Source organism: Pseudomonas sp. D1-1 (genome assembly GCF_051132225.1).
Taxonomy (GTDB): domain Bacteria; phylum Pseudomonadota; class Gammaproteobacteria; order Pseudomonadales; family Pseudomonadaceae; genus Aquipseudomonas.
Genome location: NZ_CP071676.1, coordinates 1701373 through 1757913, shown reverse-complemented (window position 1 = coordinate 1757913; position 56541 = coordinate 1701373). Strand labels below are relative to the sequence as shown.

Below are 56541 nucleotides of genomic sequence, written 5' to 3'. Positions count from 1 at the left end.
AATACCGCCCGCCAGCACGGCGGCATTGGTCGTCATGCCGGAACCGGTGAACGCGCTGAAAATGTCGATCATGCCCAGGACCGTGCCCAACAGGCCCAGCAATGGCGACATGGCCGCGATGGTCCCAAGGGCATTGATGTAGCGTTCCAGGTCATGGATGACGCGCGCGGCGGCCTCCTCGATGCACTCCTTCATGATCTCGCGACCATGCTTGGAATTCGCCAGGCCTGCCGCGAGGATCTCCCCCAGCGGCGAGCTGGCTCGCAGTTCCTTGAGCTTGTCCTTGTTCAGCTGCTTGTCCTTGATCCAGACCCAGACCTGCCCGAGCAGATGCTCCGGGGTCACGCGGCTGGCCCGCAGGGTCCACAGGCGTTCGGCAACGATACCCAGTGCCGCGATGGAACTCAGAATGATCGGCAACATCATCCAGCCGCCGGATTTGACCAATTCCCACACAGTGACAGCCCCCTCGAAAAAGTGCGCCACTTTATCATACAGACTCGCTGTGCAGGCCCGCCCTGCCGACAACCCGGCAAGAACGCTGCGCCAGATCAATGCTCCGACGCTGGCCCGGCGGGCGGCGGATCACGCCAGTAACGGCGAATGCCCGCCTGGCCAAGCGCAGGTGTAAAGGCGCCGAGTTGCAGACGAATGGCACCTTGTTCAGCACTGTCGTAGATCACCATGCCCAAGCGTCGATAACGCTCCATCACCCACGGATGGGGATGGCCGAACGCATTGTTGCGCCCCCGGGAAATCAATACCGAATGGGGCTCGAGGCGCGCCAGCAGCGCCATCGACGATGAGCTGCGGCTGCCATGGTGCGGCGCTGCCAGCCACTGGGTCGGCATCGCCAGGGGACTGTCGAGCAAGGCCCGTTCGGCATGGGTATCGATATCTCCGGTCAGCAGCAACCGCTCGCCACCGGCCTCGACCAGCAAGACACAGGATTTCTGGTTGCTCTCGACAGCCGATGCCCAGCGCCACAGTTCGAACCTCACCCCGTCCCATTCCCAGCGTTCGCCGCTATCGCACGCCCCTGCCTGCAGATCGACGGGCAGCGCCTCGGGATCGCCGCTGACCACCCGACGGGTCGGCAATCCGTTGCGTACGGCTTGTGCACCGCCGGCGTGATCGGCATCGGCGTGACTGAGCAGCAGCATGTCCAAGGCATGCACACCGAGCCTGTGCAAGGTCGGCACCACCACGCGCTCGCCCGCATCGGCGTCGCCAAAACGCGGCCCCGCGTCATAAAGCAAGACGTGCCGCTGGGTGCGCACGAGGATCGCCAGCCCCTGGCCGACGTCCAGTTGCCAGATTTCGGCTTGCCCGTGGGGTACTTCTTCCCGTGGGGGAAAAACCATCAGCATCAGCATCGGCCAACCCAGGATCCGCAGCGGTACGCCCTTGGGCAGCAACAGCAGCGCAGTGCCGAGCGCCGCCACGCACCAGGCCCACAGCGGCACCGCGGGAGGCACCCAGGCTGGCATCTGCCCGGCTGCCAGCGCGAGCGCCTTGAACAGCAGATCGAGCAAGCCGCCGGCAATCCAGAGAAGGCTCTCGCCTATGTAAGGTATCGGTAGCAACGCGGTGCCAAGCAAGGCCGAAGGCAACACCAGCAGACTGACCCAGGGCACCGCCAGCAGATTGGCCAACGGACCGCTGAGGCTGACCGGCAGCCCGAGGATCAAGAGTAGCGGGCACAACCCGAGAGCAATCAACCACTGGGCGCGGGTCCAGGTCTGCCACCAACGCCAGGGGCCCAGGCGACCGCAGAAGGTAAACATCAGAACGGCCACCGCGGCGAACGACAACCAGAACCCCGGCCGCAGACTCGCCAGCGGATTGAGCAGCAGCACTGCCAGGAGCGCCAACAGCCAGGCTTTCCAAGGATCGGCCTGGCGAAAGCGCAAGCGCCACAGCAGCACCAGTCCGATCATCACACAGGCCCGCCGCACCGGCACTTCGAAACCGGCGAGCAGGCCGTAACCCAGCGCCGCGGTGAACGCCAGCACGCACGCCCAAGGCAGCCATGGCAACCACGCCGGCCAGACACCATGACGCGCCGCGCCGGCGACCAGCAGGTATACGAGGCCGGCGAACAGGCCGATGTGCTGCCCGGAAATGACCAGCAGATGGATCGTGCCGGTGTCTTGCAGCACCTGCCAATCTTCGCGACTCAACCCGGAGCCATCGCCAAGGACCAATGCCATCAGCGCCCCGGAACGCCCTTGGGCATCGACTTTCGCCAATGCCTGGCGCACCCCGTCGCGCCAGGCGCCCTGGGCCGGTTGCAGGCGTCGCCCTTGCTTGACGCTGCCGGTCGCGCCAATGCCGCGGCTCAACAGCCACGCCTCATAGTCGAAGCCATGGGGATTGAGCAGCCCCGCGGGTCGCTTGAGCTTTACCGCCAGGCGCCATTTCTCACCGCTGCTGACCGGCGGCCCGCCATACCAGGCCAGGCGCATCGAGGTTGGCAAGCGCGTGCGCCTTGACTGGATATCGGCCAACTCGAAACGCACCGTTCCATCGCCGTGTTGCGGCAAACCGACGACCCGCCCTTCGACCCAGCGCGTCTCGCCGTCCAGTGCGAAGGGCAACCGTCCGTCCAGTGCATGGTGTGCGGCGAGGCTCGCCCAGACCAGCCCGAAGAGGAAGCAACCCGCCGGGTACAGACGAAACGGCAGTACCATCAACGCCAGCGTCGCCATGGCTGCGATCAGCCATGGCGACGGCAGTACCGGTAGAAAAACCGGGGCCAGCAGCCCCAGTGCAAGCGCGACCATTGCCGTGCGCATAAGCCCATCCTTGAGAGTCCCTCTCCAGGCTTAGCCGGTGCGGGGCACCGTGGGCGTTAACAATTGTCACAAAGTCTGAATCTCCCGGTTGTAGAATCCGGACATACTTGCGGCCTTACTGCTTTGACCCGACCGAGAAGCCTTATGCCCCGGCGATTATTCAAACGTTACATGCCTGACCCCGCGAGCATTCGGGAACATAAATCCTTACGCTTTCTCGGCACCCTGCTGCACGATCCCAACCTCTGGCACCTCAATCGTCATTCGGTGGCGCGGGCGATGGCCGTTGGCCTGTTCGCCGCTTTTCTGCCGATACCGCTGCAAATGCTCCTGGCCGCCGCGCTGGCCGTCACGGTTCGCGGCAACATCCCGATCGCGGTAAGCCTGGTCTGGCTGACCAACCCCATCACCATGCCCGCGGTATTCTTCTGCACCTATCAGACCGGCGCCTGGCTGATGGACGTTCCAGCCCGGACGCTGCCCGACGAATTGACCTGGGAGTGGATCACCAACCAGCTGTCAACGTTGTGGCAGCCGTTTTTGCTGGGGTCGGTGGTCACTGGGTTGGTGCTTGGAGTCTTGGCTTATTTCGTCACCATGGCGTATTGGCGATGGTGGGTTGCCAGGCAGTGGCGGCGGCGCAAGCGCAGCCGGATGAGAGAAAAACTGGACTGACCGCGTTTCCCCTCCAGACACGACATTCGGGGGTAATCCGAAGTCCTTGTGGGAGCGAGCCTGCTCGCGAAGAGGCCATACATCCGACATCTGCATCGGATGATGTTCAGTCTTCGCGAGCAGGCTCGCTCCCACAGATACGACACTTCAGACACGGACAGTGTCAGGTACGCATCCCTCGCCCACTCACCAGCAACCGCGCACAGCTCACATAAAGCACCACGGTCGCCACTAGCATGAAGGTAATTGCAATACTGATGCGAATGTCCGAAACGCCAAGGATCCCGTAGCGGAAAGCATTGACCATATGCAGCACCGGGTTGGCCAGCGATACGGTCTGCCAGAACGGTGGCAGCAGGGAAATCGAGTAGAACACCCCGCCCAGATACGTCAGCGGCGTGAGCACGAACGTCGGGATAATGGAGATGTCATCGAAGTTTCGCGCGAACACCGCGTTGATGAAGCCCAGCAGCGAAAAGATCGTCGCCGTCAGGACCACCACCAGGATCGTCACCCCCAGGTGATGCACCTGCAGATCGGTGAAGAACAGCGACAGCAGCGTCACGATCAGGCCGACCGCCAGCCCGCGCAGCACGCCGCCCAGGGTGAAGCCGATCAGGATCGTATGGGGTGAAACCGGCGAAACCATCAGCTCTTCGATGGAGCGCTGGAACTTGCTGCCGAAGAAACTCGATACCACGTTGCCGTAGGAGTTGGTGATCACCGACATCATGATCAGCCCCGGCACAATGTAGTCCATGTACGTGAAGCCGCCCATGTCGCCGATCTGCCGGCCGATCAGGTTACCGAAAATCACGAAGTACAGGACCATGGTGATCGCCGGGGGCAGCAAGGTCTGCGGCCAGATCCGCATGAAGCGCCGGACTTCACGATAGACAATGGTATTGAGGGCGATGAGGTTGGGGCGCAGTTCCGAACTCATACTCATACCGCCACCTTCGCCAGGTTTTTTTCCACCAGGGACACGAACAACTCCTCAAGGCGATTGGTCTTGTTGCGCAGGCTCAGCACTTCGATGTTTTGCACGGCCAGCTGGGTGAACAGCCCGGTAATACCAGCGGACTTGTCGACCTGGACTTCCAGGGTATGGCCGTCGAGCAGGCGAGCCGGATAACCCACCAGCTGCGGCGCGGCGCTCAGGTCATGCTTGAGATCCAGCAGGAAGGTTTCCACATGCAGCTGACTCAGCAACTGCCGCATGCTGGTGTTCTCGACGATGGTGCCGTGGTCGATGATGCCGATGTTGCGGCACAGCTGCTCGGCCTCTTCCAGATAGTGCGTGGTGAGGATGATGGTGATGCCTTTCTGGTTCAGCTCGGTGAGGAAGGTCCACATCGAACGACGCAGCTCGATGTCCACGCCGGCGGTGGGTTCGTCGAGGATCAGCAGGCGCGGTTCATGCACCAGCGCGCGGGCAATCATCAGGCGTCGCTTCATGCCGCCGGACAACGAACGGGACGGCACATCGCGCTTGTCCCACAAGCCAAGCTGGGTCAGATACTGCTCGGCGCGCTCGTTGGCGATCTTCGGCGGGATGCCGTAGTAGCCGGCCTGGGTCACGACGATGTCGAAGGTCTTTTCGAACTGGTTGAAGTTGAATTCCTGGGGCACCACGCCGATGCAGCGCTTGAGCGCGGCGGGCTCGCGGTCCAGGTCATGGCCGAAGACGTTCACCGTCCCGCCGGATTTGTTCACCAGCGTGGAAAGAATGCCGATGGTGGTGGATTTGCCGGCACCGTTGGGGCCCAGCAAGGCAAAAAAATCACCTTCGGCGACATCCAGATCGATACCACTCAGGGCCTGGAAACCGTTGCCGTAGGTTTTGGTTAGCTGCCGTATGGACAGAGCGGAACTCATATCGGATTACGCACCAAGAAGGGGAGGAAGAAGAATAGATAAGGGCCGGCGGCGAGCAATACAACCACGGCGCATGAAGGCAATGGTGCGTGGCGTCGCCGCACAAGTACAGTGAAGTGTGTCGATAGTAAGTATTAAGTCAACGCGGTCATGACGGCCTTGCGATAAGCCGGACGCTGCTGGAGCCGCGCATACCAGGCCTCCAGCCGAGGCAATGCGGCGCGCTCGATGGGCATCTCGAACCAGGCATAAATGAAACTGCCCAAGGGAATGTCGCCCATTCCGATTTCCTCACCGCAGAGGTAAGGCTGTTCGCCGAGGGCTTGCTCCACCATTGCCAGCAACTGGTCGCACTCCTTGATTGCCGCATTGATGGCCGGCCAGTCCTGCTGCTCGGCCGGGGTGCGCAGCACGCCCCAGAACACCGTGCGAAACGGAGCGGCAAAGCTGGACGTGGTCCAGTCCATCCATTTTTCAGCGCTGGCGCGGGCCTGTATGTCATCGGGATACCAGGCCGAGCCTGAGGCATGGCGAGCCACCAGGTAACGCACGATGGTATTGGATTCCCAGAGCACGAAGCCGTCGTCTTCTATCATCGGAACCCGGCCGTTGGGATTCTTCGCGCGGTACTCGGGCGTATCCACCACGCCAAACGCGCCGCCCGCGTCGATGGCCTCGTAGGCCAGCCCCAGCTCTTCGGCACACCACAGCGCCTTGCGTACGTTCGACGAATTCTTCCGACCCCAGATCTTCAGCATCACGGCTTCCTCAATGGATAAATGCCGCAGCAGCATACGCCGGATCAACCGCGACTCAAATCACCCCTGCACGTCGCCGAGCAATAACGGCGTTTCAGCCAAACAATGGCGTTTTCTCACCTGACCAACGAACGATTTCCTACCGGTGTTGCCAACCAGACTGGCGCAATGCATCCAAGGTTTCCCACGAAATCAATCACATCGCGCCGACCGCCGGTTTTACAGAGGACGTCTAAGCTCTGAGGGTCGGTCTTGCCCTGGTTCACGGAGGATTATTTATGCTGTTGTTGTGGATACTGGTTCTGGTCGTCGGGATAGCCTGGCTGGCACACCGCCGCACCGCCCCGCTGCCAGCGCTGGGCATCGTTGCGGTCTACCTGTTGGCGATGGGCATCTTCAGCCATGCGCCCGGGTGGCTGCTGCTTGTCCTATGGTTGGTACTTGCCGCCGTTGCAGCCCCGCTGTTGCTACCTGACCTGCGCCGTAGATATTTCAGCGCGCCGATGTTCGACTGGTTCCAGAAAACCTTGCCACCGATGTCCGAGACCGAGCGCGATGCCATTGATGCCGGCACGGTGTGGTGGGACGGGGAATTATTCAGCGGCCGGCCGGACTGGGACATGCTGCTGGCCTACCCAAAAGTAAAACTGACTGACGAAGAGCAGGCGTTTCTCGACGGTCCAACCGAAGAACTCTGCGCGATGGTCAGCGACTGGCAGATCGGCCAGGCCATGGACCTGCCGCCCGAAGCCTGGGCCCATATCAAGGAACATGGTTTCTTCGCCCTGATCATTCCGAAGGAATACGGCGGCAAGGGATTTTCCGCCTATGCCCACTCCCAGGTGGCGATGAAACTGGCGACCCGCAGTGGCGACCTGGCGTCCACCGTGATGGTCCCCAACTCCCTCGGCCCGGCGGAACTGCTGCTGCACTACGGCACCGATGAACAACGCAACCATTATCTGCCGCGACTGGCCCGGGGTGACGATATTCCCTGCTTCGCCCTGACCGGGCCGCTGGCTGGCTCCGATGCGGGGGCGATGCCCGACACCGGGATCATTTGCAAAGGCGAATGGCAAGGCCAGGAAACCATCGGCCTGCGCTTGAACTGGGAAAAACGCTACATCACCCTCGGCCCCGTCGCCACCCTCCTCGGCCTGGCCTTCAAAGCCTACGACCCGGAGCACCTGTTGGGTGAAGAAGAGGACCTGGGGATCAGCCTGGCGCTGATCCCCACGGATACGGCCGGGGTCAATATCGGTCGCCGTCACCTGCCTCTTGGCGCCGCCTTCATGAACGGACCGAACTGGGGCAAGGACGTGTTCATCCCGCTGGACTGCCTCATCGGCGGCCAGGCCATGCTCGGCAAGGGCTGGATGATGCTGATGAATTGCCTGTCGGTCGGGCGCTCGATTTCCCTGCCAGCGGTAGGGACCGGCGCGGCGAAGTTCACCAGCCTGGTCACCGGCCAGTACGCCCAGGTAAGGGAACAATTCAACGTGCCGTTGTCCGCCTTCGAGGGCATCCAGGAAGCCATGGCACGTATCGGCGGCAATGCCTGGTTGATGGACGCCGCACGCATGCTGACCGCCAACGCGGTGGACCTCGGCGAAAAGCCTTCGGTACTGTCTGCCATCCTCAAGTACCACCTGACCGAGCGCGGCCGCGAGTGCATCAGCCACGCCATGGACGTGCACGGCGGCAAAGGCATCATCATGGGGCCGAACAACTACCTGGGCCGCAGCTGGCAAGGCGCGCCGATCTTCATCACGGTCGAAGGCGCGAATATCCTCTCGCGCAACCTGATGATCTTCGGCCAGGGGGCGATTCGCTGCCATCCGTTCGTATTGAAGGAAATGGCCCTGGCAACTCGAGAAGACAAAGACCAGGCATTGGTCGAATTCGACGAGTTGCTGCTCAAGCACATCGGTTTTGCCATCGGCAACGCCGCCAGCACCCTGGTCCTGAACCTCGGCCTGGGGCACTTCGACAACGTGCCGGGCAATGCCCTGAGCCAAGGGTATTTCCGTGCCCTCAACCGGCAGGCGGCGGCGTTCGCCTTGCTGGCGGACCTGAGCATGATGCTGCTGGGTGGCGAACTCAAACGTCGCGAACGCCTGTCGGCCCGCCTGGGGGATGTATTGAGCAACCTTTACCTGGCCTCGGCGGCGCTCAAGCGCTATCACGACCTTGACTCGCCAGACCATATGGGGCCGCTGTTTCGCTGGGCCATGGAGGAAAGCCTGGGTCAATCGGAGCGGGCACTGGACGAACTGCTGGTCAACTTCCCGAATCGGCTGCTGGGCGGCCTCTTGCGAGTGGTGGTGTTTCCTTTCGGCCGCCGTCACAAGGGACCGAGCGACAGGCTGGACGCCGAGGTGGCTGCCGTTATCGGCCGCGCCAAGGGCGATCCGACTCTGGAAGAGCTGCTCCAAGGCTGTTATCGCCCGCAGTCGGAAGAGGACCCGGTGGGCGCGCTGCAACATGCCGCCGACCTGCTGGCCGCCGCCCAGCCGCTTCACAAAAAGCTCCATGGAGCGTTCAAGCAGGGCCAACTCAACCCTGCGCCCGGCGAACCTATCATCGATGCGGCCCTGGAGGCGGGTGTCCTGCAAGCCGGTGAGGCGCAGACCCTGCGCGCAGCCGAAGCGGCACGCCGCAAGGTCATCGATGTGGATGATTTCGACAAGGAGGAACTGACGCTCGCCGAGGCCAAGGTGCGGTGATGCTGGAAGCGATCTGATCGATAGCATGTAAAAGCGGGCGCAGGAGCTTTATACTCCTGCGCCCGTTTTGCTCTTGAGGACTTATCTCGTGTCCAACGTCGTTGCCGATCACCTCGTCTTGCTTGACCACTTGCGCAGCATCCTGGTCGCCGTGGGTGAGGCCGAACAGGTTCCCGAAGAAAGCCATGCGCTGTTCCTGGAGCGTTTTGACGAATTGCGCGCGCAACTGCCAGTCGACCCGATCGAAAGCCAGTACCTTGGCCAGGACCTGCTGTGCCAGGTGATCGTGCGTTATCCACAAATCGCCCACCTGGTGCCTCGAGACCTGCTGTGGTATTTCGGCGGCGATTGCCTGCACTACATGCCCGACGAAGAGATCGCCCTGTATCAGGCCCTCGAGGAACGTCGTTTCGAAGCCGAGCAAAACGACGAGCCGTTCGACTGGAACCAGGAAAAACAATTGCTGGCCATGTCTGATCAGGACAGCAAGCACTGATCTCACGCCATCACTCGAAGGCCCGCACGGTTTAACCCTGCGGGCCTTTTTTTGGGGTGGCGGAATCTCCAGAAATTCCGAATCGCCCTGCCCCGCCAATTTCTCTCTCTGGCTCAAGACAGCAAAAAAGATATTTTATTGACACATTTTTTTGTAGCTTCTCCTTCCGTCAGATTTCAGGCGGAAACTTCATTTGCGACGTGGCGCTTTGCCATGGGTGAACTACCGTCACAACAGCAGGACTCGGGACGGCATGTCTGACCACGCCCGAGGCCACCCGATCAGGCGATCAGGTGAGATACAGAGGGGCAGCCCGGGCCTCTTAAGTGATCCGAGGCGACCGACCAGCCTGGGATGGCCTCTCTGACGAGGATCACTTCATGACCTATCGCACCGTGCCTACACTAAAACGCTTCATACATGGATTGTTCTGGATGAGCCTCGGCCTGGAAGCAGCCCACGCGGCTTCGGCCAACTGCTCGCAACTGGACAATCTGCCCGCGACCTTCGAGGTCGGCCAAGGGCTGCAGAATGAACTGCGCATCCTGGCCCCCGTGACGAAGCTGGCGGTGGGCGATCCGAAGATTGCCGACGTGCAACCCAGTGGCAGCGATGCCTTCATTCTCACCGGCCTGATGCCCGGTGCTACCAGTCTGATGGTCTGGACCGAGTGCTCGAAAATACCGCGCCAGAGCATGGTCTTCGTGACGGGCCGGGCCACCGCGGCGCTGACCAGCGCCGCGAGCGTACCGTCGGAAGACCCGATGCTGCTCGCCCAGGTCCAGACCGACATCCGCTTCGTCGAGGTCAGCCGGACCAAGCTCAAGGAGGCCTCGACTTCGATTTTCGGCAGCCGTGGCAACTTCCTGTTCGGCTCGCCCAGAACGCTGCCCACGATCGGCGGCGTAGTCCGTCCTTCCCTGCCGGTCAACAACGACATGTTCAACCTGTCCTTCGCCACCGGGCAGACGCTGCTGATGATCAACGCGCTGGAGGGCAGCGGTTTTGCCTATACCCTGGCGCGGCCGAGCCTGGTGGCGCTCAGCGGGCAAAGCGCGAGCTTCCTGGCCGGTGGCGAAGTACCGATTCCGGTGCCGAGTGCCGGGAGCGACAACGTGTCCATCGAGTACAAGGAGTTCGGGATTCGCCTGACGCTCACGCCGACCGTCATCGGCAAGAATCGCATCGTGTTGAAGGTGGCGCCCGAAGTCAGTGAACTGGATTTCACCAACGCCGTGAACATTGCCGGCACGCTCGTCCCGGCGCTGACCGTGCGCCGCACCGATACCAGCATCGCCCTGGCCGACGGTGAAAGCTTTGTCATCAGCGGTCTGATCAGCACACGCAATGCGTCTCAGGTGAACAAATTTCCGGGCCTGGGCGACGTGCCGATTCTCGGTGCATTTTTCCGTGACAACTCGATCAATCGCGAAGAGCGCGAACTGCTGATGATCGTCACGCCGCACCTGGTTCAGCCTTTGGCCGCCAACGCTCAGTTGCCGACGCTACCGGGCGAGCAACTGCGCAATTATGACCCGAACTTCTATCGCATGTATTTCCTTGAAAACGGCGAATTCGACAAGCGCAGCGGGCTTTCCCAATGAGCCGCCATCCGAAATCCGAGGCGTCACCCATCCAGCCGGTGACAAGGGGAAATTCAATGAAAACATTGACCGCTATAGCGGCGGCCCTGGTGTTGACCGGTTGCGCCAGCAACGGCACCGTGGCCTCGCACCCGGGCAGTTGCGCCAAGCCCGGATCCGATCAGGATCTGGCCCTCAACCTGGCCGATGACATGGCCAATGATGGGCGCTTGTATGCCAGCCTGGCGAACCTCGAAGGTTTACCCGAGGAGCTGGTCCAGGTTCGCCTGCGCAAGGCTCGGGTGCTGCGCCTGATGGGGCGCAACGAGGCCGAGCCGCTGTATAGGAGCCTGCTCGGGACTTGCCTGGCCGCCGACGGTGAACATGGCCTGGGGCAGTTGGCCGCCGCTCGAAATGATTACGCCAGCGCTACGGAACACCTTGAGCACGCCGCCAGGATGGCCCCCACCGAAGGCAAGATCCGCAACGACCTGGGGGTGGTCTATCTCAACCAACGCCGGATTCCCCAGGCCCGCTTCGAGTTCATGACGGCCATGGAACTTCAGCGATCAGACTCGCTGGCGGCACTTAACATGGTCACCCTGTTGATCTACCAGGACAACTGGAAGCAGGCCGCCGAGCTCGCGAACATGGCCAAGCTGAGCCCTCAGCAGATAGCTGATGCCCAGGCCCGCGCGGAAAAAATCAGGGGCTCGGCCAGTCATCCCCTGACGACACAAGCGAACCGCCTGAACGAGGTCGTCGAGGCCTCAACCGGCGCGGCCAAGTAGAGCATTCGAGGAGTCCGGACAATGAAAACCCAACAATTGATGATCGTTTGCGTGGCCTGCCTGTCTACCACCGCCTGGGCGATCGAGCCAGGTCCTTCCTCCGCGGCGCAGCAAGGCACCGAGCGCTGGATGCAACTGCAGATCCGCGGTGTCGTGGCATCGACCAATCTGCAGACCGTCTCGGCCACCGAACGTGAGCTGGCCATGCAGCGCTGGCTCAATAGTTTCACCTACCCGATCCCGGAATTTTTTGACCAGGACTCGGGGGGAGAAATCACCAGCAGCAAATAGGGCCCGTCACGACAACCCAGGATCGCAGCCTTCGGCAACCCTGCATTCGATGCAGGACTGCCGGGGGCTGCGATCTTTTGCATTGGGAGGATTTGACGGAAGCAGACCGGGGCCGCTGCGCGACCCAGCGTGAGCAAGCTCCCTCGCCACAGGGTGTGGTGCCTGAAGGTGCAGCGACATAAGCGCGGTCAGCGGATGGACACGAATAGGTGGAGCAACACAAGCACTTGTGGGAGCGAACTCGCTCGCGATAGCGCACTGACAGCCAACCTCTTCATCGACTGTTACAGCGCTTTCGCGAGCGGGCTCGCTCCCACATGAATCTATGACAGACAAGCAGTGCTACATATTCCCGAAAGCCCTGAACACACCGATCATGGCGGGGCCTATGGCGACCAGGAAGAAGCTTGGCCAGAGGCAGAAGATCAGCGGGAAGATCAGTTTGGTGCCGATCTTGGCACCCATTTCTTCGGCGGCCTGGGTCCGCCGGTCACGAAATTCGTCGGCATAGATTCGCAGGGTATCGGCCACGCTGGTGCCGAAACGGATACTTTGCGCCAACAGGCTGACCAGGCCCTGGATGTCTTCCAGACCGGTGCGCACGGCCAATTGCTTGAGCGCCTCGGTACTGGTGATGCCCGCGCGGATCTGAGCGTTGACCAAGGCCAGTTCCTCGGCCAGCTCGACCTGGCTGACCGACATTTCTTCGGCCACCCGTTCTATGGTCGTGGGCAGGGCCAGGCCTGACTCGACGCAGACGACCATCAGGTCCAGCGCATCCGGGAACGCCGCGCGCAACCGGGTTTGCCGTGCCTGCTTGCGCTTGCCGACATAGAGCGCCGGCAACAGCCAGCCGATGCCGGCAACGAGCGTCACGGCCAGCAAACCAATAGCCACTGAAACCTTGATCATCGGCAGCAACACCAGCGCAAGGCCAATCATCAGTAGCGGCAGGATCAGGCGCACAGCCCAGTACATCTGGACCGCCGAGGCGGAGCGGTAGCCAGCATGCGTCAGCAGCATCTGGGTCGCCGAAACCTGCGTCGGGTCGGCTGAGGCAAAGCGCTGGCCGACCCGCTCCAGCAGCAGTTGCAGGTTGCCGGGCGCCTCCTGCCCCGCCGTGCTGCCGGCATAGCCGCGCTTGATCAACGCCAGGCGCCGCTGGACCGGGTCCTGCAAGCCCAGCAAAAGCAGGCTGACGGCAACGGCCGCGAGCACCGTGCTGAGGCCGATCACAACGATGAACAACAGCCGGGCGAGCTCCTCGCTTCCGGTGAACCGACTGAACAACCCAAGTAAGAAATCCATGACTGCCACCTCTGGGCACAACAGTGCTTAAACCTGGATCCGGATAATTTTCTTGATCCAGAAAATTCCGATCAACATGGCGCAGAAGGCACCGATGATCAGCTTGTGACCGATGGGGTCGTTGATCAGCACAGGCATGTAGCTGGGGCTGGTGAGCACGATGGCGATCGCCAGCACGAACGGGATCGCCACCAGTACCCAGGCCGACATGCGTCCCTCCGCCGACAACGTCCTGATCTTGCGCTGGAAGCGAAAACGCCCGCGGATCAATCGGCTCAGGCGCTCGAGCACTTCGGTCAGGTTGCCGCCGGTCTCGCGGTGAATGAGGATGGAGGTCACCAGCATCATCACGGTCATGCTCGGCATGCGCTCCAGCAGACCCAGCATGGCCCTGCGCACGTCGTTGCCATAGTTGATGTCGGAGAAGGTCATGCCGAACTCCTGGGCCACCGGCCCCTTGTGCTCCTCGGCCACCAGTCGCAAGGTTTCGTTGAACGGATGCCCGGCGCGCAAGGCCCGGCACATGGCGTCCAGCGCATCCGGCAAGCCCTCCTCGAACGCAGCGAAACGCCTGTTGCGGTCGCGCATGACTTTCAGCAGCGGCAGCCACGTCACGACAAACGACGCGATCAGCGCCATCCACCAGAGCGGCGACACCAGCAGCACCGCGGCCCCGGCGGCCACCCCCAGCGCGAGGCCGAGCAGCATCACCCGATAGGCCCGGTATTCATGGCCGGATTGTTCGATCATCTGGGTCAGGCTGGCCATGAACGGCAGTTGCTCCAGCCGGGCCTCCAAGGGAGACAGGCGCGTCAGGTATTTCTGCCGCAATACCGTCCGCATGTTGGGCAAGTGGTTGGCTTTCTCCAGCACATGCAGACGGCCACGAATGCGCTTGCGCATTTTCCCCGCCTCGCCGAAGACCGGGACCACCACGCCCTGGGACAGCAGGAACACAGCCACAAAGACCATGCCGAGGAACGCCAGGATGAATTCACCAGGAATGTTATTCATGACTGCCGACCCTCCATCCACTCAGGACGGAACAGTGTCAGCGGCAGCTCGATGCCGCGCTTGGCCAGCACGTCGCGAAACGCCGGGATCATGCCGCTGGGCCGATATTCCCCGAGCACCTCACCGTGCTCGCCGAGACCGTGGCGGGCAAACGAGAAGATTTCGGTCATGGTGATGATCTCCCCTTCCATGCCATTGATCTCCTGCATGCTCACAACGCGACGCTTGCCGTCTTCTTGACGCTCCAGTTGGATCACGACATCGATGGCCGAGGCAATTTGTTGACGCATGGCCTTGATGGGAAACGTCGCCCCGGTCATCGACACCATGTTTTCGATTCGCCCCAGTGCATCGCGGGCGGTGTTGGCATGGATCGTCGTGAGGGAACCATCGTGGCCGGTGTTCATGGCGGTGAGCATGTCCATCGCTTCGGCGCCACGCACTTCGCCGATGACGATGCGGTCGGGACGCATCCGGAGGCTGTTGCGCACCAGTTCACGCTGGCTCACCTCGCCACGACCTTCGATGTTCGAGGGCCGGGTTTCCAGGCGCACCACATGGGGTTGCTGCAATTGCAACTCGGCCGAATCCTCGATGGTGACGATGCGCTCGTTATGCGGGATGAAGCTCGACAACACGTTGAGCATGGTGGTCTTGCCGCTGCCGGTCCCGCCGGAAATCAGCACGTTCAGGCGCCCGCGGACGATGGCCTTGAGCAGCAAGGCGATGGCCGGGGTCATGGTGCCCACCTGGATCAGGCTGTCGGTGTTGAGCAGGTCCACGGCAAAACGCCGGATCGACATGCTCGGGCCGTCGATGGCCAGCGGCGGAATGATCGCGTTGACGCGCGAGCCGTCCTTGAGGCGTGCGTCGACCAACGGCGAGGATTCATCGATGCGCCGGCCGAGGCTGGAAACGATGCGGTCAATGATATTCAGCAAGTGCTGGTCGTCGCGGAAACGCACGTCGGTGCGTTGCAGCTTGCCGAAGCGTTCGACATAGACCGAGGCGAAGCCGTTGACCAGGATATCGGAGACGCTGTGGTCGGCCAGCAACGGTTCCAGTGGCCCGAGCCCGAGCACTTCATCGGTGATCTGCTTGATGATCAGCTGGCGGCTGGCCGTGCTGACAGGGGCCGAATGTTCTTCCAGCAAGCGCTGGCAGATATCGCGGATCTGCCGCGCAGCCTCGGCCTGCTCCAGGGCATCGAGCAGGGACAGGTCCATGACCTTGAGCAGTTGCTGATAGATTTTTTCCCGCCACTCGGCTTCCACCGGGGTAACCTGGCTGCGGGTTTCATAGAGCACATCCGGGATGGCCTGCTCCCATGGCATCAATTCATCCATGCTATCGGGCAGGCTGTCTCTCGGCTGGGCGGCTGGAGCCGCGGCTCTGGCGGACTGTTTGCGCAAGCGGTTGCGGAAGTCGCTGATCATGGGTCATCCCCCGAAAAAACGGTTGAAGGCGCGTTTGAGCAGGCCTTTGTCTGCGGCCATCTGGTGACCGACCAGGTCCTCGGCCAAATCGCGCAGGGCGGCGGTGATAGCCGCCTTCGGCGCATGCAGCCCCAACGGCACGCCAGTGTTCTGACTCTGGCTGACCAGGTTGAAGTCATTGGGTAATTTCGACAGGTTCGCGCAACGCAGGGCCTCGCCAACATCCTTCAGACTGACGGCGGAGGTCTTGTCGTAGCGGTTGATCACGATCTGCAGTTGCTCGCCGCGAACGCCCAGGTCTTCGCGAAGGATCCGCACCAGGGCGCTGGCATCACGCAGGTGGCTGACGCTCTGCTGGACCACCACGTACACCCGGTCGACCTGTTCCAGGACTGCGCCGGTGAGGTGGTCGATCTGCCTGGGCAGGTCCACCACGACCCAGTCATAGCTGCCGCGTGCCAGTTGCAACAGCGCATCGAGCTGCTCGGGCTGGGCATCCTGGGGCAGGCACAGCTCGCCGGCCCGGCCACCCAGCACATGCAAGGTCGGGCTGAAATGGCTGCAAAAACCGCGAAGCGCCACGCTGTCCATGTCATCGACCTGCTGCAGCACTTCAAGGTGGCTGTGGGACTGCGCCACGTCCAGGTAATGGGTCACGCTGCCAAACTGCAAGTCCATGTCCAACAGCAGGGTATTGCCTGCACGAGCGCTGAGTTGCTGGGCCATGTTGCACGCCACCAGGGTCCCGCCGGAGCCGCCCTTGGCGCTGATCACTGCGATCAGCTTGCCTTCGTTGCCGTTGCCGAGACGCACTTCGGCCACCAGCCGGTTCAGCGCAGCCGCCAGCTCCGTATCGGCGAAGGGCTCGGGCAGCACGTCACGCGCACCGGCCTGCATGGCCAGGCGCATGCCCTCCTGCTCGCCCAACAGACCGCACACCAGCATCGGCGGGCGCTCATGGGCCGGACGTTGCAGCAGCGCCGACAGTTCCTCGCGCCACAGATGGCTGACCCGCAACAGCAGCAGGTCAGGCATGCGATCGAGGCCGAAGAGCGGATCGACATGCCCGTTGCTGACCAGTCGGGTGCTGACTTCAAGGCCCGGCATGCGCTGGCAGACGCATTGCAGATCACGCAGCGACGTCGCATCGCGACTGCTGACCAGTAACCGCAAGCCGGGCCTGCCGGTAGCGGTCGTAAGCGGAGTTTCCCGGGTGTTCAGCATGGTGTGATCTCCCCTGAATCGGAATGACGCCCAAGACTTTCGCGTGGCAAGGTCGCCCTGAAGGTAGGCAACGTAATCGACACGCCCAAGCCGGGGATGAACAGATTGAAATTGAAGTTCTGCACGCTCAACTGCACGTAGCGGATGGCCCGAAAACCTGCGGTGCCAGTGGTGTTGGCCGGGTTGGCGACGACAGCACCGTCGACGTCCAGGTAGGTCAGCGCCAGGTTCGTGGTGGCCAGGTTGCTGATCAGCTGGCTGGTGCCGGCGTCCGTCGCGGCGTTGAAAATGGCCCGGCGCAAGACCACCGGATCGCTGATGTTGCACACCGCCGCCAGCCGTGCCCCGCGCCGCGCCGCTTCATCCAGGGCGTTGGCAGTGAAATACAGGCGGCCCATTTCGACGACGCCGAACAGCAGGGTGAACACCAGCAGGCCGACGAAGGCGAACTCCACGACATAGGTGCCGCGCATGTGCTTGCGGTTCATCAGAGCGCCCTCATCACGGTAGTCGCGACCAGATCGATGCCCAGGCGGGTAGGAGCACCGAAGAAGCCCGGAATCACAGTGCCGATGACCGGAGAAAAGGCATGGGTGATGGTCACCCTCACGTGATTGCTGCCAACGGCCTCGACCACCACGTTGCCGACTGTCAACCCCGGCACTACCGCCGCACCGACGGTGCTGGGCACGCCATACACCGCGACGTTTTTTGTCCGGGTCCGCAGCGTGCCGTTCAAGTCGATGGCGCCAAGGGTGGTGTTCCAGGCCTGGCTGGAGACGAAGCGGCCGGCATCGCGACTGGCTTGCAGCAGCACGTTGTACTGGTAAAGCATGCGACCGAACTCGCCGAAGGCCAGCAACAGCAGCAGCAACAACGGCAGCACCAGAGTGAATTCCACCAGCGCCACCCCTTGCTGGGCGCGACGCGGTCTGAACGGGACAAGTCTCATGACGCCTCCTACGAGTCGGTGCTCGGAGTGCCGCTGCCGTTGAGGTAGGTTTTATAGAGCTGGATGATTTGCGGGCCAGCATCGCTGGACGGCGTCGGCCCGGGGACGTTGTCGCCCTCGCACTCCTGGACGAACTGACCAAAGATGACGGATTCCGAACCACCGCCGTTCACCGGCTGCACGACGAAATAGCAGCCGAAACCGAGGACCGGGATCGAGGTCGAGCCGCTGAGTTTCCCGGCGCAGTCGCCGATGACGATCTTCAGCATCCTGCGCTCGAACACCCCATTGCTTTCACAGCCGCTGCCGCCTCCCGCGACACACGCGGCAACGCTGGCGCGCCAATCGTTGTAATCCAGGATTGCCTGGCCGCCCGCCGACAGGTCGCCATTGCTCGAGGTGACAGACTGGCCTTCGTATCTGGGGCCAAGCGCATCGTCATAGGTCATTGCCGGCGTGTTGGAGGCCGTAACCAGATCGGGCGGGTAGTCGGAGGAACTGACCGGACCGTTGTAGATCCCGAAGCGGGTGTTCAGGCCCTGGGATGTCGGGCCCGCCTTGTTGCCGGGCGAGGTCTGGACGTTGTCCCCGACACTGCGGCAAATCGAACCACCACCGGCCAGGTCTTCCCGTACCGCACTGCCGCCGGAGCCGAAATCGAGCAGTTGGAAGTTGCCCGGTCCGATGGGCGAAGTATTGCCTGCCGCAGTCTTCAACACTTCCAGGTCACCAAAGCGGTAGCCCCAGAAATTGCCGGCGGCCGGGTTGTATTGAGAGGTATCGCCACAGACCATGAGCGGCGCCAGATCGCACGGAGCCGTCGGGCTGGGGCCTGCCGTGGCGATCGCCGCGACTCTTTTGTTGCCCAGGCCGTCGCTGCCCATCGTCTGGACGGCACTCCAGAAGAACCCGTTCAGTTGATAACTGGCGACCGATACCCGTACGTACTTCGCATCGGTCGGGCCAGGATAGGAGAAAGGCCCATAGACGCTGCTGGCCAACTCGACCACGGCAAACGCCCCCGGATTGCCGGCGATGGCCGTTGCGAGTTCGGCGTTGCCAGCGGCGTCGGCATTGAGCGTCAGGGTGTCCAGGGCCGCCGTGCGGGTACTGCTGGACATGTTGACGCCACCGCTCACCTGGCTCAGGGTCTTCGCGCCACCCAAGGCCGCGGCATCCACCGCGTTCTGCAGGCGCGTCTTGTTCAGCAACATGTGACCGCCATCCAGGGCCAACGCCGCCATCATGGAAATCGCCACCAGCGCAATCACCATCAATACACTCACCGCCCCTCCCTGGCGTCGAGGCAGCGTCAAGGGCTGCCGGGTACTGGAGTTCATCGTCGAGCCCTCATCTACAGCATTGAGGATCGGTATCGCCAGCCCGAGGGGGCTGGCACGGGTGCTTCATTCAGCGGATGTTGATCACAGTGCTTTCAACCCCACGGATCAACGTGACCGCACTTCCCTCAGGCTTGGCGCTGCGCTGCACCGCAGGCCGTGGCACCGGAGCTGCAGCCACCGCCATCATCGGCGCCGGAGCTGGCGGCGCAACGGCCAAGGCTCTCTTCTCCAGGTTCAACGGGTTGCGCAAGGCCAGTTGCAGCTTGCCTTCGGTCTGCGCGGTGACCAGCAATTCCGCTTCGCTGGCGGACATTTCCAGGGTCACGGCCCGCACCACTACCGGTTGGGTCTTGTCAGTACCCGCCGTCTGGTCCACCGCCAGCACTCGCAGGTTCTCCAGCAGCGTCCGGGACGTGGCGCTGTTGCTACCGGCGTTGGTGGTCTTGGTCGCCAGCACATCGACCCGATTACCTGGCAACAGGAATCCACCGACACCGACCACATCATCCACGCGTACCGATATGGCGCGTTTGTCCGGCGCGATCAGCGAGGCCAGGGTGCTGCCGCCCAAGTGCTCGCTGAGCCGGGCACCGCGCACGATGTCGCCGCGCAGGATGTCGAACGTGGCGATCTTGCCCACGGCTTTTTCACTGGCATCGAAGGCATCGTCCGGGATGGTGTCCATGGGCATGCGCACGGTCGTCACCTGCTGGGCCTCGACCATTTGCCCGAAGGGGATTTGCACCGTCGCGATGACGACGCTGCGCAGATGATCGTCGGGGGTCGCGTTGAGTCGCGCGCTCAGCCAGGAGTCAGCCATCCATGCGGCACCAAGGCCCATTACCAGGGAAACGCCTATCAGCGAAAACGTACGAGAGCTCATGTCGGTATCTCCAGATCAAAGGAAGTCGAGCTGAACGAAGTAGTTGTGCCAGGCCCACTCCAGCTCTTGGGGCGCCAGGGGCCCGGAACCGCCCAGGTAACGCTGGCGGTCGAGCGCCATGCTCAACAGGTCGCGGGGATGGCAGGGCACCAGCGGCATGCCCTCGCCCCCATACAACCGCTGCAGGACATGACGCACCAGCTGCGGGTCATGCACGATGCCCAGGCGTTCGCATTCCTGGCGCCAGATGCGCTCGTATTCCTCGGGTTTGAGGTAGCCGAACTGGACCTTGTAGCCGATGCGCCGCAAGAAGGCCTCGTCGGCCAGTTCGAGGGGATTGAGGTTGGTGGAGAACACCAGCACCAGGTCGAACGGCAGCTCGCAGTGGCGCCCGCCGCCCAGGTTGATGAAGTCGCGCTTTTCCTCCATCGGCACGATCCAGCGATTGAGCAATTCAGCCGGGGCCATGCGCTGGCGGCCCATGTCGTCGATGATGAACAGGCCGTTGCTGGCCTTGAGCTGCAAGGCCGCCTGGTATTGGCGGGTGAACGGGTCGTAGCGTACGTCCAGTTGCTCCATGCTCAATTCGCCGCCGGTGATGACGATCGGACGTTTGCAGCACAGCAGCCGGCGATCGATGCCTTCGTTGAGCATGAGGCTGTTCGTCTGGCCGCTGTCATCCAGACGCTGGTGCACCTGCGGATCGTAGATCTCGATCACCGACTCGTTGATGACGATGGCGTGGGGCACCCAGATGGCCTCGGCAAACAACCGGATCAGTCGGCTGCTGACGTAGGTTTTCCCAGTGCCAGCCGGGCCGTAGATCATGATCGCCCGCCCGGAATTCAGCGCGACGCCCAACTGGTCGAGCATCCCCTGGCTCAGCACCATGCCCGCCAGGGCGTGGTTCATATCCTTGGCGGTGATGCGGCCGTGGTGGATGGTCTGGATCTTGATCAGCGAGCGATACGTGCTGACCGGGAACGGTGCCGCGCCGATGTAGCCACTGCGGGCCAGCGCATCCCGGGCGAAACTGCGGCCGCGTTCAGTCAGGCCGTAACGCAGCGACTGCCCGCCTGCCTGGGCCAGTTGGCCCAGCACTTCGACCCGACCGTCCTTGCGCAGGAAGGCCAATACTTCCTCCAGCACCGCGCCGGTCAGGGCCAGGCGTTCCACCAGTCGCGACATGTCCAGCACGCCGGCTTCGTGCAAATGTTTGCAGACCAGTTCGCCGAGAAAGCTGTCGGTCAGGCCGGTGTCGCGTATGGAGCCAGGCTGGGGCGCCAGGCGCTGCACCGCTTCCCGTTCACTGGGGTAGGCATCGCTATCGTTGATGACGTGCATGACTAGACTCCCCAGCCGTCGGCAACCAGTTGCCAGTAAACGCTGTTCAAGGTGCCGATCAGGATTGCAATCGAATAGGGAAAAGGTTTGCCAGCCACCTCATCGACAGTGGGCGCCAGATAGGCCTGGGCCCGGACGCTCAACCAGTAACGCTGCAGGGTCTGGAGCAGTTGGCCGCGGGCCAGAACAATCAGGAAACCGCACACCCCGCCGGCGATCAGGCTGAACAGCGCCGCCCAGAGGGCGTAATGAAAGGGCAGGAAACCACCGACCATGGTCATCAACTTGACGTCGCCAGCGGCCATGCCGCCCACGGCGTACATCGGCAGGAACAGCGCGAAACAGATCAGCATGCCCAGCAGGCTGTCACCCAACCCGCTCAACCCGCCGGTATAAACCTGGCCGGCCAATCCCAGCGCAACCCCCGTCAGGACCAGCGCGTTGGGGATACGGTGGCGACGCAGATCGCCCACCACCGCCACTCCCAGCAGTCCTAGCAGCAATATTGTCGATATGAGCAATTCCATGGACATGACGTGCCTCCCTGTTGCGATTGTCGTTAGCAGGCCACGTTGCCGTTGGCGGCTTGGCACAGCGCGCGGATCTTGGTATCCACGACACCGCCCAGGAGGACGAAAGCCGCTGCCACCAACACCGTGATCAGGCCGCCCGCCACGGCGTATTCGACGATGGTCAGGCCATCTTCATCCTTGGCGAACTTGCTGATTGCAGTTTTTGCTGTTTGAAGAGTCATCTTGATTCACCCTACCTTTGAACAAAGGCTCGATGTCATGAACTTAGTTGTCGGGGACAGCACCAAGTCCATTTGTCCAAGTCGTTGTACTCACTGCAAAAGAGTCGCACGCAGCTTCCCTGGAAGTTACCGTGTCCCCATCGCGCAAGTTCGCCGTCAGCAGGCAACGTTGCCGTTGACGGCCTGGCACAACGCACGGATCTTGGTGTTGACGGCCCCGCCCAGAAGGACGAAGGCTGCGGCGACCAATACGGTGATCAGGCCACCGGCCACCGCGTATTCCACAATGGTCAGGCCATCTTCATCTTTGGCGAACTTCAGTACCGAAGCCTTGATAGTTTGAAGAGTCATTTCGCACACCTCATCGGGGTTGTTTTCAAAGAGGCAGTACTTTGCGAACTGCCTGATGCAACCCTAGTCAGCAGGTCGGTACAGTCGTTAGGAGGATTTTGCACAACGCTAGGATTATTTTGCGCGGCAGACGAAATAGCCCTGCCCATGAACGCCAACCCTGCCGGGCGTTGTACCGGCGGTGGCTGGAGCGACGCGCTAAAGGACGGGACGCTGGGGAAAATTTATTCGGCAAACTGATAGCACATTGACAATACTGCTAGCTAACGGGCGGGAAGAACCACCGAGTAGTTGTCCTATGGCGCCGAATCAGACTGGAAAGCCCAAGCTGTTGTGGTTCGATCTGACGCATGATCGGTCCACCAAGGAACTCGCCAGCCAGTTCGAGCAAACGTGCAACTGCGTCCTGGCAAAAAACACCCTGCTGCCCAATGGCGTACAGGCCGACATGATCTGCATTCATTTCGACCGGCCGGATACACAGGGACTCAGGCGGCTGCTGGACATCAAGCGCACCGTCCCGGCAATTCCCATCAGCATGTTCACGGTGCAGCACTCCGAGGAGCTGGCGGTCTGGGCCATGCGCTCGAGCGTCTGGGAATACATGGTACTTCCCCTGACAGCCGCCGAGAGGAAACGCTACCTGACCGCCGTGGTGCAATTGTGCGAATTGCGCAGGCAGGCTGGTGGCCATGGCTCGACCTCGCAGATCGACCATGCGCCAACGCTGCCGGACAGCATCCGCCTGACCTCCGGGCATCAGAAACACCAGGCCCTCACCCACATCATGCTGTACATCGACCAGCACTTTCGCGACAGCATCGATCAGCGCGACCTGGCCAAGCGTTGCGGCATGACGACGTTTCGCTTCAGCCGCGTGTTCAAGGAGACCAATGGCCTGGGGTTCACCGACTACGTGCTGAACAAGCGCATGAGTTTCGCCAAGGAATTGCTCGACAACAGCCAGATGCCCATCACCAGCATCGGCTACGAGGCCGGATTCAAGGACCCGTCCTACTTCGCGCGTGCCTTCAAGCAGTACGCCAACTGTACGCCGAGCGAATATCGCCTTGCCTATCAGATGCGTTGCGCAAGCCCGGCGCCGTTGCCATCGGATGAGGAGGCGCTGGAAAGCCTGGTACACAGCCTTGAGGGCTGAATAGACTTTTTTCACGCGCATAAAAAACACCGCTCGATGAGCGGCGTTTTTTTGAATTTGGAGCGGGAAACGAGACTCGTATCTGGTGTCCGACTCATTGAAATATAAAGTTTTTTTATCCCAATTCCTCTACGCTGATTTCACGCATGCGAAATTTCTGCACCTTGCCGCTGACGGTCATCGGAAAATCGTCAACGAACTTGAAATGGCGCGGCGCCTTGAAGTGAGCGATCCGGCCCTTGCAGTAATCGCGCAGCTCGTCGGCATCTGCCTGGTGCCCCTCATGCAACCTGACCCAAGCTACGATCTCTTCTCCGTAGACCTTGTCCGGCACACCGATGACCTGCACGTCTGCCACCGCAGGATGAGTAAAGAAGAACTCTTCGATTTCGCGCGGATAAACATTCTCGCCGCCCCGGATGATCATGTCCTTATTGCGCCCGATGATCCTCAGGTAACCCTCCTCATCCATGATTGCCAAGTCACCGGTGTGCATCCAGCCTGCGTCGTCGATGGCCTCCGCGGTCGCTTGCGGGTTGTTCCAGTAGCCGAGCATTACGCTGTAGCCTCGGGTACACAGTTCGCCGATCTGACCGCGAGCAACGATCCGGTTTTGCTCATCGACGACCTTGCTTTCCAAATGCGGCTGAGTGCGGCCGACACGGGTGACCCGGTGCTCGATATCGTCGTCCGGGCCGGTCTGGGTGGAGACCGGGCTGGTTTCGGTCATGCCGTAGGCGATCTGCATCTCCTTGAGGTGCAGGTCGTCGATCACCCGCTTCATGACTTCGATCGGGCAGGTGGAGCCGGCCATGATGCCCGTTCGCAGATGGCTCAAGTCCAATAATTGGCGCTCCGGGTGGTCGAGCATGGCAATGAACATCGTCGGCACGCCATACATGCCGGTCGCTTTCTCCTGTGCCGCGGCCCGCAGGGTCTCCAGCGGATCGAAGGCTGCGCTGGGGTAGATCATTGTCGTTCCGTGGGTGACACACCCCAGATTGCCCATGACCATGCCGAAGCAGTGATACAGCGGCACCGGTATCACTAACCTGTCGTGCGCGCTGAGCTTCAGGCTTTCACCGACCATGAAACCGTTATTCAGGATGTTGTAGTGACTGAGGGTGGCACCTTTGGGAAATCCAGTAGTACCCGAGGTGTACTGGATGTTGACGGGGTCGTCGAACTGCAGTTGCTCGCCGCATTGCCGTAGTTGTTCCGCAGACATTTGTTCCGCCAGCTCCAACAGGCCCTCCCATGACAACATACCGTCAGCCGGCGTGTCGCCGAGGCTGATCACGCCCTGCAATTCAGGCAACCGGTCGCTTTCCAGTGCGCCGACAGCGCAGCGGTGGAGTTCGGGCAGCAGATCTTGAAGCATCGCGTGGTAGTTGGAAGTTTTGAACGAGTCGGCACAAATCAGCCAGCGACACCCCGATTGCTTGAGCGTGTACTCGAGCTCGGTCAGACGGTAGGCCGGGTTGATGTTCACCAGCACCGCCCCCACCTTGGCCGATGCGAACTGGGTGATGCACCACTGCGCGCAGTTCGGCGACCAGATGCCTATCCGTTCGCCGGCCTTGAGGCCCAGCGCGAGCAACCCTCGTGCGCAACCATCCACCTCCTCGGCCAACTGTGCCCAGGTGTAGCGCAACCCTTGATGCCGCACGACCAAAGCTTCGCGATCGGTGAACCGTTCCACCGCTCGGTCGAACGCCGCGCCAATGGTCATCGCCAACAAGGGTGTGGTTTGCGGTCCAATGGTGTAACTGGGAACACTCATATCGATTCTCTCTGTACGATCCAAATGTGGGCCGGGGGTTACCTCACAGGCGCCCTTGTTGAATGGCTTGCCCTCGTTGTTTTTAACGCGTGAATATTTGCGCCGTGGTAATCGCCATGTCGCCGCCGGGCAATTTGATGTTGCCAATCTGCTTCAAACTATCGGCATCGAACACCGCTACGTCGTTGAAGGTTCCCGCCAGGTAAATCTTGCTGCCGGCCTTGTTGAACGAAATGCAGTAGTAGGAATGATCCAACGTAGCGGCCTGAAGCAGTTTTTTCTGCTTGATGTCGTACTTGGCCAGCCGGTTGAGCACGCCGAACATCAGGTTCGGGTCCTTGGGCGAGCGCATGCCACTGAAGTAGATTTCCGTCAGGGGGCCGAAGTCGGTGGTTTCGGTCTTGCCGGTTTTCAAGTCGATGCTGAACAGCCCATAGAGGTACTCGGCGGTCGCCAGGTCCTGATTCTTGTCCTTGAATTTCGCTGCGGTGTAGAGCAGCGAAAAATCATGACGGTAGGTCTGCTGGTTCCACACGTAGAGCACATCCGGTGCGCTGTAATTGGCACGTTTCCAATGGCGACTGGGAATCAGCACGTCGAACTTGCCAGTGTTCACGTTGACCTTGTAGACATCCGCTCCCGCCACATACAACGTTCCATCGTCGCCGCTTTGCATGATGGTCAGCTGCCGTGGCGCCGGGAAGCTGCGAATGGGTTTGGCGTCCATGCCGGCATCGGTGGCGTACACATCGAGCCGAGGTTGCTGCACCTCGTAACGATCGTTGAGCATCAACGTCGGATTGGCGATGGTGAACAGTTCCTTGCCGTCATGGCTGAGGGTAAAGGCGAACATCGACTTCGCTTTCTCCCCCGGTTTCTGGGTAATGCTGGCGTGGAAGACCTGCTTGCAGCTGTCCAGCTCAACGCCGTAGACATCCGCGTAGTGGTTGTTCAGCACGTAGGCGGTCTTGCGATCCGGCGACAGCTGCACGGTGCCAGGACCGAAGGCATCCGGCATTTTGCAGGTCTTGAACAGGCTGTCGGTGGCCAGGTCGATTACGTGCAGGTTGTTCGGATAATTGGTGGTCACCATGTATTCGTGACCGCTTTGGAGCGCGGTGTTTTCATCGGCCAGAACATTGAGCGATATAACGCCCAGGACACCGAACGCGGCCAAGCCGCAGGCTTTGATGCATTGCATGCTGGAATCCTTCTTCATGTCCGATCACTTGTCTTTCGGAAAGACAGTGCCGAGGTTGCGCCAGTTTTCGTTGGACGCCTGGGCATCCTTGTTCCAGTCCGGGTAGGTGCTCATCATGTCCGGCACCTGGGCCGGCCACCAGCATGGGTCGGAGCAACCATACAGATCGGCTTCCATCGGTTGGCACAGCGACGACACGCCGCCAAACGCGTCGATTTCCCAACCTGGGTCGGTGGTCGAGGCGCAGCCGGCGACGGAGCTCATCGCCACCACTTCTTCGATGCGGTTTTCCGCTGCGGCCTGATCCAACTTCAACGCTTTGTTATTGATTGCCTTAAGATGTTTCATATCAGTGAGCCTTGCGCGGAGTGATGTAGCTGCTGATAAACGCAGGGTTGTGAGCCATGATCCGGGTGTAGACCTCGATGCCGAAGTCGACCCAGTCACGCATCAGTTCGCAGTAGTGATAGGTCGGATGAGTCGGGTCGCCGTATCGGGCGTAGCTCTCGTGGTAGCAGCCGCCAGAGCAGAGATTGCGGATCTGGCAGTCTTCGCAACCGGTGTTGGTGCGGTCCAGGCGCTGGGACAGGAAATCGTTCAACTCGACCTGTTTCACCCCGCTGTGAACGTTGCCGAAGGTCGGCAACGATGAGCCGGTAAAGCGGTGGCACAGGTTCAATTCGCCCTTGTGATCCACCGCCAGCATCTTCAGGCCCGCGCCGCATGGCAGGGCTTTTTTGTGGCCTTCGTGGATGTCGGTGATCAGCTGATGCAGGTTGGAGAAACCGATATTGCGGTGCTCCAGCGCCGCTTCCAGATAACGCCGGCCGAGCTTCTTCATGTTGGCGAAAACTTCGATCAGCTCGTCGCTGGACAGGTTGAAGGTGCTGATGTCACCGGAGGTCACCGGGGCAAACCCGACTTCGGCAAAACCCAGTTCGTTGAACAGGTGGTCCCAAATGGTTTCGACGTCGGTGACGCCGGTGGTCAAGGTGACGCGGGCACCGACCGGACGACTGTTGTAGCGCGACAGCAGCATTTCAGCCTTGCGCCGAACCACATCGTAAGTGCCCTGCCCGCCCACGGTAATGCGGTTGCGGTCGTGGACGGTTTTCGGTCCGTCGATACTGACTGACAGGCCGAAACGGTGAGCGTTGAGGTAGTCCACGGTCTCTTCGGTGAGCAGCGTGGCGTTGGTGGTCATGACGAATTCGACGAACTTGCCCGCTTCGGCAAAACGCTTTTCACAATAATCGACCATGTACTCGATCAGCTTGCGATTGCTCAGCGGCTCTCCTCCGAAGAACACCACCGTGAAACGCTCTTCATCCGGGGATTCGCGCAGCAGCATTTCTACCGAAGCGACCGCTGTTTCAACGTCCATCTTCTTGCCGGCCGAGGGCTTGTCGAGGTCTTCTTTGTAGCAGTAGGTGCAGCTCAGATTGCAGCCCGTGTTGACGTTGAGCACCACGGTATTGATCGCGGTGCGCTCGACGCGTTTAGTACCGATGTCCGGGGTCAGTGGCGAGCCGTCGCTGACCAGTTCCAGGGAAATCAGCTCACGCAGGGTTTCGGTGATTTCTTCGCCGTTGAAGCGTGCGGCCAAGCGTTGGATCAGGTCGTCCGATGAACAGCCGGGACCGCGCAAGGTATCGATGATGGTGCCCGTCAGCTCATCGCTGGCGAACAGCGAGCTGCTGGGAATGTGGAACAGCATGCGGTCGGCGTCGACATGCACTTCGTGCAGATTTCGTTCGACCAGATTCAAAATAGCGCCCATTGCAAACCTCCTGTGCAAGCCTCGACTCACGAGGCCCGCGGTCATTCCGAAAAGTGTCTGAAACCGCTAACAACGGCCAACTTATGGAATGGGTGGATTGTTCCAGCGTTGCACGGTGACGATCATGTGGCCTTCGCCGGTCAAGGACCTCCCTGCGTCGTCGACGGCGGCGATCACCTTGAGATTGCCGGCATTGTTGGTGGACATCTTGCGCTGCGGGTTCGGCCCGGCATCGCCTGGGGTAAACACGCCGGTATCGGCCTGCATGGTGCCCGCAAACCTGACGTCTTCATCCTCTTTGGCGCGGTCATCGAAAGCCTCGACTGTCCATTGCGCCGGGAACACGCCGATTCGATAGGGTTTGCCGTCAGCGCCCTTGCCCCAGGCTTCAGCATCGAAACGGCCCTGGACTTTCGGCGTCGAGCCACCACCCTCGCCGATCCGCGCCACCGAGAATTCGGGCACGACTTTGACTTCAGCGATCTTGCTGTAGACCGACAGCGTCGGGCCTTTCAGCGTGCCGACCGTGACGTTGCGCAGGCCCGGTTGCGCATTGGCAGCCGCCTTGAGTTTGACCCGTAGGCGCTCGGGCGTTTGCTCCAGCACTTGGACCACTTCCACGCCTTTGCCAAAGTCAGGTTTGCCAGTGAGACCGCTGCCGACCAGGGTGACTTCAGTTTCGCTGCCCGCCCTCAGATAACCCGGCTGCACCGCCAGCAAACGATTGGAACCCTGCTTGGCGGCGACAAAGTCCAGCCCCCGCTCGTCGTGCTCGGCCTCGAACATCCGGCCCTGCATGGCATTGCCCTGGGCGGCGAATACCTGGCGCATGGTCACGCCATCGATGGACACGTTGCCGCGCCATTCGTAACCGGTGTAGAGAATCGCACTGCCCTCACCATTGAACGGGCTACCGTCGGCATACTGACCTTTGACGTTGACCTTGAACGTGTCGCTGCCATCGGCAGTCACGCTCATGACGCCAGCCAGCTCGCCTTTACCCGGCAGGTTCCCGCTGAAGCTCCAGTCGCCGACCAGCGCCTCGGCTTTCGGCGCGCTGCCCTGCCATGCTTTCCAGGCCGGGTTGTCCAGCGGATAACGCTTGGCCAGCAGCGGCACCATTTCTTTGCGGGCCAGGTCGAACCAGTCGCGGTCGCGGGACAGGGCCTGGTATTCGAGGGACGGCCACTGGCCGAGGTGGAAGTTCACCAGGCGCTCCCATTCCTGGGCGGGTCGGCGCTGCAGCGCAACCCGCGCGCCGGAGTGGCAGCGGCCGCACATCTGGCTGGTTTGGTCGTCGAATTTCTCGACGGTATTGAGCCGTCGCTCCAGCGCATAACGCACCCCATCGGTCTCGCTCGGCGCCAAGCCCTGGGTGTCGGCCAGGTATTTGACCAGGGTTCGGCGGTCGTCATCGCTGATCTGCAAACCATGCATGACCTGCATCCGGGCGATGCTCATCAGCCAGCCTTCCGGGGTTTTACGCTGGTGGCTGATACGGCTCAGGGCGTTATCGGCTTCGGGGGTGTGACAGCCCTGGCAGGTTTCCTTGAGGACAGTCTGGGCGTCGCGAGCTGCCAGGCTGTGAGGCGAATGCAGCGCCACGCAGGCCGCCGCGGTCAGCAGACTGACGCTCAGGCCTGATCGGAGTTTTCTCTTCATCAACGTCGAACCTCGCACGGTGCTTTCTTATTTTTGTGGCTTATCGTTTTTTGGGTTTCTGCCGTCGGCGACAACCCACTGACGGAGGCAAGAGAAACGTCTGCGATGAGCAATACACGGAGCGTGCCAGCTTAAGGAACATCCTTTAAATCAAATGGTTATGTGAACATCATGGCTTTTTCGCGCGTCAAAACGAAAAGGCCTGCGTCTAATATCGCGACAGCTGTTGCAGTCTGAGACAAGCATAGATGACCCCGACTGGGACACTTCATAGTCAGCGATGATGTTTCGGTAAATACGGGAATGACTCGTCGTCTCATGCATTGTCGCGATTTGCGACAAAACCCTGGGCCAAACCTTCCCGTTTCATCGCTAGAAAACCCGCCAACAAAGGGCTATCCGCCCGTTCCTGGTACTTGGCACAGCCATTGCCAACCTTGGGGAAATCCACGTCCTCACGCACAACAAGAGGTCTCATCATGCCCCTGCCTTATTTGCTCCCCGCCACCTCGGCCTTCGTCCAACGCGCCCCACGCATGCTCATCGGCGGCGACTGGGTCGAGGCCGCCGACGGTCAGACCATGCCGCTGCATAATCCGGCCACCGGCGAAGTGCTGTGCTTGGTGCCACGAGCCACCCCCGACGATGTCGACCGCGCAGTGTTGGCCGCCCGTCAGGCTTTCGACGATTCGGCCTGGACGCGCACCCGCCCTCGGGAGCGGCAGAATCTATTGTGGAAACTCGCCGACCTGATGCAGCGCGACGCCGAACTGCTGGCGCAGCTCGAATGCCTGAACAACGGCAAAAGCGCGGCGGTGGCGCAAGTGATGGACGTGCAACTGTCCATCGACTTCCTGCGCTACATGGCCGGTTGGGCCACCAAGATCGAAGGCTCCAGCGTTGACGTGTCGCTGCCGTTGATGCCCAACGATCAATTCCACAGTTTCATTCGCCGCGAAGCGGTGGGCGTGGTCGGGGCTATCGTCGCCTGGAATTTCCCGCTGCTGCTGGCTTGCTGGAAACTCGGCCCGGCACTGGCCACCGGTTGCACCGTCGTGCTCAAACCTGCCGACGAAACGCCGCTGACCGCGCTGAAGCTCGCAGAACTGATGTTGGAAGCCGGTTACCCCGAAGGCGTGTTCAACGTGGTCACCGGCACCGGTATCACGGCGGGCTCCGCCCTGACTCACAATCCGTTGGTGGACAAGCTGACGTTCACCGGCTCCACCGCCGTGGGCAAGCAGATCGGCAAGACCGCCATGGAATCCATGACCCGGGTCACTTTGGAACTGGGCGGCAAGTCGCCGACCATCGTCATGGCCGATGCCGACCTGAAGACCGCTGCCGCGGGCGCCGCCAGTGCGATTTTCTTCAACCAGGGCCAGGTCTGCTGCGCCGGTTCGCGGCTGTATGTGCAGCGCAAGTATTTCGACAATGTGGTGGCGGATATCGCCGACATCGCCAATGCAATGAAGCTCGGCAACGGACTGGACCCCAGTGTCGAAATGGGCCCGCTGATCTCCGCGCGGCAACAGGAACGGGTTTATGGCTACATCGAAAAAGGTCGGGAAAGCGGCGCGACCATCGCCTGCGGCGGTGAGCAATTTGGGCCGGGGTTCTTCGTCAAACCCACGGTGATAGTCGATGTCGACCAGCGGCATTCACTAGTACAGGAAGAAATCTTCGGCCCGGTGCTGGTGGCGATTCCGTTCGATGACGAGGCCGATGCGTTGCGCATGGCCAATGACAGCCCTTATGGCCTTGGGGCGAGCATCTGGTCGAATGATTTGGCGGCGGTGCACCGGATGATTCCGCAGATCAAGTCGGGTTCGGTGTGGGTCAACTGCCACAGCGCCCTGGACCCGGCGTTGCCGTTTGGCGGCTACAAGATGTCAGGGGTCGGGCGCGAGATGGGGTATGCGGCGATCGAGCATTACACCGAGTTGAAATCGGTGTTGATCAAGTTGTGATTGGCGGCGTTCTTTAGACCGCTATCGCGAGCAAGCTCGCTCCCATATTGGAATTGTGTTCGACGCAAAACCACTGTGGGAGCGAGCTTGCTCGCGATAGGCCAGCCCAGGCAACCCGAATGTCAGGGCTTGAACCCCTGCCCCAACAACCACCCCCGAACCATCCTTCCCTGCTCCACTGTCAACCCCGCCAAGACTCGCTCGGCCGGCTCGCTACGCAACCGTCGCACCAACGGTGCCAACTCAACCCCTTGCACATGCCAGGTCCCCAGCGGTTGATCCGCCGTGATCACCACCTCGGCCTCATCCACAAATCCATCGCGCAATACCGGCGCCAGCTCAATCCTCAGAGCGGAGAAATCCGCCTCGGCGTGGGCGACCTCAGCATCCGGCCACTGCCGCCGCGCCTGCCAGAACGGCTGGTTCGACCAACGCTGCTCATCGGCATAAAAGTCCCGGCCAATGCGCGCGAAGCGTAAAAACAACTGCTCCACCCGTTGCTGATGAAAACGCTGTGCCAGCAAACTCCGCTCAGGTTTGCGCAACAGCGTGTTGATCACCGCAGGCGCTTGCAACGCCGAAGACAACGACTGGAAGATGCCATTACCCGACAGCGGATCCACCGCCATGGCGGCGTCGCCCACACGAATCCATTGATCACCGCAGACCTGCGGACACAAGATCGCCGTACTGCTGCGGGCATGCAGGTGCAGATCGGTTTGCGGTTCACCCCCAAAAAACGCGTGGGTCAATGCCGACTGCTGGAACCGATGGCGGCAGTAATCGAGCAACAGCGCTTTGCCCGGCAACTCGGCACTGGCCACGTCCACCGTCCATTGCCAATAACACTGGCCGTCGGCCCGGCGCGCCATCCAGGCCCAGCCGTCCGCAAGGCTTTCCACAGCACTGGCGCTGCTACCCGGCGCACCTTGCCAGCGATTGAGCAAACTGACCGTCTCTGGCCCACGCAGGCCTTTGCCAAGGGCAGGTGCCTGGCGTCCGCGGGCCTCCACCAGGAAATCCGCGAGCAGTGCGTCACGCCCTTGCAGTTCGATTCGATGTCCCGAAGCGTGTGGCTGCACCGTCAGCACTCGGCCCTCGATCAACTCAACGCCGGCCAGGCGCAAATCCTCGCGCAAGCCGCGATCGAAGCGCGGGCGATCCAGTAAAAATTCAATGTTCTGAGCATGCTGCTGACCGTTCCAGGACACCTGCCGCTGGGAAGGCTGCGTCGCATCCGTCAATGCTTGATGCAGCCCCGAACCGCGCAAGGCATCCAACACCCGCACGGAAACCCCTTCCAGTGCCGCGAAGCGCCGCCATTCACTGACCAATTTCACGGGATACCCAAGCCGTCGCAACCCCAGGGCCACCGCCGCCCCCGCAGGCCCCGCGCCAAGAATCACAATCGGCTTCATGCGCCGACGCGCCGTTCAGGGCCGTGATAACGGGCGTTCTTTTGCAGCCACTCGACAACGTGTTCGTTGCTCGCCTCGGGATTTTCGATGAGGAAACCCACAATGTGCCCGCTCAATGCCGCACAGCCGAGGCTCGCACCCGACTGCCCCGGGTAGGTACCGTGAACACACGCGGCAAAATCCGCCTGGGCGCTGTTGAGCCACGACCATTGCTGCTCGGTGCAACGAGCGTCGCCGGTGGCCCGCAGCACCTGCGGATACTTTGCCGGGAACACTCCTTCGCCCTGGGCCGGGCTGGACGCACACAGCAAAATGCCCCGCGCCACCGCCGCAGCACAGGCTTCACGCAACAGGTGACGATCCTGCCGCAATCCGAGGCTCAGATTGATCAACCGCACGTCCTGCGCCACCAGCCAATCGATGGCGGTAGCGATCTGCAAGGCGCTGGTGACGCCACGCTGGTCGAACACCTGGGCTACGCAAAAAACCGCCGCCGGTGCACGCCGGCTGATGGCCTCGATCACCGCGCTACCATGGCCCAGCGGATCGTTGTGTAGATCGCTTTCGGCCAGTCCATCCTCCAGCAGCGAGAACCGTCGACCGGCAATCACCTGCGCCCGTTGCGCCGGCGAATGACCACTGTCCACCACCCCAATCCGCAGCTCAGGCCTCATGCTGCACCGTTCTTGACGTGAGCACGCCATCCAGCAGTTCAAAGCACAGATCGGCATCGGCCAGGGTCGAGGGGCGATGGCTGATCAGGATCCGAGTACGCCCGGCGAACAACCGGTCGATGGCCGCGATCACTTCGCGCTCGGTGGCTTCGTCGACCGCCGAAGTCGCTTCGTCCAGCACCAGGATCAACGGATCCTGTAGCAGCGCCCGGGCGATGGCGATGCGCTGTTTCTGTCCGCCGGACAACTGCTGGCCACGCTCGCCCAAAGGGCTGTCGAGGCCTTCGGGCAGTGACTCGATCAGGCTGTCGAGCTGCGCCAGCCGCGCCACTTCGGCAATCGCTTCGCGACTGGCGTCGGGCACCGCGTATGCCAGGTTGTCGGCGAGGCTGCCGCGAAACAGCACGATGTCCTGACTGACCACGGCTATCCGCCGACGCAGCTGGAACAGGTCCAGTTCCCGCAGATCGACCTCCCCCAGCAAGACCCGACCGGACTGCGGATCGTGGTGCCGCTGCAGCAGATCGATCAGGGTCGACTTACCGACACCAGAGCCGCCGCTCAGGGCGACTTTCAACCCATAAGGAATTCGCGCTTGAATACCACGCAAGGTGGTCGGGCGACCGGGATGGCTGAAGTGCACGTTGTCGAAACGCAGTTCGCCAGAGACCGGCATCGGCTGCGGCGCAACCGGAGTAAGGACGGTTGGCTCTTCACCGCGCAGTTCCATGACCCGCCCAAGGCTCACGGTCATCCGCTGAATCGCGACGTAGAGCCCTAGCAGGCTCTGGACCGGGCCGACAGCCATGCCCAGATAGGTGGAAAACGCGATCAACGCGCCCAATTGCCAAGTCCCTTGCACCACCCAGTACCCGCCAATCAAAAACGCACAGGCCCGCGACAACGATGTCAGCGTGCCGGGCACCGCTTGGGTGAAAAACTCAGTGACTTGCAGGCGCAAGAGCTGACTCATGTACCCTTGGCCCAACGTCTCCAGTCGCCGCGCCTCGCGCTGTTGCTGACCGGCGGACTGGATGAATTTCATCACCGGCAAGGTCTCGACCATGAACGAGGACATGTCCGCCGAACGCTCGCGCAGCTGCCGCACATCGCGCTCGACCTTACGCCGCATCCAGCGTAGCCAAAGCACGTCGAGTGGAATCAGCACCAAGGCCAGCAGCGAGAGTTGCCACGACAGGGTCACCAACATCGCCACGGCGACCACCAGGCCAATCACGCCCGACACCGCCGAGAACAGCGAATCCACGGCAAAGCGCTGGATCTCCGCGACATCGCCATCCAGACGCGACATCAGATCACCGATACGCCGCTCGCCGTAGAAACCCGGCGAGAGCGTCTGCAGATGCCGATAAAGGTCATCGCGCAGGGCAAACAGAATCCGTCCGGACAATCGCGTGTGCAGGTACCGATTGATGCCCGACAGCGCCGTGCCCAACAACCCGGCGACAATCATCAACCCGGCGATCAGCGCCAGCATCGCAAAGTTGCGCGCCAACAGGCCGTCGTCGATCAGCAGCTTGGTTAGCCAGGGTTGTACCAATACCAGCGACGAAGCGCAGACCGACAGCCCAAGCAGCCCGGCAATCGCCAACCGGTGCGGGCGCACGAAGCTGTAGAGCCAGCGCAACGCCGCTTGCAGCGCCGCGGGGTTCTGGCTGTCGACCAGCCGAACGATCAAACGCAGCATCACGAACGCAACAGTTTGAGCTTGCGATACAGGGTCGCGCGGCTGATACCCAAGGCATCGGCGGCCGCCGAGACGTTACCTTGGTGCGTGTCCAGGGACTGACGAATCAGCTCCAGTTCATGTTCACGAATACTGCCACTCTGAGGGCGTTCGCCGGCGGTCAGTTCGTCGAGCATACTGTCGGGCAGATGGTCGAGGGTGAGCACGGTGTCCCCCGGCTCACGCATGGCCAGCGCGGTGCGCAGAACCATTTCCAATTGGCGGATGTTGCCCGGCCAGTGATAGCCGCCTAGCAAGCGGATCAAATCGTCACGCAGGACCACTGTCGGCGCGTCGAGTTTGGCCAGCAAACGATCGACCAGGCCATTGAAGTCGTCGCGCTCGCGCAGGGCCGGGAGCATTACGCTGATGCCGTTGACCCGGTAAAACAGATCCTCGCGAAAGTGTTTGTCTTCCACCAGACGCTTAAGGTCGCGGTGCGTGGCGCAGATCAGCGCGATGTCGATGTCTTGCTCCTCTCCAGCGCCCAGCGGCGCGACCTTGCGGTCCTGCAGTACCCTGAGTAAACGGGCCTGCAAGGCCAGTGGCATGTCGCCGATTTCATCGAGAAACAACGTGCCGCCATGGGCCTGTTGCAGGCGCCCGACCATGCCGCCCCGGCGCGAACCGGTAAAGGCACCTTCGCGGTAGCCAAACAGCTCCGACTCGATCAGGCCTTCGGGGATGGCCGCGCAGTTCACCGCGACGAAAGGTTTGTCGCAGCGGGTTCCAGCCATATGGAGCGCTCGGGCGATGACTTCCTTTCCGGTGCCCGTTTCGCCCAGCAGCAATACTGGCAATTCATTGGCCAGACCTTGGCGGGCCATGCGCAGCGCCCTGGCGTAACGGGCATTGTTGCCGGCCAGGGATTCGAGATCGGGTTGCGGTTTAGCGGTTTTGATTGGGGTGCGCGATGGAACGCTGACGTTGATCGAGCGCTGCGGCGCGCGCAGGGTTTTGTAGAAAAATTCACCCTTGGCCGTTTGCAGACTGCCGATGCCGCCCTGATGCAGACGCGATAACAGTTGCAGGCCATCGACACCCAGGAACTCTTCACAGCCTCGGCCAACCAGCGCCGAACGCTCGGCATGGAGCAACTGACATGCCTGGGCGCTGACCGCGAGGATCTGCCCGCCGAGACTCACCGCGAGCAAACCCTGCCAGGGGGACTCGAGGTATTGGCGACGGCTGTGGAAGGCGAGGACGATCTGGTCCGGGTAACAAGCGTTGAACACGCGACTTTCGATCTGGCTGACGGCCATGGCCAGCAACGCCGTGCTGTCGTGAACGCGGCCGAGCGGGCCTTCGCGGGTCAGGTCAAGGACGCCGAGGATGTCACCCTGCGCGCAATAAATCGGCACCGAGGTGCAGGAAAAATCGGTCAGACGATCTAGGTAATGTTCACCGCAATCGATCATCGTTGGCCGGGCTTCCACCAGCGCGGTACCCAGCGCGTTGGTGCCGCGCGCCGCTTCGCTCCAGCAAGCGCCCAGCGTGATGTCTTGCAGGTTGCTACCTTTGAAACGATCGGCGCGCCCTTCGGCTGCCAGGATGGTGGCGTCGGAATTGGCGAGGATGATGAGCCCTTCCTTGCCCTGGCGCTCGGCCAGATAATCGATGGCCGGCACCGCCGCATCGATCAACAACCGATTGCTTTCCAGCAGCACTTCAAGACTGGCGTTCGACTCCAACGCCAGTTCTTGCTTGGCATTGAAATGCACGCCATGACTGAGACTGCGCCGCCACGAAGCATCGATTTCGGCGCGCAATACGCCATCGGGAACGGTGCCCTCGAGGTGCAGTTTTTCCCGGGCCAGCCGAGCTTCGCGATGAAGTTTGGGATGAGTTGTTTTTATCAGCATCATCAAGCGCTCCGGATCGGTCCGCCCTGCGCCCCCTAGGTTCAGCGCCTTGTCGCCATCTTTACGTTAACGTCAGGGCATTGGCAAGTGCCTTACGGCATTTGCGCGTCGACCGTCCGTCAACGGATAGAGAATCCAAATCTCAAAAAACCGTTTGCCCAGAGCTGGAATTAATCATGGCGACACGAAACGTTGTGCTCCCCCCTCACCAGGAACAGGTTATCCAAGACCTGGTGCAGTCCGGCCGTTATCAGAATGCCAGCGAAGTGATGCGAGAAGGTCGAGGTCGTCCGACTCCTTCATGACGCCATGGAAGTACAGTTGCATCTGCCCAACGATTGACCAAAAACCTAAAGGCTCACGCCTCAGCACATAAATTTCAGGCGAAAAAAAACCACTCATCTAAGTGGCTTTTTTCTGAATCTTGGAGCGGGGAAACGAGACCCGTATCTGGCTCAAGGCCAGATGCTCATCTCGCTACACAATCTGCTCCAGCATCAAACCGATTCGGTACGCGTCAGGATTCTGGACTCAATCCTGGACTTAAACGCACCGGATAGTGCTGGATTTCAGTGGTTACCGCTGGAACGAAAAAAGGGCCTAAAGGCCCTGATTTCAATCACTTACAGAATTCAGTCGAACTCTGTAGCGCAATATTTGGAGCGGGAAACGAGACTCGAACTCGCGACCCCGACCTTGGCAAGGTCGTGCTCTACCAACTGAGCTATTCCCGCAAATGGCGTCCCCTAGGGGACTCGAACCCCTGTTACCGCCGTGAAAGGGCGGTGTCCTAGGCCACTAGACGAAGGGGACACGCTAACTGGAACACATGGTGTGTATCCCAGTGCCCAAATCCGCATCCGAAGATGTCGGCTCTGGTTTCACTCAGCCCTGCCCGAAAGCAACGCTGTTTAAATTGGAGCGGGAAACGAGACTCGAACTCGCGACCCCGACCTTGGCAAGGTCGTGCTCTACCAACTGAGCTATTCCCGCATTGGCGTCCCCTAGGGGACTCGAACCCCTGTTACCGCCGTGAAAGGGCGGTGTCCTAGGCCACTAGACGAAGGGGACACACGTACAACATTCACTGCTTATCGCGTTTGGCTGAGTGCTTTACGCTGTAAGTGGCGCGCATTCTATGGATGGATTGGAGGGTCGTCAACCCCCGAATATAAATTTATTTAAATCAATGACTTCGCCCGGTTTGAGGAGGATTCGCGGATTTTCCCCGTCCGCTCTCTGGCGCCTATATTCTGTCGCCCGCCAAGGGGTTATAGTCGCGCCCGACAAATAGTGGCAATGTGCATCTACTCCGCTACGCGCCGCGTGAACAGTACGTCGCCCGTCTAATCGCGTCGCTCGGGCCTATGCGCTTAAAAGCCAAGCCACTACACTCATGACATGCGAACGCTAATAAAGAGGTCTTACCGGTGACACCACTCATGATCACCCTGCTCGTCGTAGCCGGGATCGCACTGTTGATCGCCATTGGCTACATGAACCATGTGGTGGAAAACAACAAGCTGGAAAAGGCCCGCACCAAAGTCGAACTCAACGACCGCTTGCGGCGTTGCGGCGAGCTCACGGAAACTTTCCCCGGCCAGTTGATGACCCCGGCCCTGAAGTTGCTGATGACGCGCCTGGAGATGAATGTCTGCCAGCGCTTGCTCAACCTTGAAAAGTCCAACGCTGCGGTCAAGGCTCGCCTGGATGAACTGTCCGCATTGGCTGCTCAGGGTGAGTCGATTCCGGTAAGCAACCCGCCGGCACCGATACAAACCGAGGCCAAGGCCAAGGATGTGCGGTTTCTGCTCGAAGCGTTGCACGGCCAGATCACCCGCGCCGCGCAGGATGGCTTCCTGCCGCCCAACGAGGCCAAGCGCTGGATCCGTGAAGTGCGGCACCTGCTGGTGCTGCTGCACATCGAGTTCTTCAACAATCTCGGTCAGCAAGCCTTGCAACAGGAGCAACCGGGGCAGGCCCGCCTGGCATTCGAGCGAGGCGTGCAATACCTGCGCAAACAGCAGGAGCCGCAGGTCTATGCCGAACAGTTGGCCTATCTGGAGAAGCTTCTGGCCCGCGCCAATGCCCAGGTCCTGGCCAGCACCCAGCCGGTCGAGGGCGAGGTTAACCAGTTGACTGAAGGGTTGAAGGAAGACGAAGCGAACGACGAGTGGAAGAAAAAGAAAGTCTACGATTGAGTTCGGACTGATAGCCCGCCCGTTTCTTGTGCAAACACATTTCTCTGTGGGAGCGAGCCTGCTCGCGAAGACGGTGGTTCAGCCAGCATGAATAGTGGCTGACACACCGCTTTCGCGAGCAGGCTCGCTCCCACGGTTTCGCGGCGTGCATTAACTCTGTGACTGATGAAGATCCAAGGTGGTAGCGAGCCTGCTCGCGAAGGCGGTCAGTGCAGCCTCACACTCACAACCTGAAATGCCCCACCATCCCCTTCAACTCGCTCCCCAGCTGTGCCAGCTCAATGCTTGAAGCGGCATTGCCCTGCATGGCCATGGACGATTGATCGGCGCTGGCACGGATACTGGTAACACTGCGGTTGATCTCTTCAGCCACCGAACTCTGTTGCTCGGCTGCCGCCGCGATCTGTTGGTTCATCTGCTGGATCAACGACACCGCCGCCGCAATGCTGCCCAATGCGCTTTCGGTCTGCAGCGCATCGCTGACGGCCATTTTGACCAATTCGCCGCTGCTCTGGATCTGTTGTACGGAGGTCTGGGCGGCCGAGCGCAGGGCGCTGACCAATCGCTCGATTTCCTCAGTGGACTGTTGCGTACGCTTGGCCAGGGCTCGCACCTCATCGGCCACCACGGCAAAACCCCTGCCCTGCTCGCCCGCCCTGGCCGCCTCGATAGCGGCGTTGAGCGCCAGCAGGTTGGTTTGTTCGGCGACGCTCTTGATCACGCTCAGCACCGTGCCGATGTTCTGTATCTCGGCGCTGAGGCTTTCGATGCTGGTGCTGGCCGACGTCGCCGAATCAGCCAGTTGTTCGATACGCACCATGCTCTGGCGCACCACCCGCTGGCCGCTTTCAACCTTGTCGTCGGCGGTCTGGGCTGCTCGCGCGGCCTCTTCGGCGTTGCGCGCCACGTCATGCACGGTGGCGGTCATCTGGTTCATGGCCGTGGCCACCTGCTCGGTTTCCTCCTTCTGGCTGCTGACTTCAAGGTTGGTCTGCTCGGTCACGGACGACAGCGACTGTGCCGAGCTGGCCAATTGCTCGATGCCGGCCTGCAAACCGCTGACGATGCTGCTCAAGCCGGCCGCCATCTGCTGCATGGCCAGCATCAACTGGCCGATCTCATCCCGACGTGTCACATCAACCTTGGCACTCAAGTCACCTGAAGCAATCTGTTGGGCGACGCGAATGACACTGCGCAGCGGCGTAACGATCAGCCGGGTGATGAGCCAGGCAGCGATCAATCCCACCAGCAGGGCCAGGGCCGACGAACCGACGATCATCAGCGAATTTTTCTTCAGCTCCGCCTGCATTGCACTGTCTTCAGCGTTGTAGGCTTGGTCGACCCGCGCCACAACCTGGTCGGCACGCTCATGCAATTGCTGGTAGACGGTTTTCTCCTTGGCCAGCAAACCGGTGTATTCGGCCAACTGCTGATTGAATCCGCCGATGTGCCCGGCCACTTCGTTGAGTACGGTCTGGTAACCCGGATCCTTGACCGCGCCCTTGAGTACTTCGGCCAGTTTCATGGCCTGCTCGGCCTGTTCGATGTTGCCTTGCCCGGCGTTCTCCTCGCTGCCTTTACGGCTCTGGTCCAGGCGAACCCGCGCTTCGTTCATGGCCTGCAGCATCAGCCGCGAGACCTCGCTGACCTGGTTGGCCTGCTCGATGAATTCCGCACCGTCCTTGCCTTCGGACTCTTTCAAGGTATAGGCGCCGTCATCGGCCAGACCCGCCTGCAACACATCCAGGTTGTTGGCGACACTGGAAACCGACCAACTGGCCATTTCCAGGGCCAGGTCCTTGCTCTGGCTCAGATCCACAAACTCATCGAATGCCTTGCGATACGCCGCCAGAGCCTGCTCCACTTCATCCATCACCGGTACATTGGCAGCCGATTGCGCCTTGAGCTCATTCGCCAGGGCAACCAATGCATCGACACCCTGGCGCAAGGCATCGGCCGTCTTGGGGTCGGAGCGCGAGGCGTATTCCTGCTCAAGCAACCGGACCTTGAGCAACCCGCTGTTGAGGGACGACATCTGTTTCAAACCATCGAAACGCTGACTGATGGTTTGCAGCGACCAGACACCGATGGCCGCCACCAACGCAGTGAGCAGCAACACCAGGAAAAACCCGATGCCCAGTTTTTTCGCCATACCGAGGTTGGCGAAACGTCCTTGCACGGCCGTAATCATTGCGCCCAGTCCTCTGCCAGTGTGTGTTGCTTGCAGATTCGCAACGAGACACCTCGCAACACAAGATGCCTGCGTCGGAATAATGGCAAAAAGCTACAGCCGCGTCGTTTTCAGGACACTTGAGGTCGATCCAGAGCCGTGGCATGGAAAAACGCCAACGCCTTGGGGTCTCGGGCATGGGCCACGTTGATCCGCAACCAGTCAGTGTCGGTGCCTGAAGGACTGAACGCCGTACGCGAGGACAGCTGGATGCCGGAGTACCTGGCCAGACACTGCAACCTGCCGTAGTCGCAAATGGGCGGGCGCGCCCAAATGAACAGCCCCCCTGCCGGTTTGCCAAAAACTTCCCAGTCGGCCTCGTCGAGCAACTGCAACGTCATGGCCATATCGGCATTCAGCCGCTGCCGCTGGCGCTGGACCAGTTTTCGGTAGGCACCGTTGGCCAACAGATTGGTCAGTACCGCTTCAGAGAATCGCGACCCGCCCATGCTGGTTATCCCCTTGACCTCGCTCAATCGCGCGATAACGCAGGGCCCGGCCACCACGAAGCCGACTCGTAACGAACTGCTGAGGGTTTTCGAGAAACTGCCGAGGTAGATCACATCGGCATCCAGAGCGGCCAGGCGGACTCGCGTCGAACCCTGGAAATCGGCATAGACATCGTCCTCGATAACCAGCATGGCGTGCTCTTTCGCCAACTCAAGCAATCGCTGGGCTACAGCCAGGGAAAGATTGCTGCCGGTTGGGTTGTGGCAGGCACTGTTGATGAACAGGGCGTTGGGGCGATGCATCGCCAACAGACATTCGAGCGCAGCGATGTCCGGGCCGTGCGGTGTTCTCGGCAGTTCGATCATGTCGATCCTGTGCAGCCTGAGCAGGTCGAACAGCTTCGAATAACCCGGGCTTTCCACCACGACGCAGCTCCCTGGTTGCAGCAGTGTGCGCACGATCAGGTCCAGCCCGTGGCTTACCCCCGTCGTGGTCAGGATCAGGTTTTCATCGGCATCGATATCGAACTGTTTCAGGCGCCTGGACAATTGCTCGCGCAAGGCCGGCAGCCCCATCGGCGTGCTGTAGTTGAACAACCCCGCCATATCGGTGCGGGTAACCTGGCGGATCGCATAACCAAGGTCGTCGCTTTCACGCCAGCTCTCGGGCAACCCGCCGCCCCCCAGTTCCAGAGCCCCTGGCGAACCGGCCCCCAACCCCGCCTGCTGGTAAGAAATGCCCGGCGGCCAAAACTGATCGACCGGCTCATGCCATGCCAAAGGGCCTGAGGCGACCAGAAAACCTGAGCCATGACGAGAGGCCAGCAGCCCCTGCGCCACCAGCCGCTGGCAGGCTTCGTGGACACTCGCCTGGCTTAGCAGGTTTTCCCGCGCGAGCCGCCGGATCGATGGCAGGCGCGCCCCTGGCGGCACCACACCCTGGCGGATCCGGCTGGCCAGCGCGTCGACAATTTGCTGCACGACAGGCACCAGGGCCTGCCGGTCGATTCTCAACTCCATGAGTAACCAAGCTCCTAAGCGAATGTTTTACGTTCGAAAGAGTTAAGCACAGGGCCGAGTCGGACGATGTAAGCCAAAGACGTGAAAACGCCTGCTTCTCATCCTTTGAAATACATTGGCCGGTCAATCGAGCGCACCTGCCTCCAAAAACGAAGCCCGCATCCAGTGCGGGCTTCGTCCTGCATGCAGGGTTGCAACCATGACGATCAGAACGCCGTGACCCCGCCGTCCACGGCCAGCGAATGCCCCGTAGTGAATGCCGCCCCGTCGCTGCACAGGTACAGCACCGCGCTGGCGATCTCCTCGACCTTGCCAATACGCCCCACGGGGTGCATCGCATTGGCGAACTCGCCTTTCTTCGGGTCCGCCTCGTAGGCGCGCCGGAACATATCGGTGTCGATGACCGCCGGGCAGACCGCGTTCACACGGATTTTCTTCTTGGCGTATTCGATGGCAGCCGACTTGGTCAGCCCGATCACCGCGTGCTTGGAGGCTGCATAGATGCTCATTTTCGGCGCGGCCCCTAGCCCGGCCACTGAGGCCGTATTGACGATAGCGCCGCCCCCTTGGGCCAGCAGCAACGGCAATTGATACTTCATGCACAGCCAGACGCCTTTGACGTTGACCCCCATGATCGCGTCGAACTCGTCCAGCGTGCCATCGGCCAGCTTGCCCTTCTCGATCTCGATGCCGGCGTTGTTGAATGCGTAATCCAGGCGACCGTAGGCACTGATCACCTCGTCCATCAGACGTTGCACATCGCTTTCCACGGTCACGTCACAGCGCACGAACACCGCCTCGCCACCGGCATCGCGAATCAACTGCACCGTACCCTCGCCGCCCGCCATGTCCAGGTCCGCCGCGACCACTTTCAGGCCTTGCGCCGCGAACGCCTGGGCGGTGGCGCGGCCAATGCCTGCCGCCGCGCCCGTCACCACGGCAACCTGTCCGGAAAACGTCATGCTCATCGTCAATGCCTCGAAGAATTACGGGAGTCACTGAATATAGTCATCGTCCGCGCTACTGCGGCAGCACTATGCAAATGCCGGTTGGATATTCATGGATGTCAGTGATAACAGCCCCAGTCTCGTCATCACCAGGTTGGATCGACGTGCATTCGCTGTGTCGGCAAACCTTGCGGTCAACCCGCCGAGGGTCTATCAACAAGGCTTCATTCATCTTGAGTCCCAGCCATGACTGCTCAGATCAATCGCCAGTTCCTGCTCGCCAAACGCCCGGTAGGCGCCGCGACCCGCGAGACATTCACTTATCAACAAGTGCCGGTCGGCGAACCGGCAGCCGGTCAGATCCTGGTGAAGAACGAATACCTGTCTCTGGACCCGGCCATGCGTGGCTGGATGAACGAGGGTAAGTCCTATATCCCGCCGGTCGGCATCGGTGAAGTCATGCGAGCCTTGGGCGTAGGCCAGGTTGTCGTGTCGAACAATCCGGGCTTCGCGGTCGGGGACTACGTCAACGGTGCATTGGGCGTGCAGGATTATTTTCTCGGCGAGCCACGAGGTTTCTACAAGGTAGATCCGAAACTGGCGCCGCTGCCGCGTTATTTGTCCGCGCTGGGCATGACCGGCATGACCGCCTATTTCGCCCTGCTGGATGTCGGCGCCCCCAAGGCCGGCGAAACCGTAGTGCTCTCGGGAGCCGCCGGGGCGGTGGGCAGCATCGCTGGGCAGATCGCCAAAATCAAAGGCTGCCGCGTGGTCGGCATTGCCGGCGGCGCCGATAAATGCCGGTTTCTCATTGATGAGCTGGGCTTTGACGGCGCCATCGACTACAAGAGCGAAGACGTCCACGCCGGCCTCAAGCGCGAATGCCCGAAAGGCGTGGATGTGTATTTCGACAACGTCGGCGGCGACATCCTCGATGCGGTGCTCAGCCGCCTGAACATGAAGGCCCGCGTGGTGATTTGCGGTGCGATCAGCCAATACAACAACAAGGAAGCGGTGAAAGGACCGGCCAACTACCTGTCGCTACTGGTCAATCGTGCGCGCATGGAAGGCTTCGTGGTCATGGACTACGCCGCGCAATTCGCCGCCGCCGGGCAGGAAATGGCCGGCTGGATGGCCAAGGGGCAGCTCAAGAGCAAGGAAGACATCGTCGAAGGGCTGGAGACCTTCCCCGAGACGCTGACCAAGCTGTTCAGCGGGGAGAACTTCGGGAAGTTGGTGTTGAAGGTCTGACAGGAAGCAACTGTGGGAGCGAGCCTGCTCGCGAAGGGGCCGTGTCAGTCAATATCAGCTTGATTGACATACCGCTTTCGCGAGCAGGCTCGCTCCCACAGATGGGGTGAGCAGATTTGAACCACAGGTGGGCGTCAGGCCAGTTCGGCCACCACCGCCGCCAAGGCCTTGGCCGGATCGGCGGCCTGGCTGATCGGACGGCCGATCACCAGATAGTCAGAACCGGCATCCAGTGCCTGGCGCGGCGTGAGGATACGACGCTGGTCGTCCTGGGCACTGCCCGCTGGACGAATCCCCGGGGTCACCAGTTGCAGCGACGGGTGGGCCGTCTTCAGGGCGCCGGCTTCCAAGGCCGAACAGACCAGACCGTCCATGCCGGCCTTCTGCGCCAGCGCCGCCAGACGCAACACCTGCTCCTGGGGCTCGATGTCCAGGCCGATTCCCGCCAGGTCCTCACGCTCCATGCTGGTCAGCACGGTCACGCCGATCAGCAGCGGTTTCGGACCGCTGCGCTGGTCCAGCACTTCCCGGCACGCCGCCATCATGCGCAGGCCACCGGAGCAGTGCACGTTAACCATCCACACGCCCATCTCCGCAGCGGCCTTGACGGCCATGGCGGTGGTGTTGGGGATGTCGTGGAATTTCAGGTCGAGGAAGACCTCGAAGCCCTTGTCCCGCAGGGTGCCGACGATCTCCGCAGCACAACTGGTGAACAGTTCCTTGCCGACTTTGACCCGGCAGAGCTTGGGGTCCAACTGGTCGGCCAGCTTCAGGGCGGCGTCACGGGTAGGGAAATCCAGGGCGACGATGATAGGCGTCTGGCAGGCGGACATGAGCGGGCTCTCAGGCAAGTCGAAATCGGCGCGCATTGTAGCGGAACCAGCGCCTGTGCGGGACCCGATGATCGGTAAATCGTCGTCAGCCCTGGGGCCCTCTGTGTCCGCGCCGATACATTCATGACACGCATGCAACACGCCGGCACGTTAATCTGCGCCGCCGCACCCGGTTATTCCGGCGCTTCACGGCCCACCGGCCGAAGCTTATGCTCTAACCACGCCTCGCCGCCTCTCTGCGGCTGGCAGTCAACCTGGCAGATGATGCACCCATGCAGAACACCCCTGTTGCAAATTCTGGCGACCCACAAGTACTCGACGACGATAAGCGTTGGAGCACCCACGCACTGATCGTCGATGACGACGTACCGATCCGAGAACTGCTGATCGACTACCTGGCCCGCTTCAGCATTCGCGCCATCGGCGTGACCGATGGCGCGGCCATGCGCCAGGCGCTGCAGGCCGGGCATTTCGATGTGGTCGTCCTGGACCTGATGTTGCCGGGCGAGGACGGCTTGCAGCTGTGCCGCTGGCTGCGGGCCGAATCGGACATTCCGATCCTGATGCTGACTGCCCGCTGCGAACCCACCGATCGCATCATCGGCCTGGAACTGGGTGCCGACGACTACATGGCCAAGCCCTTCGAACCCAGGGAGTTGGTGGCGCGAATCCAGACCATCCTGCGCCGCGTGCGTGATGATCGCACCGAGCAGCGCGCCAATATCCGCTTCGACAACTGGCGGCTCAACAGCGTACTGCGCCAACTGATTTCCGCCGACGGGCTGGTGGTGCCGCTATCCAACGCCGAGTTCCGGCTGCTATGGGTGTTCATCGAGCGTCCGCACCGAGTGCTCAGCCGTGAACAACTGCTGGACGCGGCCCGCGGTCGTTCGATCGAAGCCTTTGATCGCAGTATCGACCTGCTGGTCTCGCGCTTGCGTCAAAAGCTGGGTGACGACCCGAAGGCCCCGCAGTTGATCAAGACCGTACGCGGTGAAGGCTACCTGTTCGACGCGCGAGCCATCAGTTGATGCGCATGCGCCTGGACACCCTGTTCGGCCGGCTGTTCGGCGTGCTTTTGCTGGCGATCGTCCTGGCGCACCTGCTGGCTTTTGCCTGGTTTTTCTACTACGGCCCGCCACCGCCTCCGGGACCACCGCCCGAGTCTTCCCGGCCAATCGAAGGCGGCCAAGGCTCGGCGCCACCAACCGATCGTCCTTTGCGCCCGCGGTTCGGCGGTCCCGTGGTGCCGCTGACATTTCAGTTTGTGTTCCTGATCGTAGCCGCCTGGTACGGCGCCAAGCTGTTGACCCGGCCGATCCAGCGCCTGAGCGAGGCCGCCGAACGATTAAGCGAGAACCTCGACAGCCAGCCATTGGATGCAAGCGGCCCCAGGGAGGCACGCCAGGCGGCCCATACGTTCAACTTGATGCAGCAGCGGATCCGTGAGCAGGTACAACAGCGCTCGCGGATGCTCGGCGCGGTCTCCCACGATTTGCGAACGCCGCTGTCACGGCTAAAGTTGCGCCTGGAACAGATTGACGACCCCAAGCTGCAAAACCAGATGCGCCAGGACCTGGACGACATGATCGGCATGCTCGACGCCACGCTTTCCTACTTGCATGAACAACGCACCAGCGAAGCGTTGCAATGGATGGATGTGCAAGCCTTGGCGGAATCACTGAGCGAGAATGCCCAGGATCAGGGTGCCGATGTCCAGGTCAGTGGTGCCTGCGCCCCGCTGCTGGTGCAACCCATGGCGCTGCGCTCGTGCATCAACAACCTCATCGACAATGCCTTGCGCTACGCCGGTCATGCCTCGATCGTCCTGGAAGACCAGCGCCACCAATTGCTGATCCGAGTGATCGATCACGGCCCCGGCATCGCCGCAGACAAACGCGAAGCTGTGTTCGAGCCGTTCTTTCGCCTGGAAGGCTCGCGCAACCGCAACTCCGGCGGCGTAGGCCTGGGCATGACCATCGCCCGGGAAGCCGCCGAACGTCTGGGTGGGCAATTGAGCCTGGAGGAAACTCCCGGGGGCGGATTGACGGCGGTGATCGGCCTGCCCCGTCGTTGATTTGAGGCAATCGAAAATCCGCGGCGGTAGCGTTACCGCGCGTGGCTCTTGCTCCAATCCGTCAGCAAGCTGTACGCCACCGCCAACAGCGTCGGACCGATGAACAGGCCGATGAAACCAAAGGCGATCAACCCGCCGAAAACCCCCAGCAGCACGATGACCAGCGGCAGGTTTCCGCCGCGGCTGATCAGGTAAGGCTTGAGCACGTTATCCACGCCGCTGATGATGAAGGTGCCCCAGATACCGAGGAACACCGCCATCCCGTATTCGCCCTTCCACGCCAGCCACGCCGTGGCGGGGATCCAGACCAGCGGCGGGCCCATGGGAATCAGGCTGAGCAGGAAAGTGACAATACCAAGCACCAGTGCTCCCGGCACGCCCGCGATCAGGAAACCGATCAGCGCGAGCACGGCCTGGGCCGCCGCGGTACCGATCACGCCGTTGACCACCCGCTGCACCGTACCGGCCACCAGGTCGACGTAGTACCCGGCACGGTCACCAATCAACCGCTCCAGCAAGCCTTGGACAAAGGCCGCCAGGCGCGGGCCGTCACGGTAGAAAAAGAACACGAACACGATGCTCAACGTCAGTTCGAGAATACCGCCGCCTACTTGCGCGCTGCGGGCCAGCAACCAATTGCCGACCCTTCCGAGGTACGGCTTGATGGACACCATCATCGCCGCGCCCTGTTGGTCGATGCTGTCCCAGAGCGTCACCAGCCGCCCACCTACCAGCGGCACACCAGCCAGCCATTCCGGCGCTGCGGGCAGGCCGTCGACCTGGACATCCCTGATGAACGCCGTGGCATCGCGCACATGATCGGCCAGGTTGAATCCCAGCCACACCAGCGGCACCGCCACCAGTAACATCCAGCCGACCGTCAGCAACGCCGCGGCGAGGGATTCACGCCCGTTGACCCAGCGGGTCAGCAAGCGCATCAGCGGCCAGCTGGCGAAAGCCAGCACGGCGCCCCAGAACAGCGCCGACCAGAATGGCGCCATCACCCAGAGGCTTGCGCCGAACAACACCAACAGCAGGATCTGCACCAATAGCCGATCGTTATTGAGCATGAAAGGTCTCGAAAAATTAACGGGGCCGGTCAACGGCGTGGGGTGCATCCCTGAAACAGCTTATCGCAACAGTTCAAGGTGCAGACCCTTCGCCTCATCGCTGGCCGTCTCCATGCGCGCGGCCCGCACACCCTGGCCAATGAGGGCCTGGCGCCACACCTCGGCCTGCGGGCCGGCGATGCTGACCCGAAGGCCGGTGTCCAGGTTCAGCGCCCGGGAGAGCAAGCGCAGCCAGGCGTCGTCCGGCTCGCCGGCAAGACGCGGCAGATCCAGCACGCCGGTGTCCTTGAGCTGGCGCAGCAACGTCGCAGATGTCGGCAGCAGATCCCCCAGGGGAGCGTTCGCTTCGAACTGTTCGACGTGCAGGTAGGCCTTGCGGTTGCCGCGGGTGATGGCATACAGCGCGATCAGCGTGTTGTCCGCCGGCGGCGCCAGGCGCAACAGCAGATAGGCCTGGCCGCTGTCGGCACCATAGAGCTTGGCATTGCCAAACACCTGGTTGGCCCACAGGCTGCTCTCACCGCAATCACGCGCCTGGCACCAGAAAAGCAGCTCGGCGTCCTGCTTCTGCAGTGCTTCGCGAGCAGCGGTAAAAGCCTGGGTGGCGGTGTGCTCCGGCGGTAATTCATAGGTGACCGACGTGACGTTGCCGCGGGCGTCGACCTGCCCATCGAAGCGCAGCTGGCCGCTGATCCTGCGGATCGAGCCCATCGGGTAGATACGCTCAAGGTCGCTGGTTTGCTTGTAATCGACGATTTGCGCGTCGGGCATCCGCGGCACGCGCGCCAGGTCCTGGCTGCCGGGCACATCGGCGGCCAGGGCGGCCGGACCGAAAGCGGCCAGCGCCAGCAGGGCGAATGAATACATGGATAGTTTCATCGGATCGACTGTGCCTGGACCCGCGCGACGCGAAGGCGTCTTTTAATGCTGATGCGCAGCAAGGCGAATGTACGGTTTTCTGTCATGGTTGGCTCCCTTTCCACCCGCCAAGCCTCGACAGTTGCCCGGCGCAAGTCAAGAAACGCTGAAGAACCGATTGAAACAGTCTGCTACAAGAGCCGCACCGACCTCATCGTTCAGGTGCAAATGATGACCGCCAGGCAACCGCTCATGACTGAAGGGTAGACGTTCCAGCAACTCCGGATGCTGGGCCAGCATGCCGTCAGCTGCCACCACCAGGTGCGCTGGACAGGCGACTCGGGCCACGAACGCCATGGCCTGTTCATCGGTCAGGCGCAGTGGCGATGGCAAGGTCAGGCGGTTGTCGGTGCGCCAGGTATAGCCGCCCGACACTGGCATCAGACCGCGCTGGGCGAGCAACTCGGCGGCCTCGCGACTGACCGCCACCAGCCCTTTCATGCGCGCTTCGATGGCTCGGTCGAGGGTTGTGTAGACCGGTTTGCGCTTTTCCTGCAAATCCAGCTGCGCCTGCAGGGCCATGCCCAGCCGCTCCGCCGCATTGTCGCCCTTGGCTGTAGGCGGAATCACGCCGTCGATCAGGCCCAGGTGCGTGATCCGCTCCGGCAGGGAGCCGGCCAGCACCAGCGAAACGATGGCGCCCATGGAGTGCCCCAACAGCGCGAAACGTTTCAAGCCCAATCGCTCGGCCACTTGCAGCACATCATGGGCGTAGTCCCACAGGGCGTAGCCGGCCCCGGGCGGGCGGTGTCCGGAATGACCGTGGCCGGCCATGTCCAGGGCAATCACCCGCACACCCTCCAGCCGTGGGGCGAGCCGGGCGAAGCTGTTGGCGTTGTCCAGCCAGCCATGCAGCGCGATCACCGGCCGGCCATCCTCCGGTCCGAACAGGTGGGCGGCGAGTTCGATATGGGGCAAGCTCAGGCGAACCTCTTCGACGGCGTTCATGCGTCAGGCCCTTGCCAGCGCTGGAGCAGGTCCTTGAGCAGGTTGGCCGTGTCCTGGGGATATTCGAGGGGAAACATGTGGCCACCGGGCATGGTCAGGGATTCACCCTGCGGCATGCGCCCCACCACACGCGTGTGATGACGCATCACCACGCGACTCTGCCGGCCCCGTACTACCGCCAGCGGAACCTGGAGTGTTCCAGCCCTCGCGGGGCGGGTATGGGGCACGCCACGGTAGATGCTGATCTCCGTGGCCGGGTCGAAGCGCAGCCGCAACCGGTCACCGACAGGTTGCAAGCCATGTTGCAGATAAGCTTCAAAGCATTCCGGGTCGAAACCGCGAAACAGCGTTTTGCCGGCAAAATAGGCCCGCGCCGACGCCAGGTCGCTGAATTCCTCGCGCCGTCCCAGGGTCCGCCCGGCCGGGGTCAGGCGATCAATGAACCCCATGCGCTTGGCGGCCAGGATCAGCCATCGGTCGGCGCGGGTCAGCACCGGGGAATCGAGCATGACCACGCCGCGATACAACCGAGGGCAACGCAACGCCGCATGCAAGTGCAACACACCGCCCAGGGAATGGCCGACGCCCCACACCGGTTCCGGTTGCTGCTCCAGGTGATGAATTAGCTCGTCCACCAGGTTGTTCCAGTTGTCGTCCACCGGAAACCGTGGGTCGTGACCGTGCAGTTCGAGGTGCGCGACCTCATATTGCGGCGCCAGCGCGGCGAACAGCTTGCCGTAGGTAGCCGAGGGGAAACCATTGGCGTGGGCGAAAAACACCTGTTGCGACATGTTGGCCGATCCGTTGCGAGAACTGCCACCGATTGTCCGCAGAACCCGATAGCCCGGCAATGACCGTAACTGACAGGAATGATGACAGTCGGGGTTGGGATATGGCACTGCAAGCCGAGTGAGCAGCGAAACCTGTGGCGAGGGGATTTATCCCCGCCGGGGTGCGAAGCGCCCGCAGGTTTGCCGACTCGATTAGCCTGGTACACCGAGTTGCCTGATTTTGGGGCTGCTTCGCATCCCAGCGGGGATAAATCCCCTCACCACAAAAGCCTGCTCCAGCGTCGCGGGCAATCAACGCGCCGGCGGCTGCTCGCCCAGCGGCACCACCGCCATGGTCAGGCGCGATACACAGTTGACCTTGCCATCATCATTGACCAGGCGAATATCCCAGACCTGCGTGGTGCGGCCCAGGTGAACCACGCGAGCCGTCGCGGTGACCCGCCCGCTGCGCACACCGCGCAGGTGGTTGGCGTTGATTTCCAGGCCGACGCAATAGAACTTGCTGGTGTCCACGCACAGGTAGGCGGCCATGGACCCGACCGTTTCGGCCAGCACCACCGAAGCGCCGCCGTGCAGCAACCCGAACGGTTGGTGGGTGCGGTGATCGACCACCATGCTCGCGGTCAGGGATTCTTCATCGAAGGATTCGAAACGGATGTCCAGCACTTCGCTGATGGTATTTTTACCGGCGGCGTTCAGTTGTTCGATGTTGGGGGTGGTGCGCCAAAGACTCATCGTGCCCTTCCTTCGTGATTTTTTTGTTTTGCCCGCCCGGAAGCGGTTTCTCAGGGATGCCTGAGGCTCTTGAGTTTCATCGAGCCGGCCAGCGGCAGGTCGCCTTCCAGCTCTGCCAGACCGGCCGTTTGCACCTGTTCAGGTTGCTGCAGGTGGCCGTGCTGCAACAAGCCCAACAGGCTGCCCACCAGCGGGTTGTGGCTGACCAGCAGTACGTCGTCCTGGTCCTCCAGATGTTTCAACACATCGGCCGGCCGGGTCTCCGGGGTGAGCCAGTCGACCGTGATCAACTCTGGCTCGAACCCCAGGGCTTCACGCACCAGTTGCGCGGTCTGCTGGGCACGCACGTAGGGACTGGCATAAATGGCCCGCAACGGCTCAGCCATCAACTGCCCGGCGCTGCGCAGCACCTCTTCGCGGCCATGGACCGTCAATACCCGCTCAGGGTCCGGACGAGCCCCGTGCGGCTCTGCTTCACCGTGACGCAATACCCACAGTTTCATAGTTTCGGCTCCTCGTCACGGACCGGGTGCGGCGCTGGCGCCACGGTGTGAGGCGCTTCGCCTTCCGGTGTCCGCGGGGTCGGCCAGTCAGCGAAGGGCCAGGGTTTCTGGTCGCTGTGGAAAGTGCCGAAGCGGCCGATCTGCGCGAGGAACTGGCTCAGGCTGTCGCCAAAATTCATCAGGCTGGCGCTGGGTGCGCCGTAGATCAGTCGATAAACCAATTGCACCAGCACCACGGCGCCGAGGATGAATTGCGCCACCTGCCAGACCAGCAGATAGATCACCATCCACAGCACACGCAGCAGGATGGATTCGTATTGGGGCTGCCCTTTCGGATCGTTCATGGTTCGCTCCTGCTTGCGGTCGATACGGAATCAGTTGAAACCGCTGGTGGAAATGAAATCGACATCGGTCTTCGGTTCGCCACGCATCAACAGTTCGATGACCTGCTCCAGCGTGCGCCCTTCAAACAGAATGGCGTGCAGTCCCGCGACCAGCGGCATATACACCCCGGTCTCCTGGGACTTGGCCTTGAGGACCTTGAGGGTATTGACCCCTTCGGCCACTTCGCCCAGGCGCGACACGGCCTCGTCCAGGCTCAGGCCCTGGCCAAGGGCGAAGCCGACCTGGTAGTTGCGACTCTTGGGCGAAGAGCAGGTGACAATCAGGTCGCCCACCCCGGCCAGCCCGAGGAATGTCATCGGGTTGGCACCCTGGCTGACGGCAAAACGGGTCATCTCCGCCAGCGCCCGGGTGATCAGCATGCTCTTGGTGTTTTCGCCCATGCCCAGCGCGACCGCCATGCCGGCGATGATCGCGTAGACGTTCTTCAGCGCCCCGCCCAGCTCCACGCCGAAACGATCGGCGCTGGCATAGACCCGGAAGGTTCGGCCATGAAGGGCGGCCTGGACCCGCTGGCAAAGCTCCTCGTCTTCACTGGCGACCACGGTGGCGGTCAGCGCATGCTCGGCGATTTCCCGCGCCAGGTTCGGCCCGGAAATCACGCCGATGCGCGCCTTGGGGGCGATTTCCTCAAGAATCTCGCTCATCAGCTTGAAGGTCTGCGCCTCGATGCCTTTGGTCAGGCTCACCAGCAACTTGCCGCTCAGGCGTTCGGCGTGGGACGCCAGCACCGAGCGCAGGGCGCTGGAAGGCAAGGCAACGAAAAACAGATCGCTGCCCTCGAGCGTGGCCTGCAAATCGGTGACCGGCTCCACTTCAGGGCGAACCTTGATGCCTTTGAGGTAACGCGGATTCTCCCGGTTGAGCCGGATGGCCTCGGCCTGCTCCGGGTCACGCATCCACTGGCGCACCGCGTGGCCGTTCTCCGCCAGCAGGTTAGCCACGGCGGTGCCGAAACTCCCGCCTCCCAGGACCGCGATCGGGCGCTGTTCAGTCATATGCAATCCGCTCTTCCATACCAAGTGGCAATGCCCGGCATTATACGGAGCAGCCGAACCGCGACCAGCCCCGTCAGCAATTACCGATGGCAGTAGCAAGCTGACAATCAATTGCGAGGAAAATGCTGCCAACGTGAATGGAAAAGTCGCACGGCTCGGTTAACATGCCCGCCATCCCTCCTTCAATCAAAGGCTGTGCCGTGTTCGTTGGCCCTTCCCGTCCAGGTTCATCACTGCTGTTGGCGCTGGTCATCAGCCCCTCCGTGGTGGCCGATGATCTGTTCGTGGACCACCAGCCCCTGCCCCAGGTACTTACCGCCACGCGCCTGAAACAGTCGCCGGCGGCGGTGCCGGGCAGCATGACCGTGCTTGACAGCGAGTTGATCAAGGCCAGCGGTGCCCGGGACATCAGCGAACTGTTGCGCCTGGTGCCGGGCATGATGGTCGGCAACCTCAGCGGCAACCAGGCCACGGTGAACTACCACGGCACCAACGCCAGCGAAGCGCGACGCATGCAAGTGCTGATCGACGGCCGCTCGGTGTACCGCGCCGGCCTCGCCACGGTGGACTGGAGTGACATTCCGGTCGCCATGGAAGACATCGACCGGATCGAAGTCTTCCGCGGCCCCAACACCGTCAGCTACGGCGCCAACGCGCTGATGGCAGTCGTCAATATCATCACCCGCGCCCCGGCGGGTAGCCACGGCACCCGCTTGAAAATGACCCGGGGCCAGCGTGGCATCAGCGACTGGTACGCCAGCCAGGGCAGCGGTTGGGAAAATGGCGATATGCGCCTGTCCTTGTCCGGCCAGGAAGACGACGGTTTCGACAGTGACCGCAACGGCGCGGACTACCGCGACAGTCGGCGCCTGAATCGCATCAACCTTTCCGTCAGCCAGGCCCTGGACGAATGGCAGAGCATCGATTGGCAACTGAGCGCCAAAGAGGGCAGCAACCAGCGGCCCTATACCTATCGCCCGGTTTTCGCCGGGATAACCGCGGCCGGGGACAACTCCGATGTCATCGCCAAGGACTACGCCGGTTCGTTGCGCTGGAACCTCGACCTGGACCCCAACCACAGTCTCTACGTACAGGGCTCGATCCAGCATTGGGATCGCCAGCAGACCTGGCGCGCCTGCGATGCCGAGGTGTCCTTCAGCCCGCAATTGACCGACCTCTGGCAGCTCAACCCGAATTACGCCGAGAAGCTGGCGCGCAATATTCCAAGCTTCCTTGGCACAGGGGCACCTGCCGGCACGGCCCAGGAGCAGGCGCTGGCCAACCAGGTGATCGATCAATGGCGCAAC

Annotated in this window: 51 protein-coding genes, 4 tRNA genes and 2 pseudogenes (2 of these 57 cut by a window edge); 14 read left to right on the top strand and 43 right to left on the bottom strand. The window is 61.6% G+C overall.

Annotated elements, in window-relative coordinates; translation table 11 throughout:
• Positions 1-456: the 5' portion of a MotA/TolQ/ExbB proton channel family protein gene (locus J3P86_RS07955; RefSeq protein ID WP_305496069.1), read on the bottom strand. 180 nt of this gene lie to the left of the window's left edge; only the first 456 of its 636 coding nucleotides appear in the window; the start codon lies at positions 454-456; its stop codon lies off the left edge, out of view.
• 95 nt (positions 457-551) lie between these two features.
• Positions 552-2798: a DNA internalization-related competence protein ComEC/Rec2 gene (locus J3P86_RS07950; protein WP_434699859.1), complete on the bottom strand. Its 2247-nt coding sequence runs from the start codon at positions 2796-2798 to the stop codon at positions 552-554.
• A 144-nt stretch (positions 2799-2942) separates the two neighbouring features.
• On the opposite strand from J3P86_RS07950, the gene J3P86_RS07945 reads away from it, so the two are divergent.
• Positions 2943-3473: a DUF2062 domain-containing protein gene (locus J3P86_RS07945; RefSeq protein ID WP_434569369.1), complete on the top strand. Its 531-nt coding sequence runs from the start codon at positions 2943-2945 to the stop codon at positions 3471-3473.
• Between the two features lie 163 nt (positions 3474-3636).
• Here J3P86_RS07945 and J3P86_RS07940 read toward each other — a convergent pair whose 3' ends face one another.
• The 3 genes from J3P86_RS07940 to J3P86_RS07930 form a co-directional block, all read right to left on the bottom strand.
• Positions 3637-4416, bottom strand: coding sequence for an ABC transporter permease (locus J3P86_RS07940; protein WP_434700612.1), 780 nt, complete (start codon positions 4414-4416; stop codon positions 3637-3639).
• Between the two features lie 2 nt (positions 4417-4418).
• The gene (locus J3P86_RS07935; protein ID WP_305496072.1) at positions 4419-5351 is read right to left on the bottom strand and encodes an ABC transporter ATP-binding protein; all 933 of its coding nucleotides are present in this window, start codon (positions 5349-5351) and stop codon (positions 4419-4421) included.
• 134 nt (positions 5352-5485) lie between these two features.
• Positions 5486-6109, bottom strand: coding sequence for a glutathione S-transferase family protein (locus J3P86_RS07930; protein WP_434625195.1), 624 nt, complete (start codon positions 6107-6109; stop codon positions 5486-5488).
• A 278-nt stretch (positions 6110-6387) separates the two neighbouring features.
• On the opposite strand from J3P86_RS07930, the gene J3P86_RS07925 reads away from it, so the two are divergent.
• From J3P86_RS07925 to J3P86_RS07905, 5 genes are all read left to right on the top strand, one after another.
• Positions 6388-8835: an acyl-CoA dehydrogenase gene (locus J3P86_RS07925; protein ID WP_434699858.1), complete on the top strand. Its 2448-nt coding sequence runs from the start codon at positions 6388-6390 to the stop codon at positions 8833-8835.
• An 88-nt stretch (positions 8836-8923) separates the two neighbouring features.
• Entirely contained in the window at positions 8924-9331 is a 408-nt protein-coding gene (locus tag J3P86_RS07920) for a PA2817 family protein (protein WP_305496075.1), read from the top strand.
• Positions 9332-9711: 380 nt separating this feature from the next.
• Positions 9712-10935, top strand: coding sequence for a type II and III secretion system protein family protein (locus J3P86_RS07915; protein WP_434569372.1), 1224 nt, complete (start codon positions 9712-9714; stop codon positions 10933-10935).
• 56 nt (positions 10936-10991) lie between these two features.
• The gene (locus tag J3P86_RS07910) at positions 10992-11705 is read left to right on the top strand and encodes a tetratricopeptide repeat protein (protein WP_434699857.1); all 714 of its coding nucleotides are present in this window, start codon (positions 10992-10994) and stop codon (positions 11703-11705) included.
• Positions 11706-11726: 21 nt separating this feature from the next.
• Positions 11727-11996, top strand: a complete 270-nt coding sequence (locus tag J3P86_RS07905; protein ID WP_434569374.1) for a DUF3613 domain-containing protein — start codon at positions 11727-11729, stop codon at positions 11994-11996.
• 342 nt (positions 11997-12338) lie between these two features.
• Here the strand turns inward: J3P86_RS07905 and J3P86_RS07900 are convergent, their stop codons facing one another.
• The 12 genes from J3P86_RS07900 to J3P86_RS07845 form a co-directional block, all read right to left on the bottom strand.
• The gene (locus J3P86_RS07900) at positions 12339-13304 is read right to left on the bottom strand and encodes a type II secretion system F family protein (protein WP_434699856.1); all 966 of its coding nucleotides are present in this window, start codon (positions 13302-13304) and stop codon (positions 12339-12341) included.
• A gap of 27 nt (positions 13305-13331) precedes the next feature.
• Positions 13332-14318, bottom strand: coding sequence for a type II secretion system F family protein (locus J3P86_RS07895; protein WP_434699855.1), 987 nt, complete (start codon positions 14316-14318; stop codon positions 13332-13334).
• Positions 14315-15754: a CpaF family protein gene (locus J3P86_RS07890; protein WP_434699853.1), complete on the bottom strand. Its 1440-nt coding sequence runs from the start codon at positions 15752-15754 to the stop codon at positions 14315-14317. Before J3P86_RS07890 ends, J3P86_RS07895 begins: the two co-directional genes overlap by 4 nt.
• A 3-nt stretch (positions 15755-15757) precedes the next feature.
• On the bottom strand, positions 15758-16978 hold the full coding sequence (locus tag J3P86_RS07885; protein ID WP_434699852.1) for an AAA family ATPase: 1221 nt from the start codon (positions 16976-16978) through the stop codon (positions 15758-15760).
• On the bottom strand, positions 16972-17466 hold the full coding sequence (locus tag J3P86_RS07880) for a TadE family protein (RefSeq protein ID WP_434699851.1): 495 nt from the start codon (positions 17464-17466) through the stop codon (positions 16972-16974). Before J3P86_RS07880 ends, J3P86_RS07885 begins: the two co-directional genes overlap by 7 nt.
• Entirely contained in the window at positions 17466-17930 is a 465-nt protein-coding gene (locus J3P86_RS07875; protein WP_434699850.1) for a TadE/TadG family type IV pilus assembly protein, read from the bottom strand. The genes J3P86_RS07880 and J3P86_RS07875 overlap by 1 nt, the downstream gene beginning before the upstream one ends.
• Positions 17931-17938: 8 nt before the next feature.
• Complete coding sequence (locus J3P86_RS07870) at positions 17939-19270, bottom strand: TadE/TadG family type IV pilus assembly protein (protein ID WP_434574260.1); 1332 nt, start codon at positions 19268-19270, stop codon at positions 17939-17941.
• Between the two features lie 70 nt (positions 19271-19340).
• Positions 19341-20156, bottom strand: coding sequence for a Flp pilus assembly protein CpaB (cpaB, locus tag J3P86_RS07865; RefSeq protein ID WP_434699849.1), 816 nt, complete (start codon positions 20154-20156; stop codon positions 19341-19343).
• A gap of 15 nt (positions 20157-20171) precedes the next feature.
• Positions 20172-21500 (bottom strand): AAA family ATPase, encoded by a 1329-nt coding sequence (locus J3P86_RS07860; RefSeq protein ID WP_434569382.1) that lies wholly within the window; start codon positions 21498-21500, stop codon positions 20172-20174.
• 2 nt (positions 21501-21502) lie between these two features.
• Positions 21503-22033 (bottom strand): A24 family peptidase, encoded by a 531-nt coding sequence (locus J3P86_RS07855; RefSeq protein WP_434699848.1) that lies wholly within the window; start codon positions 22031-22033, stop codon positions 21503-21505.
• A 26-nt stretch (positions 22034-22059) separates the two neighbouring features.
• Positions 22060-22254 (bottom strand): Flp family type IVb pilin, encoded by a 195-nt coding sequence (locus J3P86_RS07850; protein ID WP_434569384.1) that lies wholly within the window; start codon positions 22252-22254, stop codon positions 22060-22062.
• Between the two features lie 156 nt (positions 22255-22410).
• Positions 22411-22605, bottom strand: a complete 195-nt coding sequence (locus J3P86_RS07845; RefSeq protein ID WP_008070254.1) for a Flp family type IVb pilin — start codon at positions 22603-22605, stop codon at positions 22411-22413.
• 298 nt (positions 22606-22903) lie between these two features.
• Between J3P86_RS07845 and J3P86_RS07840 the strand changes: the two genes are divergently transcribed.
• Complete coding sequence (locus J3P86_RS07840) at positions 22904-23764, top strand: helix-turn-helix domain-containing protein (RefSeq protein WP_434699847.1); 861 nt, start codon at positions 22904-22906, stop codon at positions 23762-23764.
• 115 nt (positions 23765-23879) lie between these two features.
• On the opposite strand, the gene J3P86_RS07835 is transcribed toward J3P86_RS07840, so the two are convergent.
• The 5 genes from J3P86_RS07835 to peaA all read right to left on the bottom strand — a co-directional run bounded on the left by J3P86_RS07835 (position 23880) and on the right by peaA (position 30190).
• Positions 23880-25547 (bottom strand): AMP-binding protein, encoded by a 1668-nt coding sequence (locus J3P86_RS07835; RefSeq protein ID WP_434699846.1) that lies wholly within the window; start codon positions 25545-25547, stop codon positions 23880-23882.
• An 82-nt stretch (positions 25548-25629) separates the two neighbouring features.
• Positions 25630-26748, bottom strand: a complete 1119-nt coding sequence (gene peaD / locus J3P86_RS07830; protein WP_434699844.1) for a quinohemoprotein amine dehydrogenase subunit beta — start codon at positions 26746-26748, stop codon at positions 25630-25632.
• A gap of 24 nt (positions 26749-26772) precedes the next feature.
• Positions 26773-27096, bottom strand: coding sequence for a quinohemoprotein amine dehydrogenase subunit gamma (gene qhpC / locus J3P86_RS07825; RefSeq protein ID WP_105339546.1), 324 nt, complete (start codon positions 27094-27096; stop codon positions 26773-26775).
• A 1-nt stretch (position 27097) separates the two neighbouring features.
• On the bottom strand, positions 27098-28528 hold the full coding sequence (gene peaB, locus J3P86_RS07820; RefSeq protein WP_434699842.1) for a quinohemoprotein amine dehydrogenase maturation protein: 1431 nt from the start codon (positions 28526-28528) through the stop codon (positions 27098-27100).
• 81 nt (positions 28529-28609) lie between these two features.
• Positions 28610-30190: a quinohemoprotein amine dehydrogenase subunit alpha gene (peaA, locus tag J3P86_RS07815; RefSeq protein ID WP_434699840.1), complete on the bottom strand. Its 1581-nt coding sequence runs from the start codon at positions 30188-30190 to the stop codon at positions 28610-28612.
• Between the two features lie 479 nt (positions 30191-30669).
• On the opposite strand from peaA, the gene J3P86_RS07810 reads away from it, so the two are divergent.
• Positions 30670-32160 (top strand): aldehyde dehydrogenase family protein, encoded by a 1491-nt coding sequence (locus tag J3P86_RS07810; protein WP_434699839.1) that lies wholly within the window; start codon positions 30670-30672, stop codon positions 32158-32160.
• 122 nt (positions 32161-32282) lie between these two features.
• Here J3P86_RS07810 and qhpG read toward each other — a convergent pair whose 3' ends face one another.
• Genes qhpG through J3P86_RS07790 form a run of 4 tightly spaced genes read right to left on the bottom strand, consistent with a single transcriptional unit; the run spans position 32283 to position 37864 of the window.
• A complete protein-coding gene (gene qhpG / locus J3P86_RS07805; RefSeq protein ID WP_434699838.1) occupies positions 32283-33578 on the bottom strand; it encodes a flavin-dependent monooxygenase QhpG in 1296 nt (431 codons plus the stop codon).
• On the bottom strand, positions 33575-34252 hold the full coding sequence (qhpE, locus tag J3P86_RS07800) for a subtilisin-like serine protease QhpE (protein ID WP_434699837.1): 678 nt from the start codon (positions 34250-34252) through the stop codon (positions 33575-33577). Before qhpE ends, qhpG begins: the two co-directional genes overlap by 4 nt.
• On the bottom strand, positions 34242-35960 hold the full coding sequence (locus J3P86_RS07795; protein ID WP_434699836.1) for an ABC transporter ATP-binding protein: 1719 nt from the start codon (positions 35958-35960) through the stop codon (positions 34242-34244). Before J3P86_RS07795 ends, qhpE begins: the two co-directional genes overlap by 11 nt.
• A complete protein-coding gene (locus tag J3P86_RS07790) occupies positions 35960-37864 on the bottom strand; it encodes a sigma-54-dependent Fis family transcriptional regulator (protein WP_434699835.1) in 1905 nt (634 codons plus the stop codon). Before J3P86_RS07790 ends, J3P86_RS07795 begins: the two co-directional genes overlap by 1 nt.
• 173 nt (positions 37865-38037) lie before the next feature.
• Between J3P86_RS07790 and J3P86_RS07785 the strand changes: the two are divergent.
• Positions 38038-38142: pseudogene (locus J3P86_RS07785) on the top strand (ribbon-helix-helix domain-containing protein); the annotation flags it as partial.
• A 377-nt stretch (positions 38143-38519) separates the two neighbouring features.
• Here the strand turns inward: J3P86_RS07785 and J3P86_RS07780 are convergent.
• The 4 genes from J3P86_RS07780 to J3P86_RS07765 all read right to left on the bottom strand — a co-directional run bounded on the left by J3P86_RS07780 (position 38520) and on the right by J3P86_RS07765 (position 38932).
• Positions 38520-38595: transfer RNA gene (locus tag J3P86_RS07780), tRNA-Gly, on the bottom strand.
• Between the two features lie 3 nt (positions 38596-38598).
• Positions 38599-38674: transfer RNA gene (locus J3P86_RS07775), tRNA-Glu, on the bottom strand.
• 104 nt (positions 38675-38778) lie between these two features.
• A tRNA-Gly gene (locus tag J3P86_RS07770) sits at positions 38779-38854 on the bottom strand.
• Positions 38855-38856: 2 nt separating this feature from the next.
• Positions 38857-38932: transfer RNA gene (locus J3P86_RS07765), tRNA-Glu, on the bottom strand.
• A gap of 371 nt (positions 38933-39303) precedes the next feature.
• Between J3P86_RS07765 and J3P86_RS07760 the strand changes: the two genes are divergently transcribed.
• The gene (locus J3P86_RS07760) at positions 39304-40062 is read left to right on the top strand and encodes a hypothetical protein (protein ID WP_305496076.1); all 759 of its coding nucleotides are present in this window, start codon (positions 39304-39306) and stop codon (positions 40060-40062) included.
• 223 nt (positions 40063-40285) lie between these two features.
• Here J3P86_RS07760 and J3P86_RS07755 read toward each other — a convergent pair whose 3' ends face one another.
• The 4 genes and pseudogenes from J3P86_RS07755 to J3P86_RS07740 all read right to left on the bottom strand — a co-directional run bounded on the left by J3P86_RS07755 (position 40286) and on the right by J3P86_RS07740 (position 44729).
• Positions 40286-40990 carry a methyl-accepting chemotaxis protein gene (locus J3P86_RS07755; protein WP_434700611.1) on the bottom strand — a complete coding sequence of 235 codons (705 nt, stop codon included), beginning with the start codon at positions 40988-40990 and terminating at the stop codon, positions 40286-40288.
• Positions 40991-41194: 204 nt separating this feature from the next.
• Positions 41195-41341, bottom strand: a pseudogene (locus J3P86_RS07750) (HAMP domain-containing protein); the annotation flags it as partial.
• A 1022-nt stretch (positions 41342-42363) separates the two neighbouring features.
• Positions 42364-43761, bottom strand: a complete 1398-nt coding sequence (locus J3P86_RS07745) for a PLP-dependent aminotransferase family protein (protein WP_434699833.1) — start codon at positions 43759-43761, stop codon at positions 42364-42366.
• A gap of 206 nt (positions 43762-43967) precedes the next feature.
• Positions 43968-44729 (bottom strand): SDR family oxidoreductase, encoded by a 762-nt coding sequence (locus J3P86_RS07740; protein WP_434625203.1) that lies wholly within the window; start codon positions 44727-44729, stop codon positions 43968-43970.
• Between the two features lie 225 nt (positions 44730-44954).
• Here J3P86_RS07740 and J3P86_RS07735 point away from each other — a divergent pair, with 225 nt between their 5' ends.
• Entirely contained in the window at positions 44955-45959 is a 1005-nt protein-coding gene (locus J3P86_RS07735; protein WP_434699832.1) for an NADP-dependent oxidoreductase, read from the top strand.
• Between the two features lie 134 nt (positions 45960-46093).
• On the opposite strand, the gene pyrF is transcribed toward J3P86_RS07735, so the two are convergent.
• Entirely contained in the window at positions 46094-46792 is a 699-nt protein-coding gene (gene pyrF / locus J3P86_RS07730) for an orotidine-5'-phosphate decarboxylase (RefSeq protein ID WP_434569389.1), read from the bottom strand.
• 272 nt (positions 46793-47064) lie between these two features.
• Between pyrF and J3P86_RS07725 the strand changes: the two genes are divergently transcribed.
• Both J3P86_RS07725 and J3P86_RS07720 read left to right on the top strand, forming a co-directional pair.
• Entirely contained in the window at positions 47065-47823 is a 759-nt protein-coding gene (locus tag J3P86_RS07725; protein ID WP_434625207.1) for a response regulator, read from the top strand.
• Positions 47823-48869, top strand: a complete 1047-nt coding sequence (locus J3P86_RS07720; protein ID WP_434625209.1) for a sensor histidine kinase — start codon at positions 47823-47825, stop codon at positions 48867-48869. The genes J3P86_RS07725 and J3P86_RS07720 overlap by 1 nt, the downstream gene beginning before the upstream one ends.
• Before the next feature lie 32 nt (positions 48870-48901).
• Here J3P86_RS07720 and J3P86_RS07715 read toward each other — a convergent pair whose 3' ends face one another.
• The 8 genes from J3P86_RS07715 to J3P86_RS07680 all read right to left on the bottom strand — a co-directional run bounded on the left by J3P86_RS07715 (position 48902) and on the right by J3P86_RS07680 (position 55234).
• Complete coding sequence (locus J3P86_RS07715; protein WP_434603211.1) at positions 48902-49939, bottom strand: AI-2E family transporter; 1038 nt, start codon at positions 49937-49939, stop codon at positions 48902-48904.
• Between the two features lie 60 nt (positions 49940-49999).
• Positions 50000-50806 (bottom strand): DUF4892 domain-containing protein, encoded by an 807-nt coding sequence (locus J3P86_RS07710; RefSeq protein WP_434699831.1) that lies wholly within the window; start codon positions 50804-50806, stop codon positions 50000-50002.
• 147 nt (positions 50807-50953) lie between these two features.
• Positions 50954-51805, bottom strand: a complete 852-nt coding sequence (locus J3P86_RS07705; RefSeq protein WP_434699829.1) for an alpha/beta hydrolase — start codon at positions 51803-51805, stop codon at positions 50954-50956.
• On the bottom strand, positions 51802-52596 hold the full coding sequence (locus J3P86_RS07700) for an alpha/beta fold hydrolase (RefSeq protein ID WP_434569392.1): 795 nt from the start codon (positions 52594-52596) through the stop codon (positions 51802-51804). Before J3P86_RS07700 ends, J3P86_RS07705 begins: the two co-directional genes overlap by 4 nt.
• Positions 52597-52887: 291 nt before the next feature.
• Positions 52888-53331 (bottom strand): hotdog fold thioesterase, encoded by a 444-nt coding sequence (locus J3P86_RS07695; protein WP_434699827.1) that lies wholly within the window; start codon positions 53329-53331, stop codon positions 52888-52890.
• A gap of 50 nt (positions 53332-53381) precedes the next feature.
• Entirely contained in the window at positions 53382-53834 is a 453-nt protein-coding gene (gene sixA, locus J3P86_RS07690; protein WP_434569394.1) for a phosphohistidine phosphatase SixA, read from the bottom strand.
• Complete coding sequence (locus J3P86_RS07685; protein WP_434569395.1) at positions 53831-54178, bottom strand: DUF4389 domain-containing protein; 348 nt, start codon at positions 54176-54178, stop codon at positions 53831-53833. Before J3P86_RS07685 ends, sixA begins: the two co-directional genes overlap by 4 nt.
• A 30-nt stretch (positions 54179-54208) precedes the next feature.
• Entirely contained in the window at positions 54209-55234 is a 1026-nt protein-coding gene (locus J3P86_RS07680; RefSeq protein ID WP_434625219.1) for an NAD(P)H-dependent glycerol-3-phosphate dehydrogenase, read from the bottom strand.
• A gap of 164 nt (positions 55235-55398) precedes the next feature.
• Between J3P86_RS07680 and J3P86_RS07675 the strand changes: the two genes are divergently transcribed.
• Positions 55399-56541 carry the 5' portion of a TonB-dependent receptor plug domain-containing protein gene (locus J3P86_RS07675; protein WP_434699826.1) on the top strand. The gene runs 1017 nt beyond the window's last position, so the window shows 1143 of its 2160 coding nt (coding positions 1-1143); the start codon lies at positions 55399-55401; the stop codon falls past the right edge of the window.

Excerpts from the sequence above, each read along its gene's own strand:
- J3P86_RS07950 (WP_434699859.1), bottom strand. The coding sequence starts at position 2,798 with ATGCGCACGGCAATGGTCGCGCTTGCACTGGGGCTGCTGGCCCCGGTT.
- J3P86_RS07945 (WP_434569369.1), top strand. The coding sequence starts at position 2,943 with ATGCCCCGGCGATTATTCAAACGTTACATGCCTGACCCCGCGAGCATT.
- J3P86_RS07940 (WP_434700612.1), bottom strand. The coding sequence starts at position 4,416 with ATGAGTTCGGAACTGCGCCCCAACCTCATCGCCCTCAATACCATTGTC.
- J3P86_RS07935 (WP_305496072.1), bottom strand. The coding sequence starts at position 5,351 with ATGAGTTCCGCTCTGTCCATACGGCAGCTAACCAAAACCTACGGCAAC.
- J3P86_RS07930 (WP_434625195.1), bottom strand. The coding sequence starts at position 6,109 with ATGCTGAAGATCTGGGGTCGGAAGAATTCGTCGAACGTACGCAAGGCG.
- J3P86_RS07925 (WP_434699858.1), top strand. The coding sequence starts at position 6,388 with ATGCTGTTGTTGTGGATACTGGTTCTGGTCGTCGGGATAGCCTGGCTG.
- J3P86_RS07915 (WP_434569372.1), top strand. The coding sequence starts at position 9,712 with ATGACCTATCGCACCGTGCCTACACTAAAACGCTTCATACATGGATTG.
- J3P86_RS07910 (WP_434699857.1), top strand. The coding sequence starts at position 10,992 with ATGAAAACATTGACCGCTATAGCGGCGGCCCTGGTGTTGACCGGTTGC.
- J3P86_RS07905 (WP_434569374.1), top strand. The coding sequence starts at position 11,727 with ATGAAAACCCAACAATTGATGATCGTTTGCGTGGCCTGCCTGTCTACC.
- J3P86_RS07900 (WP_434699856.1), bottom strand. The coding sequence starts at position 13,304 with ATGGATTTCTTACTTGGGTTGTTCAGTCGGTTCACCGGAAGCGAGGAG.
- J3P86_RS07895 (WP_434699855.1), bottom strand. The coding sequence starts at position 14,318 with ATGAATAACATTCCTGGTGAATTCATCCTGGCGTTCCTCGGCATGGTC.
- J3P86_RS07890 (WP_434699853.1), bottom strand. The coding sequence starts at position 15,754 with ATGATCAGCGACTTCCGCAACCGCTTGCGCAAACAGTCCGCCAGAGCC.
- J3P86_RS07885 (WP_434699852.1), bottom strand. The coding sequence starts at position 16,978 with ATGCTGAACACCCGGGAAACTCCGCTTACGACCGCTACCGGCAGGCCC.
- J3P86_RS07880 (WP_434699851.1), bottom strand. The coding sequence starts at position 17,466 with ATGAACCGCAAGCACATGCGCGGCACCTATGTCGTGGAGTTCGCCTTC.
- J3P86_RS07875 (WP_434699850.1), bottom strand. The coding sequence starts at position 17,930 with ATGAGACTTGTCCCGTTCAGACCGCGTCGCGCCCAGCAAGGGGTGGCG.
- J3P86_RS07870 (WP_434574260.1), bottom strand. The coding sequence starts at position 19,270 with ATGAACTCCAGTACCCGGCAGCCCTTGACGCTGCCTCGACGCCAGGGA.
- cpaB (WP_434699849.1), bottom strand. The coding sequence starts at position 20,156 with ATGAGCTCTCGTACGTTTTCGCTGATAGGCGTTTCCCTGGTAATGGGC.
- J3P86_RS07860 (WP_434569382.1), bottom strand. The coding sequence starts at position 21,500 with ATGCACGTCATCAACGATAGCGATGCCTACCCCAGTGAACGGGAAGCG.
- J3P86_RS07855 (WP_434699848.1), bottom strand. The coding sequence starts at position 22,033 with ATGTCCATGGAATTGCTCATATCGACAATATTGCTGCTAGGACTGCTG.
- J3P86_RS07850 (WP_434569384.1), bottom strand. The coding sequence starts at position 22,254 with ATGACTCTTCAAACAGCAAAAACTGCAATCAGCAAGTTCGCCAAGGAT.
- J3P86_RS07845 (WP_008070254.1), bottom strand. The coding sequence starts at position 22,605 with ATGACTCTTCAAACTATCAAGGCTTCGGTACTGAAGTTCGCCAAAGAT.
- J3P86_RS07840 (WP_434699847.1), top strand. The coding sequence starts at position 22,904 with ATGGCGCCGAATCAGACTGGAAAGCCCAAGCTGTTGTGGTTCGATCTG.
- J3P86_RS07835 (WP_434699846.1), bottom strand. The coding sequence starts at position 25,547 with ATGAGTGTTCCCAGTTACACCATTGGACCGCAAACCACACCCTTGTTG.
- peaD (WP_434699844.1), bottom strand. The coding sequence starts at position 26,748 with ATGCAATGCATCAAAGCCTGCGGCTTGGCCGCGTTCGGTGTCCTGGGC.
- qhpC (WP_105339546.1), bottom strand. The coding sequence starts at position 27,096 with ATGAAACATCTTAAGGCAATCAATAACAAAGCGTTGAAGTTGGATCAG.
- peaB (WP_434699842.1), bottom strand. The coding sequence starts at position 28,528 with ATGGGCGCTATTTTGAATCTGGTCGAACGAAATCTGCACGAAGTGCAT.
- peaA (WP_434699840.1), bottom strand. The coding sequence starts at position 30,190 with ATGAAGAGAAAACTCCGATCAGGCCTGAGCGTCAGTCTGCTGACCGCG.
- J3P86_RS07810 (WP_434699839.1), top strand. The coding sequence starts at position 30,670 with ATGCCCCTGCCTTATTTGCTCCCCGCCACCTCGGCCTTCGTCCAACGC.
- qhpG (WP_434699838.1), bottom strand. The coding sequence starts at position 33,578 with ATGAAGCCGATTGTGATTCTTGGCGCGGGGCCTGCGGGGGCGGCGGTG.
- qhpE (WP_434699837.1), bottom strand. The coding sequence starts at position 34,252 with ATGAGGCCTGAGCTGCGGATTGGGGTGGTGGACAGTGGTCATTCGCCG.
- J3P86_RS07795 (WP_434699836.1), bottom strand. The coding sequence starts at position 35,960 with ATGCTGCGTTTGATCGTTCGGCTGGTCGACAGCCAGAACCCCGCGGCG.
- J3P86_RS07790 (WP_434699835.1), bottom strand. The coding sequence starts at position 37,864 with ATGATGCTGATAAAAACAACTCATCCCAAACTTCATCGCGAAGCTCGG.
- J3P86_RS07760 (WP_305496076.1), top strand. The coding sequence starts at position 39,304 with ATGATCACCCTGCTCGTCGTAGCCGGGATCGCACTGTTGATCGCCATT.
- J3P86_RS07755 (WP_434700611.1), bottom strand. The coding sequence starts at position 40,990 with ATGACCGCCACCGTGCATGACGTGGCGCGCAACGCCGAAGAGGCCGCG.
- J3P86_RS07745 (WP_434699833.1), bottom strand. The coding sequence starts at position 43,761 with ATGGAGTTGAGAATCGACCGGCAGGCCCTGGTGCCTGTCGTGCAGCAA.
- J3P86_RS07740 (WP_434625203.1), bottom strand. The coding sequence starts at position 44,729 with ATGAGCATGACGTTTTCCGGACAGGTTGCCGTGGTGACGGGCGCGGCG.
- J3P86_RS07735 (WP_434699832.1), top strand. The coding sequence starts at position 44,955 with ATGACTGCTCAGATCAATCGCCAGTTCCTGCTCGCCAAACGCCCGGTA.
- pyrF (WP_434569389.1), bottom strand. The coding sequence starts at position 46,792 with ATGTCCGCCTGCCAGACGCCTATCATCGTCGCCCTGGATTTCCCTACC.
- J3P86_RS07725 (WP_434625207.1), top strand. The coding sequence starts at position 47,065 with ATGCAGAACACCCCTGTTGCAAATTCTGGCGACCCACAAGTACTCGAC.
- J3P86_RS07720 (WP_434625209.1), top strand. The coding sequence starts at position 47,823 with ATGCGCATGCGCCTGGACACCCTGTTCGGCCGGCTGTTCGGCGTGCTT.
- J3P86_RS07715 (WP_434603211.1), bottom strand. The coding sequence starts at position 49,939 with ATGCTCAATAACGATCGGCTATTGGTGCAGATCCTGCTGTTGGTGTTG.
- J3P86_RS07710 (WP_434699831.1), bottom strand. The coding sequence starts at position 50,806 with ATGTATTCATTCGCCCTGCTGGCGCTGGCCGCTTTCGGTCCGGCCGCC.
- J3P86_RS07705 (WP_434699829.1), bottom strand. The coding sequence starts at position 51,805 with ATGAACGCCGTCGAAGAGGTTCGCCTGAGCTTGCCCCATATCGAACTC.
- J3P86_RS07700 (WP_434569392.1), bottom strand. The coding sequence starts at position 52,596 with ATGTCGCAACAGGTGTTTTTCGCCCACGCCAATGGTTTCCCCTCGGCT.
- J3P86_RS07695 (WP_434699827.1), bottom strand. The coding sequence starts at position 53,331 with ATGAGTCTTTGGCGCACCACCCCCAACATCGAACAACTGAACGCCGCC.
- sixA (WP_434569394.1), bottom strand. The coding sequence starts at position 53,834 with ATGAAACTGTGGGTATTGCGTCACGGTGAAGCAGAGCCGCACGGGGCT.
- J3P86_RS07685 (WP_434569395.1), bottom strand. The coding sequence starts at position 54,178 with ATGAACGATCCGAAAGGGCAGCCCCAATACGAATCCATCCTGCTGCGT.
- J3P86_RS07680 (WP_434625219.1), bottom strand. The coding sequence starts at position 55,234 with ATGACTGAACAGCGCCCGATCGCGGTCCTGGGAGGCGGGAGTTTCGGC.